Raw genomic sequence first — 42,427 nt, forward strand, 5'->3', positions numbered from 1 at the left:
AATTGTACCCGTAACAAGGGTGAAGATACCAAGGAGCGGAATGAAGCGAAAGTTTCACGTTCCGTTTTGAAGGAGAGATAGGGGTAGAAATTCCCCTATCGACTCTACCATACCCAATGAGGTAGTTTTGAGAGTATAATTTCCTGTTACACCAAAATTAAGACTGGTAGCCCGAATGATGTAATCAATGCCGGGGTATTTAGTGAAGCTAAGTTGTGAGTTTAAATTACTATCTAAATCATCGTTAAAGGCAATTACTTCACCTGTTGAAGCATTTACCAGTTGTAGGTAACTGTCAAAAGCATCCGAGTCGAGGTTAACTTGAACTTGCTGCCAATCGGAAACCCCACTCAATGTATAATCATCCGAGAAGCTACCTGATTTTTTAGGATTATTAGTATCACTGCTGCTCAAACTCTCATCAATCGTTTGTCCTAAATTAATATTCGTCATAATCCCATCTCCTCACAAATATAGTTGCGTCAAAACCAGCAAAGCCCGCCTAGCAAGCTTTCCTAAATATCTATCAGGGCCTTCATCTGCTTTTTATGCAGTTCGCCCTGCTTTTGTAACAAAACTTTACATTGCTTTCAACAGCAGATAAGCTGTATCCCCGATCGCCCGCCAGATGCACCGTCAAACGTAGCTGACAGCCAAACACATCATTTCACAATACTCCACTATCCTGAATCTGTATAGGCTCAATGGCTCACCATTTGGCTCAATATAAAAGGCTCATTTGGCTCATTTGGCTCATTTGGCTCACTTTTTGGCTCACCAAATCATGTAATATTCTTTACTAAGGCATAATTTCAGTAAAGGAGTCGCAATGGCAGGTTTGCTCAGAGCATCCGAAGAAGGGCTAAAAATCATTGATATGGTAAGACGCAATCTCGGATGGAATAAAAGTGAGGATACCTGGTGTAAAGCCGCTCTAACTTCAAAAGCCACTTTAAGGAGGTTTTGGGCGCAAAACCGAATTCGACGCGAAACATTTATCGATATTTGTAAAGCTGTAGGAATCAATAACTGGGAAGATATTATCGAGCGCAATGATATCAAGAAAACAGAATTACTTTTAGCCGCCGCGATCGCAGATATCCCCCTAGACAACCAAAACGATCGCACATTCCCCCTCCCAGAAAACTTACCCCCCGTCAGACATTGGGTACAGCGCACCAAAGAAATCGATATCTTAAAAACTACGATCGTTAACTCAGATATCACCGCCATCTCAATAGTCGGATTACCGGGCATCGGAAAAACCACCCTCGCCAGCCAACTAATTCGCCAATTCCACACAGAAAAAACCCCCTTCGCCTGCGCCGCTTGGCAATCCTTGCAATCGGCAACAGGCAAAGCACCCCCCTTCGATCGCATAATTGACTCGCTGCTATTCACCCTCTCCAACGGCGAGATTACCGCAGCCGTCAACGCTCAAAATGACTACTTCAAAAAAACCGAAAATCTGCTCAAAATCCTCAGAGAAAAACCTTGCTTGCTCGTATTCGATCGCGCCGACACACTTTTGAAAGGTGGAGAGGCAAAAGCGGCTGGTTATTTCGCCGACGATTGTGCAGAATATGCTTGGTTATTCAAACAACTATTAGAAACAGAACATCAAAGCAAAATTATTTTCACCAGTCGCGAAAGCTTAGCCGAATTGCCGTCAACAGTCACCCGCGAAATCCAGCTAAACGGATTGGATCGAGATGCCGCAGTTGCCCTATTGCAATCTTTTAATCTGACTGCAAATGCAGAGGAATTAGCAGAAATGGGCGATCGCTATTCAGGACATCCCAAAGCCTTACAACTCATTGCAGCCTTGATTCGAGACGATACCGAGTTTCAGGGAAATGTCGGGATGTTTCTGCACCAGAGAGACTGGTTGCTGATTCGAGATATTGAAAGAGCGATCGATGAAATGATAGCGCGTCTGGGCGACGGCGAGCAAACTTGTCTCAGCCGAATTTCGGTCTACCAAACCTCAGAATATTCGCTATCTTTTGCCGGAATTAGCGCTCAAATGCCAGAATTTAGCAAGTATGAGCTTAAAGAAAATATTATTCAAGGACTGAAGCGCCGCCAATTGCTCTATTACGATCGCCACCTCAAATCCTATCAGTTGCATCCGCTAGTCCGAGAAAAGGGCGAGTACCTGCTAAGTCAAAACCCTGAAAATCTCCGTACCGCCCACAGCCAAGCCTATAACTATTATATCAGCATTCCCCTCAAACCAAAATCAGAATGGCAAGATATCGAGGATATTAAGCCGCTAATCAGAGCGCACTATCATGCTTCTCAAGCACAAGATTTAGATGCAGCAAATGCGATTATTTCTGAAGTTTATGAGTATCTGCGGCAGTGGAATTGTGCAGAGTTAGTATGTGCAAATCTACCGTTGCCATTGTTAACGGAAGTAAAAAACATTAGCCTTTCAGAGGCAGGAAAGATGCCCACCCCGCAAGAAATTTGATATGTTGTGGAACGGGCATCTTGCCCGTTTTTTTATTATTAGTCAGGGCGGGCAAGATGCCCACCCCACAATAAACTTGATGTGCTGTGGAACGGGCATCTTGCCCGTTTTCTTAGTCCGCGAAGGCGGACTTTATATTTGTAGCCGCGGTTTCAACCGCCCGGTTTCAGCCGCCAATTTTATGGACTTCAACCACTAGAATAAATTCCTCTTTCTTGCAGTTGCTGCATAAAAAACTCTTCCAAACTAGGCTTAGCCAAATTCATCCCAATTAGCTGCCCTCCCGTACCGTTCAGACTAGAAAGAAACTCCTTCGGCTCGCCCTGCAAATGACCGTACCACAAATCATTATCAACTTCCATATCCGGTATCCACTTTTTCAGGATATTCAAGTGACCCCCCCTACCTTCAACCCGGTAAGTTTCAGTATTGCCGAGGAGTTGGTCGATCGCACCCATGCAGATTAACTCACCCTTCGCTAAAATTGCCACTCGATCGCAAATCTTCTCCACATCTGACAATATATGCGAATTAAAAAAAATTGTTTTTCCTTGATTTTTCAGCGATAAAATTATCTCCCGCATCTGATAGCGTCCCATCGGATCTAAACCAGACATCGGCTCATCTAAAAATACCACATCTGGATTGTTAATCAAAGCTTGAGCCATGCCGATCCGTTGCAGCATTCCCTTAGAATACTGGCGCAACTGTTTTTTAATTGCCGCCGATTGAGATAGTCCAACTAAGTCTAGCAAATTCGGAATTCGCTGCCGCTGAATCGAGGGGGGAATTTGAAATAACCCCGCCGCAAATTGCAAGAATTCCCAGCCCGTGAGATAATCGTAAAAATAGGGATTTTCTGGCAAATAGCCGACTCGCTGCTTCACAGTGCGATCGCCCAAAGGCTTCCCCAACAGCAGCGCCCTGCCAGAAGTCGGCCGCACTATACCCAGCAAAGTTTTCAGCAGCGTAGTTTTTCCCGCTCCATTTTGCCCTAACAGTCCGAAAGTTTCCCCCTCAGAGACAGTCAGAGTGCAACTTTTGAGCGATTCAATCTTTTGGTTCATCCAAAAGCCAGTACGGTAGAACTTCCCCAGATTAAATGTTTCCACCACTGGGGTAGCTCCGGGCATCTCGGTGGGAGTTGGCGCATCTATAAGAGGTTCCATTTTCGTAAGCGAAATTAAGTAGCACCTGATTATATTCTATTGCATAAGTTAAGTAATAATTGTTCTTTTTAATGTTAAACTAATATTAGCTGCACTTAAAATTTTCTGAATATGGATCGTTCAAAAATTATTGCTATTATCACTGGGGTGATTTCTATAATTTTAGCAGTTGCCTACCTGCTGCTCGTCACCCTCCTCGACTTCCGAGGCGAAATGCTGCCCGCACCTCAAAGTCAGTTGCCAGTCTCGCTGCCTATTCAGCAATTGGCTAATGTTAATCTGACTTTGCGAGTACATTAGTTATTGGTTATTGGTTATTGGTCATTGCAATAACCAATAACCAATAACAACCAACAACTGCCAACCAACAACTGCCAACTAACAACTAACTAATACACATGAATTGCTTTCATCATGTGATATGCCACTAGCAACTGCGTCAAAGCTAGCGGGTAACTTTGCAACACTTCGCCAGTTGTGCCGATCAGTTTGCCAATTTCCGGATTGCCTTGGGCGGAGCAAAATCCCCGCAGGTGTGGCAACTCGCTGCACAAAATCATTTCTAGTTCGTTTACTTGCTCGCTGGTAGCATGGGAGTCTACTTCCAAAACGTCAACTGGTTTGCCCATATCCCGATCGAGTCCCAAGCGAATTGCAGGTTTAAAACTATCGCTACCTCGACCTAAAATTTCAGTAAAATCAGGGTGAGGAATTGTCGGTCTGAGTACTAAACGGACGCTCAAATTCGATTCATTGTCCGCTTCCGGCGGGTAAAAACTAACTACAACGTCGGCCGATTTACGCTGAGGACGAATGAAGTCTTCCGAGTCCGGTTCCCGTTTTTTTATTTCTGCAAGCACCTGTTCTTCAGTATAACCGCGCTTCATGATATCCCGCTTAACTTTCCACTGAGTTCGCAACTCTTCGGGAGGAGCAAGATACACTTTTACGTCGTAAGAATCGCGGATTGTTCGGGTTGCGTAACCCAGCAAACCTTCAACTATTACAAATTTGCTGGGCTTGATGTATTCCGGCGCGTCGAATGTACCTGTGGTGTGGTTGTAGATGGGTTTGAGAATTGCTTGTCCCGTGCGCAGCAGGCTGAGGTGCTGCTGCATGATGTCGAGGTGATTGCAGTCGGGATGCAATGCTGTGATTCCGATTTCTGCCCGCTGCTTTCTGTCGTAGCGATGATAGTCGTCAGTGCAAATCACAGTGACATTTTCTGGCCCCAATACTTGGGCAATTCCCCGCGTCAGGGTGGTTTTGCCCGCTGCGCTGTCTCCGACAATACCGAGAATAATTGGTCGATCGCTCATTGTTTTTACCCGGACGCACAATAGCAAATTTTGTTGTCAATCTTAAATCTTATCAAAATTGTGTTCGATCCGATCGCTCGATCCGATGGTTTGACTCGATCCCCCGGACTCTCCCTAATGTGTAAAATTATTGTCATATTTCTTAATATAATGTGGCATCTGAGACTCAGGGAGTATCTGATTAAATAATCATGCCGATTTCTCAACCGCCCACGATGTCGATCGTACTTTTGAATCCGGCTATTGTGGGAATTTCGGGAAAATTACCCCTGCAAAGTGTCCCGGTAGTCTCTTTTCTAGTACAAATTGCACCAGCGGTGGGAATCGTGGGATATTTTTGGTTTCAAAACGGCCAGCAAGCAGTGAATCAACTTGCCAGTCCATCAATCAATCGACGCGGAAGCCGATCGAATTTACTCGCAATATGAAGTTTTAGCCACAGCTTTCGCTGTGCGCGACAAATTAGTATAAATTTGAGTTCAGGATGCAATCATGCTCTCAAAAACCTATTTTTTTTACTCTTGCTTGCCTGCTGTAACGAAGTTTTGCCGTGAAAAAAATCGGTTTCGACGCACCCATGCGTAATTTCTAAATTTAAACAAATCTTAAGTTTAACTACGCCCGTAGCAAGCTGCTGTCGCTAGTTTCAATCTCAAAAACAATCACAGATTTAGTCTCCGCATTGGGATAAATATTGGTGGGTGGTGGCAGGAGTCATTGGTTTAACTAAATTTAGTTACGATTTGTGGGGGATACAGTAAATGTTGCTCAGCGGATGGAATCAAATGGTATTCCGGGGGAAATTCAGGTGACTCCTGCGGTTTACGATCGTTTAAAAGATAAATTTTCGTTTAAAATGCGTGGTGCTGTTGAGATTAAAGGTAAAGGAGAAATGATGGTTTATTTATTGCTGGGGCAACATTAGTTCATTACCCCTCGATCTGCCGTTTCAACCGCTCCTTGTCAAACAAAGTCGGCCTGCGCAGACTGAGAAATCCGGGGGATATTTAAGCCGGACTTGATATTACTAATTACCACTCATCGTTTCGCTTGTTTGTGTGGGTTTCCCAATCGTCGTGTTGCGGCGACTGATACAAAGGTTCTGGTTCCAACTCGGCTGACATTTCTAATTCGGGTTCCGATTCTTGCTGATAGATGTTCAGAGGTTCGACAACGCGGGCGATCGCATCTTTGACAAATGCTTTGACAAACTCGTCTTTCCTGTTTAACTGAAACTGCCTTTGCACAACTTCGGTGATGCCACCATCGCCCCAATCTTGGTCGTGACGGAAATATTCAATAAAACTTTTACCGGCAATTCGGGTTAAATAAGCGGCGCTGACTGCTTGAATTGCTTTGCCAAGTACAAACCCGGCTACGCTTAATTGCAGCGCCCTTGACACTACTTGAATTACGCCTTCAACTATTCCCAAACTGGCTAGGGTTTTTGCTAGAGACAATGCCAATTCTTTGGCGCGATCGATATTTAATTCGCAGCCGTAAATCTTGGCAATTTCTACTACCATTTGAGCGTTAACTGCTGCTGTCGCTAACAAATCCACAACTGGCAAAGGCGTTACAGCAATTACTCCGGCTCCGATCCACTGAAATCGCTCTACTGCTTTATCAGCTTGCCGTCTCCTTTGAGCGTCAATTAACTTCCGCGCTTGGTCTCCCAAGTGCTGAGATTGCAGCAAAATATTGTCGGCAATTAAGTCTTCGCCTTCGGCTCGCAAAATCGCAGCGACGCGCCGAATTAATGGCATAATATCCGGGTCGGGTTGAAAAATTGTGCCGTCTTCTAGTACAACTTTTTGCGGATTGGCGCTAATGGCGACTACATCCATTGCTGATACAAAACCTTTGACTCGCTGCTGCAGTCGATCGAGAATTTCATCTCTGTCGCTGTCGGGATAAAGGTCAACTTTATTAAAAACCACGATCGACCTTTTGCCAATTTCCGCCAAAGTCCGCAGCGGTTCGTACTCGGATTTTCGCAAATCGCCGTCCAAAACAAATAAGATCAAATCTGCCCTCGCCGCCAACTGCCTCGCCAATTCCTCTCTGTAAGTTCCCGCAACTCCCGCTTCCAAGATCCCTGGGGTATCAGTAATTGCTAATTCTCGATCGATTCCTTTCAATTTCAGAGTGTAAGTTTCCCCAACTTCGGTAGTTCCCATCGGCGCGCCCACCTGTCCCGCCATCCGCCCCACCAGCGCATTCACAGCGGAAGTTTTGCCCGCAGAACCGGTGCCGAAAACAACTACTCGAACGCTGCCGCGAGCCATGCTAGCTTCAATTTCGCGAGCTCTCAACAGCAAAGCTTGCCGCGCTACTTCATCTTGAATGCGATCGACTTGCTGCCTGATTGCTTTGAGATTTTCCGAAGCAGCTTCACTTTTTACAACAGGAACCTTCGGATTAATCGCCCGTTTTCCCTGAACTTTCTGAGGGCGTTGCAGCAGCCTAAAATAGTAAACCAGCGCAAAAATTAGGGTTCCCAAAAGTACAATTATCAGGAAAATCAGCAAATTAGCCAGCAGCGGAGAAGCAGACCACGCAACTTGACTGTAAAGCCCTGTTAAGGAACTCACCAGCCCAATAATCAGCCCCAGGGCGAGGCAGAAAGCAGCAATTAAGGTTAACAGGCGCGGCAAAGGCATGAGGAAAGCGGCAAATAAAAGGGTTATGCTTTGATTTTTACATTTTCATGAGAATTCGGAAGTGATAAGCTATTTGGCATTTAGATTGAAGCTCGATTGCGGGTTCTCCTGCCCGCGCCACAAGAGTTTAAGTAAACAGTAGCTTACAAATTAAATGCGCGACAGCTTACGAGTTAAAAAAAAGAATGCAACTGTAGGCAAGCCGCAAACCCCGATAGTCATCAGTCATTCCCCATCTAAAACCTAAAATCTCAAATCTAAAATGCTATGGCGAAGCGCCCGATCGTACTGCACCAGCCCGCAAACCCGATTCTGTCCGTCTGCGGGCGCGATTTGCGGAGTTTGAGCGCCAGCGGGACGGACAAGTGCGATCGCCCTCTGACTGCAATTGTAGCTTGCACGACTACTCAGCTACAGCTTATCACCTGCCCGAACCGTAGACCGGTTTATTTGCATCTACCTACTTATTTATTTAATCGCGAGTCGAGCAATACTTTTTTATTAAGAAACAAATATGGCATTAACTACAAAGAAACCCGGTTTTTTAACGAAAGTGCCTCCTGGAAGCTCCGAAAGCGGAAACGAGAAACCGGGTTTCTTAGGCAGGGTAAAAGCGTCCTAATTCACAAAAATTATCAAATTAAGTATCCATGCCGTACTCTCAAATCAGCCGCGAGTTAAGTTAGACTGAATTGTCAGTGCGTGAATTATTCACAGGTTAGCATCTATGCAGCTCAAACATCTGAATCAGCCTTCACAAGAACTCTCTACCTCTTGCGAGCATAACATCAAAGAGAGCCAGCCAGCAAAGCCCCATTATTTCGCTCGCATAGCCCGTTCCTTTGGCAACCTCAGTATTCGCGACAAAATCTGGCGTGGGTACGCACTGGCTCTTTGTGTTGCGATTGGGGGAACGACTGTCGGGATGTTGGCGGGCAATCATTACTATCGCAGAACGAACAATCAAGTACACATCGATCGAGAAAGTCAGCTTTTAAATAAGTTGCAGGTGGCTTTACTGCGGACGCAAAACAGCCAAAAATCGCTGATTTACTGGCTCGAACAGCCCGCCATATTTGACAGCAAATACCAACAGCTACAAAACAATATTTACACTTTGAAGTTATCGCTAGCTGAAGTTAAAAATCAAAAATACATGGAACACATAGAAGGCATACCAAAATTTAGAAAAACTTACGATTCGGTACTGTCTAATTACCTTCATCAGCTAGAAACAGTAAATAAAAAAATTAGTAAATTGCCAAATAACTTCGAGAAAAAAAGTGTTAAACGCAAGTTGCTGTCTAATTTGGATCGAGATAAAATTGGGTTGCAACTAGATAGGGCGGTCAATGACATAGCAGAAATTATCGATCGCGCCCAAGAGCAAGAAGATGCTGGGCGGGAGGATCTGCTGCGAGCGCAGGCGCTGCGGGTGCAAATAATTTTTGGTAGCATGGCACTGTCGATCGTCGTTGCAGCACTGCTGGCGGGCTTCACCAGTCGGGCGATCGCCAAACCCCTCGCCGCTGTAACTAATATCGCTCAGCGAGTGACCCAAGAGTCTAATTTTCAGTTGCAAGTACCTGTTACCAGCACCGATGAAGTGGGAGTATTGGCAGCTTCGCTGAATCAACTGATTCAGAAAGTAAATCACTTGCTAGAAGAATTGAAAGCCGAACAAGAAAGCCACATACTTCAAAATGAGAAAATGGCAAGTTTGGGGCGGATGTTGGCCGGTGTTGCTCACGAAGTTAACAACCCAATCAATTTTATCTATGCCAATATCGACCCTGCGAGACATTATGTTGAAGATATTTTAGATTTGCTCAACACTTACGAAACAGAAATTTCCAAGCCGCCTGCCCCAGTGATCGCGAAAGGCGAAGAAATAGACATCGATTTTCTCAAAGAAGATTTGATGAAAATATTAGACTCGATGCAAGTAGGCGCGGAAAGAGCCAAAGCTATTATCTTAAGTTTGAAAGATTTTTCTCGCCTCGACGATGCGGCTCCTCATCCCGTCGATTTGCACGCCTGCATAGACAGCAGTTTGCTGATTCTCAACAGCCGAATCAAACAGGGCGTTGAAGTGGCGCGAAATTACGGGAACATTCCGAATGTTGAAGGGTATATGGGTTTGCTTTACCAGGTGTTTGTGAACATTCTGAACAATGCACTAGATGCTGTGGAAGAGAAAGCAAAAAGTGAGAAAACAAGTTTTGAGGAGGTGAAAAAACAATCGGCTTCGGAGTCAATCAAACACGAAGCACCGAGTTTTTTGCCCAGGATTGTGATTGCTACAGAATACTTAGACGAAGACTCAGTGGTAGTGCGAATTTCCGATAACGGTACGGGAATAGCGGCAGCAAGTCAAGAAAAAATGTTTCAAACATTCTTTACGACTAAACCGAGAGGTGTAGGTACTGGTTTGGGATTGGCAATCGGTCGCGAAATTATTGTCAAGAAACACGGCGGGACAATTAACTTTTGGTCGGAGGTGGGAACGGGGACGGAATTTACGATCGCCCTGCCGATTAAGCAGGATGATTTAATGCCAAATACGCTCTTAGAACCTCCAATTTCTCGCGAAGATAATTCCCTCGGCAACGAGAAGTTGCCAACCAAGTCCGAGGAGAGAGGAACTGTAAAAAATTAAAAATTATCAGTTTTAGAGCCATTTTAAAAAAGAAGACCATTCTAAGCCCGCAATCTAAACTCTGATGTCATAATTCATTCCAAATCTAAAATCTAAAATCTAAAATTGTATGAGATTGCTTACTGACCGAAAGCATCCAGGATACAAGCCCCCGGATTCATCCGTCCAGAAATAAAAAACCTGTATCCGATGAAACTTGCCCCCCGAATTTATGCGTGGGGTCAATGCTTCAATTCTTTAATCTAAAATCTAAAATCTAAAATCTAAAATCGATTGACTGGCTGTCGCTACGCTAATAGATGAGTGATAATACCCAACTCAAAACAATTTTTCGTAATCTTGAAAAACAGGAGTTGCTATAATTTAAAGTTGAGAAACAACTGTACGGAGCAAAAATTATGGGACTATTTGACCAAATTTTGAGCGCGATCGACAATCCCAACCAACAAGCAAGTCCCAATCAGTTGGGCAACATTATCGGTGCGGTAGAGCAGTTGAGCGGCAACCAGGGCGTCAATGCGGGCACGACTCAGCTAGCAATGTCGGTTTTGGGCGGATACGTGCGATCGGCATTGCAAGACGTGCGAGCGCAGTCGGGAGACGCACAAGCTCAAGAAGTTGTCAACCAATTTAGCGGCACAAATCCCAATCCGCAAGCGGTACAGAGTTTGTTCGGAGCAGGCCAACTGACGCAGATAGTAAACGATATCGCCCACAGAACCGGTTTGAATAACGCCACAGTGCAGGCGATGATACCTGTTTTGGTGCCGCTGGTGCTGAATTTGCTAAAAACCGGCAGCAACGCCCAAAACCCAGCCCCAGGCAGCAATCCCGTTTTGAATACGTTTTTAGATGCAGATGGAGACGGCGACGTAGATATTACTGACGCCATGTCGATGGCAGGCCGCTTTTTGAATCAGCGCAGTTAATTTGGGATTTTTGTAACCGCAGATATCAGCGGATGGACACAGAGGAACGCAGATAGAATTTTATCTGCGTTCCTCTGCGTTTATCTGCCTCGATCTGCGGTTACAAAAACTCCTACTTTAACCCAAACCCAAATCAGTCACAGCACCAACACTGCTAGAAGAAACCAACTTAGCATATTTAGCCAAAACGCCTTTAGTATACCGAGGTTTAGGAGGCTGCCAAAGAGCGCGCCGCTGCTCCAATTCTGCATCAGAAATATTAAGCTGCAACAAGCGATTGTTAGCATCAATTGTAATCGAATCGCCCTCTTTTACCAAAGCAATTGTGCCGCCAACTTGCGCTTCTGGTGCAACGTGACCTACAACCATGCCGTAAGTTCCGCCAGAGAAGCGACCGTCAGTAATTAACCCGACAGAATCGCCCAAACCTGCGCCAATAATTGCCGAAGTTGGTGCTAACATTTCGCGCATTCCCGGTCCGCCTTTGGGCCCTTCGTAGCGGATCACAATCACATCTCCGGCTTGAATTTTGCCCGCTAAAATTGCATCCAAACAATTTTCTTCAGATTCAAATACCCGCGCCGGGCCGGTAATTTGCGGTTTTTTAACGCCAGTAATTTTAGCAACGGCTCCTTCTGTTGCCAGATTTCCCCTCAGAATTGCTAAATGTCCTTGGGCATAAAGCGGGTTGTTCCAAGGGCGGATGACATCTTGGTCGGTGCGGGGTTCGGCTGGAATATCTGCCAACACTTCAGCAACAGTTTGACCGGTAATTGTCAGCGCGTCTCCGTGCAGCAAACCCTTTTCTAGCAGCATTTTCATTACTTGAGGAATGCCGCCGGCTTTGTGCAAATCGGTTGCTACGTATTTGCCGCTGGGTTTGAGGTCGCACAGCACCGGGACTTTCGCTCTAATATTTTCAAAATCGTCGAGAGCAAGTTCAACACCGATCGCATTGGAAATGGCCAATAAATGCAGCACAGCGTTGGTTGAACCGCCGATTGCCATAATTACCGCGATCGCATTTTCAAAGGCCTTGCGAGTCAAAATCTGGCTCGGTAGCAACTGTTTGCGGATCGCTTCCACGACAACTTTTGCAGATTCGGCAGCGCTGTCAGCTTTTTCGGCATCCTCAGCAGCCATTGTCGAAGAATAAGGCAAACTCATGCCCATCGCTTCAAAAGCGCTCGACATCGTATTTGCTGTGAACATTCCGCCGCAAGAACCCGCACCCGGACAAGCTTTATGTTCCACTGCATTGAGTTCTGTTTCGTCAATTTTGGCGGCGCTGAATTGACCGACTGCTTCAAAAACGCTGACGACGGTTAAATCCCGTCCGTTGTGGTGTCCGGGTTTGATCGTGCCGCCGTAAACAAAAATAGCAGGAATGTTCATGCGGGCGATCGCAATCATCGCCCCCGGCATATTTTTATCGCAACCGCCGACAGCCAGCAACCCGTCCATACTTTGGCCGTTGCAAACAGTTTCGATGGAATCAGCAATCACATCTCTCGACACCAGAGAATATTTCATCCCTTCAGTTCCCATCGAGATCCCGTCGCTGATAGTAATCGTGCCGAACATCTGCGGCATGGCGCCGGCTTCCTTTGCACCCGCAATAGCCCGCAAAGCGAGGTCGTTCAATCCCATATTGCAGGGCGTAATCGTGCTGTACCCGTTGGCAATCCCCACAATCGGCTTAGTGAAATCGCCGTCGCCAAAACCGACTGCCCGCAGCATTGCCCGGTTGGGCGCGCGCTGCACGCCCCCAGTCACAGCTTGGCTTCTCAAATTTTCAGGCATTTTAAAATTTCCTTTGTCAGTTGTCTGTTGTTGACTTGTCAGTTGTCTGTTTTTCTTTGCTGCTGGCTGTTTGAATGCCCAGTGCCGAGAGTTTTACCCTATTGTTGATTTTCTCAGAAGCGTTGATATTTGTCAGGCCTTTTAGGAGGCAACAGCACAGCATTGCTAGGAAAGCAGTGCAAAGATTCTACAGATACTACAGCGTGCAGGGTGAATACCGTAGTTATCTGGGATGATGTGGTAACACCCATCACTCTAACGTTTGAAAACAATTGCGAGGCGAATGACATGGAGGCCGATCGAATTCTGAGGCAATATGCGGCCGGAGAAAGAACTTTTCGAGAAATTAACCTCGCCGGGGCCGACTTACAAGGGGTAAACCTCAGCGAGGCTAACTTTACCAGAGCGACTTTCCAAGACGCAAACCTCAAAGGCGCTAACCTGACGGGAGCAAACTTGCGCGAGGTGAAATTGCCAGGGGTGGACTTGACGGAAGCTAATTTGACCGAAGCAAATCTGATCGGTACTGATTTGAGCCGCGCCAATCTCAGCGGGGCTAACCTGATGGGAGCCAACCTTCGCGGCTCAATGGCGAGAGAAGTCAACATGACCAAAGCTAATTTGACGGAAGCTAATTTGACCGAAGCCAACTTTACCGAAGCGAATTTGTTTGCGGCCAACTTAACCGACGCTAGCATGATTCGCATTAATTTGATGAAGGCAAATTTGAGTTGGTCAACTCTCAAAGCGGTAAACCTGACAAATGCCATCCTCAGCGAGTCGCTTTTAGAAAGAGCTAACCTGAATCAGGCAATTCTTAGCGGGGCGATGCTGAGCGGGGCCAACCTGACTGGTGCAGACTTGCGCCAAGTAACGATGATTGGAGCTAATCTGAGCGAAGCTAATCTGAGCAATGCTAATTTGAGAGTTGCTAATGTGAGTTGGTCAACGCTGGCAAAAGCTAATTTGAGCGGTGCTAATTTGTACCGGGCAAAGCTTTGCTGGTCTAATTTTAGCGGGGCTGTTTTGATGGAAGCGGTTTTGATTGATGCTAATCTCAATCGAACTAACTTCCGCGATGCAGATTTGAGGCGGGCAATTATGCCGGACGGCACAACTAATGACTCTTAAAATTTGATTGTTGACTGTTAACTGTTAACTGTTGACTGTTAACTGTTGACTACTGACTAATAACTAATGACTATCAGTGAATTATTGATGTTGGGTGCGGCCGGACTTTTTGCCGGAATTCTAGCAGGTTTTTTGGGTATCGGCGGCGGTACGGTGCTCGTGCCTTTGTTGGTGGCTCTCAATTACGCTCCGGTGCAAGCGGTTGCTACTAGCGGTTTGTCGATCGTCATTACAGCTATTTCTGGCAGCATCCAGAATTGGCGCATGGGCTACCTCAGCTTGAGTCAAGTCGCCGGCATAGGATTTCCCGCCGTCATCACAGCACAAATCGGTGCTTATTTGGCGGGGATATTTCCGCCTTACTTGCTGTTACTTACTTTTGGGTTGTTGCTGTGGCTGAATATTTATTTGATTGAAGTTCGCAAGCACCTGACAGCTAAGAAGAAAGCGGAAGCAGAACAAGGGGAACTGGGAGGACAAGCGGGAGAAGGAGAAAATGCTCAATTACCAATTACCAATCACGAATTACCCAATAATTCAAATATTTTATTCCATCCAACTTTTGCTAAAATTGCTACCGGCAGTGCTGCGGGTTTATTAGCGGGTTTGTTTGGCGTAGGCGGCGGCGTGATTATGGTTCCCCTGCAAATTTTGCTGTTAGGAGAAAGCATTAAAACTGCAATTCAAACGAGCTTGGGCGTCATCGTCATTACGGCAATTTCCGCGACGGCGGGACACGCGGCGCGCGGGAATGTTTTGTGGGTTGTGGGGTTGATTCTGGGCGGCGGCGGTTTGTTGGGGGTGCAGGTGAGCACGCGGTTTTTGCCGAGATTGCCCGATCGTATTGTTAGTTTAGCTTTTCGATCGCTCTTGGCAATCTTATCGATTTATGTTTTCTGGCAAGCTTGGCAAAAATTTAGTAACGGGTAATTGGTAATTGGTAAGGTGCGCTGCCCGGCGCACCCTACGAAAGAATCCGGGAAAGTGCGCGCGCAGCACCCTACGAAAAACTCATAACTAACGACTAATTTGCTGATAGTTTCTTCACGGCGCGAGTCAGACGCTGCAAATAAGGCTTGACAATTTCTTGATTTTGCCGCTGTAATTCGGAAACTTGCTGCTGCAAATGCTGCATCTCGGTTTGCAGCATTTCTGTGTCTATTGTGGGTCGATCGAGCAAATCCTGCAATTGCTTCAGAGAACCTTGGATTGTATCCAAGTCTACTTCGTTCGATCGCTCCTGCAACTGAGCTGTAAGAGTTTTAACTTCAGTTAACTTTTCGTTCACCAATAAAAATCGGACGTTGACATTTTCCCAATCCTGCTCTCTGAGGGCGCTATTTTCCAAAATGCGGAGTTTTTGCTGCAAATCCAACAGGATGGTGTTGAACTCCTGAGAATCTGCCGGAAGCGCCTGCGCTTGGCGTTCGAGGGAGGCTACGGCAGCTTGTACCTCGGCGATGGCGCCGGATTCCAAGCCCAGGATTTTATGCTGCAAGTCGGAGACAGCGGTGTAGAGTTCCGCAGGTTGTCCAGGTAGTATCTGAACTTGCTGCGAGCGACGTTCTACAGCGGCCTGTACGTCCGCGATCGCAGAATTTGCCTTGTGTTGCATTTGTTGCTCGAAACGCTGGCGATTGGCGAGATTCAGCGAGAGTGCTGCGGTTAAGGGGGCAACAGCGTAGAGAATTTGGCCCGACAATCCAGCAGCAATCGCGCCAATCGCTGAACCGGCAACAGAGGCGTATTCTGCCAATTCTAGCCAGTCCGGCTGGTTGGGGGCACTTCTCAAAGCTGGGAATGATGCTTTTTCAATCTTCTGCATAGCCTTTTAGTCGTAGTCTGATAGATGGCGATAGGGACATGATAAAAGCGATCGGCAAATAAATCAGGGCTATGTGTCAAATTTTCGGGATTGTGGTATTTTTATTGACCGAAAGCATCCAGGATACAAGCCCCCAGATTCATCCGTGGAGAAATAAAAAACGTGTATCCGATGAAACTTGCCCCCCGAATTTATCCGTGGGGTCAATGCTTCAATCTAAAATCTAAAATCTAAAATCTAAAATCGATTGACCTCATGCCGAACACCTTGTGCGTTCAAAACGGTCAGTCTCAGGTAAAATTCAGGATTAAGTCGATCGCTCAATCAACAGTTAACTGATAACTGATAACCGTTAACCGCCGTCTGTCAGGAGTATACAGAAAATGGGTCTTAAGATTATTGAAAGCTACGATAGCAGTTTTGTCCTCGAACCTGATGCTAAAACTGCACTGTTCGGTTCATTAACCGGTGAAAGCTTTCTCCAACAAGTAGCGGTACAATTGCAATGCTCGCGCATTGAGTTTGCCGAGTTACTTTTTCAGCCCGTCCCTTACAGCAGCGAGACGCCGAAGGGAATGCCTGCTGAATTTGAAAAGTATCACGAATCGAGCGATTTTGCGATCGTCAACGTCCCGCCTAATTTCATGTTCCAAGCCAAAATATTTAAACCCAGCCGCCTCTGTGCCGTTTATCGCGTTTTCAAGAGTTAGGTCAAGGCTGGTTCATCTGTGGTTTAATCTAAAATCTAAAATCTAAAATCTAAAATCGGATGACAGAAGACATTCACTCTCTCGCCAGCTTAGAATTCATTCCCTACATTGACTCCGAGGGCAAATTGCCCGATTTTCTCCAGGGAAAAATTGGCGTTTACGCAATTTTTGACAGCGAGAAAGTCCTGCAATTTGTCGGTTATTCTCGCGATATTTACCTCAGCCTCAAACAGCATTTGGTACGGCAAACCCAATATTGCTACTGGCTGAAAGTCCAAACTATCGACAAACCCAGCCGCACTATTCTAGAAAGCATCCGCTCAAGTTGGATTGCGGAAAACGGTTCGCAGCCCCAAGGAAATGGTGTCGATGCTGCCAAGTGGAACGATCCCATCGACACCAAAACTGTGATGACTGCCCAAGAAACGGCAAATTATGAAGGTATCTTCGCCGATGAAATTGCCAAAGATAAATTGTTGAAAAATGTCGCGCGGCGCGTAGAAAATGAAATTTTCTCGCTGCTGAAAGCTCGCGGTGTAACTGAAGAAATTCGGTTTAATCCCAAGCTAAAAACTAGCGGATTGCTCGATTTAAAGTAAATACAATACTCCTTACTGCGAACCGTAGGGAAACGGCAATGCCGTTTCCCTAATTCCCGCGCCGGAAACGGCATTCCCGTTTCCCTACAGATTCTCGGCTACAATCTATCTGATATATCATCTCCGTCTGTTAACATTTTAACAGTTAAGATTTAACACAGATCGGAATCTGCACAATTAACTTGGCTCCTCGGCCCGGAGCAGAAATACAACTGATTTGCCCTCGATGTTTTTCCACTACAATATCGTGACTGATTGCCAACCCTAATCCAATACCGCTGCCTACAGGCTTCGTAGTAAAAAATGGGTCAAATATCTGGTGGCGCACTTCCTCACTCATCCCACAACCGTTATCGGCAATGTGAATAACAACCGATTTATAGTTGTGAGTGGCTAATTTTGAATCTTGATTGTGCAGGGCCGATTCTGACTCACAACTTACTGAAGTGCTGATAGTAATTTTTCGGGGAGACGGTTGAGTTTCCAGGGCATCAATAGCATTACTTAGCAGGTTCATGAACACCTGATTTAATTCACTGGCGTAACAGGTTACTTTTGGCAGTTGACTGTAGTGTTTGATGACCTCAATCTCACCGGCCTTGTTTGTTCCCTTCAGCCGGTGTTCCAAAATAACTAAAGTATTGTCAATGCCTTCATGAATATCCACTGGCTTGTACTTTTGTTCGCCAAGCCGGGAAAAGTTGCGCAAAGACATCACAATCTGACTAATCCGAGAAGCACCATCTTTCATCGAATTCAGCAGTTTTGGATAATCCTCTGCGATGAATTCGGGTTGAATCTCGTCCAATTCGCCGATAATTTCTGGAACGGGGTGCGGGTAGTAATGTCGGTACAATTCGACGAGGCGAAGCAAATCTCGCGCATAGTCCGCCGCTAGAGCAAGATTGCCGTAGATAAAGCTGACGGGATTGTTGATTTCGTGAGCAATTCCTGCCGCTAGCTGACCTAAAGAAGCCATTTTTTCCTTCTGTATTAACTGAGCTTGAGTCTTCTTGAGTTCAGTTACGGTTTGTTCGAGTTGCTGGGCGTAGGATTGTGTTTGCTGGAACAATTGGCGCTGCACGAGTTGATTTGAGACGCGGGCCAGAACTTCTTGTTCGTGAAACGGTTTTGTGATATAATCTCTACCACCAACTTCAAAGGCTTTGACTTTATCTAACACTTCATTCAAAGCACTGATAAAAATAACGGGAATGTCCTTGGTTGTGGCAGAAGCTTTCAAGGCTTGGCAGACTTTGTAGCCGTCCATACCGGGCATCATGATGTCCAGCAAAATCAAGTCAGGAGCAGTTAATTCGATCGACCGCAGAGCTAGTTTGCCGTCGGGTGCGGTGCGTGTTTTGTACCCTTGCTGCGAGAGTATTTGAGCTAAAAGTTGCAAATTAGCCGGAATATCATCAACAATTAAAATATTTCCTTTAAAGACGGGAGTTGGTTCGTAATTCATATCTAGTTCGGTAAAATAAAATTTATAGGTTTGTAATATCGCAGGTTTATGAAGTAGGGACACGGCAATGCTGTGTCCCTACGGGGGGATAGATCCATACGATCTATTTGGGGTGTACTTCATAAACCTGCTATCTGCTGTAATATCATTCTTATTTTGTTTCGGGATGGATGAGAGCTAGTATTTCATTGAACAGAAACTCGTTAGCCAATGCGGCTAGAGCGCTAGCTAAAGAGTCATTTCGATCGCCAATTTGTTCAATTTGGATCAGAATTAACTCTAAATCGCACTCAATTGTGGCTTTCTCTAAAGCTGCCAGCCAATCTGCGGGTAAAGCTGCAACAGTCTCTGGAGTGGGAGCTTCGATTTGAGTTGACTCGGGAACACTCTCCGGTTCATCGTAAATGTAACGTACTCCGAGATGTTTGTGCAGGGTGGCAAAGATTTCTGTATCTCGAAAGGGTTTGTGGATAAAGTCATCGCAATCATCTGATACAGTAACGGTTCGCGCTTCCTCGGCGTTACCGGCACTCACCGCAATTATTGCGGTAGCTTGACCTTTAACCGTGGCTTTAATACGTTTCGTCGCTTCCTGTCCATCCATCCCGGGCATCCACATATCCATAAAAATTAAGTGCGGATCAAAACTCGACCACATTTCAATAGCTTCTATGCCGTTGCTGGCTTCTTGGAGTTCAAAGTTAAAGGCAGCGAGGAGTTCGATCAGCAGTTGGCGATTGTCGGATCGATCGTCCACAATCAAAATACGATAGCGCGGCTGATTCCGTTCCAGGGCTATCACCCGACGCGGCGGCTGTACGGGTTGAATGACCGCCACATCAACGGCGCTGACGAGGATATCAAACGCGAAGGTGGTGCCGCGTCCTACTTCACTGCGTACAGTAATGATGCCGCCCATCAGCTTGACAAACTGTTGGCTGATGGCCAGCCCCAAGCCTGTTCCTTGCTGAGATGTTGCTCCTGTTTTAGTTTGCACGAAGGCTTGAAAGAGCTTCTCTAACTCATCAGGAGCCATGCCGGAACCAGTGTCTTCTATTTCAAAATGTAATTGGTAATTACTGATTGGTAATTGCTGATTTTCACCCTCCATAACCGAACTTACTCTTACCGCAATCCCTCCTTCTTTCGTAAACTTAATGGCGTTAGAAAGCAGATTAATTAAAACTTGGCGCAACTTAAGTTGATCGGTTTGCACGTATTCGGGAATATCCCTAGAACACTCAAATATTAACTGTAATTGTTTGTCTCGTGCCTGGAGTTGGAACATCTCTTCCACCTCGTTCAGCAGGCTGCTTAATTTAAAGTCTGTTGGGTTGAGGGTAATGCGTCCCGCCTCTATTTTGGCTAAATCTAATATTTGATTGATCAGAGCTAGCAAGTGTTCTCCGCTGCGGTTGATAATGCGGATATTTTCCTGCTGTTCGCGACTGAGGTTGGTAGAACGCTGCATCAATTGGGAGAATCCCAGAATTGCATTTAGCGGGGTGCGGAGTTCGTGGCTCATATTTGCCAGGAAAGTGCTTTTCGCGACGTTGGCGGCTTCTGCTGCCCAGGCGGCTTGTTGGAGCTGTAGTGATTGCTGCTGAGTGGCTTCGAGCAATTGAGCTTGTTGTAAGGCGACTCCTAGTTGAGTGCTAATTTGCAGCCCAATATTGATTTCTGCTTCGCGCCAAGTGCGGGGTACAGAATTTTGATAGCTGGCGAGCAAACCCCAAAGTTGACTGCCGCAAAATATAGGAAAAATAACGTAGGCTCTAGCTTGAAATTGCTCTAACAGTTGCAGGTAACAAGGACTCAACCCAGCGCTGTATATGTCTTCAATTATGTGGTAAGGAACGCCTATAGCATACATACCGCCTTGATTTCTTTGTAGATAGGTATCTCGCACTGGTTCACCGGAGGCTTGCATAGTTTTCACGGTACAGCGAGAGTCTTCGAGGAGAGTGTTTGGAAAATTAAAATCGTCGGTTTTTTGCATCAGAGACATCCAGCCCGGAGCCATTGACTCGGCAACAAATTCCCCACTCCAATCAGGATTAAAACGATAGATACCGACACGATCGCATTTTAGGGTTTGTTGCAGTTCAGAGGTTGTAGTTTTGAATATTGTGTCAATATCTAAGGACTGACGGATGCGATCGATCGATCGGGCGATGGCTTGTTCCCTCTGCGCGCTTTCTCGCAAAGCTGACTCGGCTTGTTTGCGATCGCTAATATCCAAGACAGTGCCAAACAAACGGATCAACTGCCCTTTTTCATCATAAAGCGGTTTCCCTCTGACTTCAATGTAACTGAGCGAGCCATCTCTTCGGATCAGCCGCAGATCGATTTCAAAGCTTTGTCCTTTCATAGCTCGATCGCGAACTCTTGTGAGATAGCGCGATCGATCTTCTGGATGAAAACGCTCGATTAATTGTTCGGTTGGCAGCGGTTTTTGAGTCGGATCGAGCTCGTAAATGCGATAGACTTCCTCACTCCAAGTGGTTGTTTTTGTGGCGATATCGTGTTCCCAACTGCCAATACGGGCAATTTTTTGGGCTTCCAGCAGTCGGGATTCGGCTAACTGGCGATCGCTAATGTCGCGCGCTACCCAAACCGCGGAGCTATCGGACAGCGGCGAAATTTTAGCAGCAAACCAAACTTCTTGGTTATTAATCTGCTGACTGTAATCAAAACTAATAGTTTGTTTGATTTCCAATGCCTGTCGAACTTGAGCGAAATAAATTTCCTCGCTTTCCTCATGAAAAAATTGTTCGACGATCGAGTCGATCTGACTCGTCTGATAGTTGTAGTGAAAAATGCCCTTGGTGGGTATAATTTTGATAGTTTTTTCCGGCAAGTCAAAAATTAATATAATATCTGCTATTGACTCAAATATTTGTAGAACTTGCTCGGTAGAAGTGTAAAGTTTTTGCTCGATCAATTTGCGATCGGCAATTTCATGTTGTAATAGTTCGTTAGCACGAGCTAAGGCGCAGGTACGTTCCGCAACTTCGGCTTCTAAAGTGCGATTGTAGTCAGTTAAGATTTTTTCAGATTGTTTGCGCTGTGCGATGTTATAAAAAATATTCAGGGCATAAATAATGTTTCCGCCTTCGTCGAAAATTGGTGTGGCGCGCACCTCAAAAGGAATAAATTCCCCATCTCGATGAAGTTCTAAATCGTCAAGGAACACCGTTTCGCCGCGCAGCGCTCGGAATGCGGGCAGTTCTTCAGTTGGATAGGGCTGGTTTTTGCGGTACATTTGATAAACTTCTACTGCTTCTTCTAAAGTCGCATCGGGGATAGTTTCTACGCCGAGCCAATGCTTGGCAGTTTCGTTGAAGTACACGACTTGACCCGAGGCATCGTGGATAGATACTCCCGCAGGTATGGCTTCGATAAATTGCTTCAGTTGGCTCTCGCTCTGCGCTAAAGCTTCATTTAAAGATTTTTGGTCTGCAAAAGCCTGTTGCAGTTGCGCTGCCATAAGATTGAAGGAATTGGCGAGTTCTCCGACTTCATCCAAGCGTCTAATTTCTAAAGGTCGATCCCATTTTCCTTTTGCAACATTTTTGGCAGCGGTATTCAAGCGCATAATTGGCTTTGTCACCCAACGGGAAGTCAACAATGCGATCGCGATCGCCAGCGGTAGCGTACCGGCGCACAACCACAATGTGTTGCGTGTATTTGCTTGAAGGCGAGCGATGAAATCAGACTCTGGCACTACCACCACAATCAACCAATCCAAGCCACGGACATCTCGATAGGGAGTGACGCGGACAAATTGCCGCGAGCGGTTGTTCGCCAGGGTAAATTTCTGGGTTGTTTGCAGCGTGCGGAAGTTGCCAAATCGGTTGACGAGTTGTCGAGCAATATCTCGCGTTCGGGCATCCTTGCTGTTGATGGCTAGCAATGGCGTCGGTTGGTTTTTTGCTAGCGTCACCAAGGGTGTTTCTCGTGTGGATGTGGCAATCAGATTCCCCGATCGATCCATAATAAAAGTCTGTCCCGATGCAGAGAAGTGCAGCCGAGCCAGAAAGCTATTAATTGCCGAAAGCCCATCAGGATCGGTGAGGCGATCGCTAATCCGTTCTCCTACTTGTTCGATTAGCTGATGCGCTACATTCTCGACTGATTCCTGACCGCTTTTGAAAGAAAGAAAGCTCACTAGCCCGACTACACTTACCGTTTGCAAAACAAACGGAACAATCAGAACCGTTCGCAGGGGCAGCTTGCTGAAAAGTTTGGCGGCTGGGCGGTTGAAGGGATAAATGGGCATGGGTGTGAAACAATTGTGCTGGCGATCGAATTTTAACTACTTTGGTCTGCCTTTACCCCGGCCATTGGCGCGGCTGGTAGGCTCTGAAATTTTCCTCCGGGTTCAATATAGCCAACTACCAGCGAAGATTGGGCGCGGCTGTCAAAATTTGCCTCGGTCAGTTCTGTTTCTAGCTGTTTGGCAGTTGATTCATTTCTACTGACAAAAACAGCCAGAGTTTTTATATGTTGTTTCTGTGTATGGGAAATCATATCGTTGATTAACAGCTCTATTAATGGCTTATTATTCGGCAGATAACTGCCCATAATTTGAATTTTGATTTCTGTTTGATTTCCCTCTGCATCTGTCAAAATCAAGCTAGAGGAGCTTTCGGGAATTTTATTAATAGTTTGATTGGGATGCTGGAAGTGCAACCATTTAACAACTGCGGCCTCTGTTGCGGCTACTGATTCATGCAGCCGGTCCGCCAAAGCATAGAAAGCCTCATTATCTTCTCGGTGAGCAAGTACGTAAGCTCGCAATTCCTTTCGGCTCATAGCTTGAAAATTAGGCTTGTTCATCACAGTATCTCCATTGCCCGTTAGGATAAATCTCTATTTCAATAGTTTCACCAGCCAAAATATACAGGTAATTTGTGCGTTCATCGAGTCGCACTATGTAGATAGGCTGATACATATTTGTTAATTCATAGCAAACTACAAAGCATTTGAGTAACTGCGCTGCTGTAGGAATAATTTTTCCTCCTTCACTCTCGCACTTTTGGGTGTTTAGTTGACAAGAGTCAGAGTTTGCAGCAGGGCCCGATCGCCCTACTGCAAATTTGTTAACTTGGCTAAAATGGCGGCAAATACAGCGGGTTCGATCGGCTTTGTTAAGTGTTCGTTGTAACCGGCGGCGATCGCCCGATCGCGGTCTTGTTCGCTAGCATAAGCTGTCAGCGCCACGGCCGGCAAGCGCTTGATTTGGTCGGATGCGGACGATCGCACTTTGCGGATCAGCGAGTCGCCGTCCTCAACGGGCATACCGATATCGCTGACTAAAATATCCGGCGGCGACTGCTGTAAAATGTCGATCGCCTCCGCAGCCGAAGCAGCCGCAGTCGCAGTCGCACCCAACTGTTCGATCGCCACAATCAAAAACTGACGGTTGTCGGGTTTGTCGTCAACTACCAACACCTTTAAACCTGCCAAAATACCCGGACGGATTTGAGGGAATTTGCTTTCCTCTCTCAACTGTGGCTGGTGATTCCGACGCTGTTTGAGCGGCAGTTTCACCGTAAATGTCGCACCCTTGTTTTTACCAGGACTTTCCGCAGTCACAGTGCCACCGTGGAGTTCCACCAAGTGCCGGACGATCGCCAATCCCAGTCCCAAACCGTTTTGATGCCTAGTAATCGAGCCGTCTGCTTGTCGGAAGCGATCGAATACGTAGGGCAGAAACTCAGCAGAAATGCCCTTTCCGGTATCGCTGACAGTAATTTGCACGTAATTAGGTGATGAGGAATCGGTAACAGCTACCGCAGATAAGCGCAGTTCCACATTTCCCCCCGAAGGCGTAAACTTCACGGCGTTAGTCAGCAAATTCCACACTACCTGCTGCAACCTCTGGGCGTCGCCCCACATCAAGCCGACTGCGGGGTCAAATTCTGAGGAAACGGTGACAGACTTGGCTTCGGCCACCAAACGAACTGAATTCTGAGCCGCCTCGATCGTCCTTACCATGTAGAACCAGCCGGGTTTCAGAGCCAGCTTACCTTGAATAATCCGGGAAACATCGAGCAAATCTTCCACTAGCTGCACCTGCATCCTCGACTGACGCTCGATCGCTTCCAAACCGCAAGCTAAAGAAGCTTCCGTGTACGGGCGGGTGCGCAGCCTCTGTGCCCAGCCCATAATCACATTTATAGGGGTGCGAAGTTCGTGGGAAAGAGTGGCTAGAAACTCGTCTTTCAGGCGGTTGATGGCTTCTGCTTGGGCTCGCGCGGCCTGTTCGCGATCGAGCAACTGAGCGCGTTGGGCCTCCAGTTGCTTGCGATCGCTGATGTCGGCGACGATCGACATACAGTTGATGTTCCCGTTGCTGTCGCGGACTGGAGTTGCCCACAAACTGATGTCGATCGAGCTGCCGTCTTTCCTTTGGCGCTGGGTTTCCATGCCGGCGATCGCGTTTCCTTCGCGAATTCCTTTCAAATTAGCCGTGAATTCCTCCCGCTTGTCTGCGGGAACGCTGGGCACAAATTGACCTACCACCTCTGATTCGGACCAGCCAAAAATCCTCTCGGCGGCTGGGTTCCACATTTTCACAGTGCCGTCGTCGGTGTCCAAAACGGTAATTGCCAGGGGACAAGCCTGGATCAAGGCTTCTAAAGTTTGATTTAGGTGCGATCGCGCTGCTTCTGCTTGTTTGCGATCGGTGATATCGACGTTCACCCCGATCGTCCGCCAAGGCAAACCCCGATCGTCGGGAAACACCTTAGCCCTGCAAGCAATCCAGCCCACGCTTTTGTCCGGGCGGCAAATGCGGAACTCAATGTTTAATTCCTCCCCGGAAGCCCCCGCAGCTTTTACCTGCTGTTCGGTAACAGCGCGATCGTCTGGATGCAGCATTTGGGCCCAACTTTGATAGCTGTCTAAAGCGCCGGGCGGCAGCCCGTACAAAGCCTCTAATTCCGGCGTACACGCGAGATCGTCGGTTTGGACGTTCCATTCAAAAGTTCCGATTTTGCCTGCTTGCTGAGCGATTTGCAGGCGTTCTTGATTCTTTTTGAGTTCTGCTTCCACCCGCGATATCTCGGTCAAGTCGATGTAGAATGCGACGATCGTCTCTGGTTCGCCAGCGTCCGGGCACAGGGTCGTCCCGCCCATCAGAATCGGCACGCGGCTGCCATCTTTGCGGATATACTCTTTCTTGAAAGGAGTTGCGACTCTCTTAGCCCGCAGTTCTTGGGCTGCTAAGGCGTCGAGGTGCAGGTATTCGGGGGGGGTCATCCTGTCCCACCGCATTTGACCGGAGAGCAGGTCTGAGCGGGTGTAGCCGACCATGTTGAGCAGGGATTGGTTGGCGTAGGCGATGCGGCCGCTAAAATCGCCGATCGCGACTCCGAAAATATTTGACTCGAACAGCAGCCGGAATATGTCTTCGCTTTGCTGCATTATCCGTTTTGCTTGGTTGCGATCGGTAATTTCGGCAACCACGGTGCTGACTCCCAGCAGTGTTCCCGATTCATCGATCGCGGGGTAAAAGCTGATTTGCCAATCCCGCAAAACTCCCGGCTGTTGCAGGGTTTGGGCTTTAATTTCCAAGTCGAGCACGGGGGTTTGCGTCGCCAGCACTTGGCGGTAAATCGGTTCTAGCATATCGGCGATTTCCGGACTCGCTTCTCTAACGGTGCGCCCGAGGTACTCTGCGATCGAGCGGCCGTTGATCTGAGCGAGGCATTCGTTGATGCGGATGTAGCGCAAATTGGTATCGACAAAGCACAGCCCGACTGGTGTGGTGTTGTAAACTAAGTCGAGTTCTGCTAGTTGGCGGCGAAGGCGTATTTCGTTTTCTCGAAGTTGGTTTTGGGCTTGTTTGCGATCGGTTATATCTAGTACGAATAATGCTCCTTTGTCTGTAGCTCCTTGCAACTTTCCGCCCCCGATTAAAATTGGGAAGCGCGTGCCGTCAGAGCGGATGAATTCTTTTTCATAAGGCGCGCAACTTCCTGATGCTGCGACTTCCGCGATGGCGGCGCGATCGAGTTCTCCGTATTCCGGCGGCGTTATATCGATCCAGCGAATCTGTCCTGAAACTAAGTCTTCCCTTGTAGAGCCAATCATTTCCAGCAAGGCGTCGTTAGCTTCAGTAATTTCGCCGTTGGCATCCCAGAAACCGATCCCGATCATGTTAGATTCTACCACGCTGCGGCAGCGCATTTCGCTTTCCCGCAAAGCTAATTCTGTTTGTTTGGCTGCGGTAATATCTGTGATAATTAGGCCTGCTCCGATTATTTCTCCCCTTTCATTTTTAACGGGGTAGTAGTTGGCGAGCCAGTAGCCGAAAGTTCCGGGTTTTCCAGGAGGTTCGCCGCTCATTTCTAAGTTTAAAACAGGCTTGCCGGTTTCTAAAACTTGCTGAATTATCGGCGCAAATTTGGCTGCATATTCTGGCAACAATTGCCGGAAGTCTTGGCCGAGATGCTGTTCTATCGGCAAACCGTTGAGTTCTGCTAATACTTGATTGATATGGATGAAGCGCATTTCGCGATCGAGAAAGCAAATCGCTAGGGGAGATGCTTCTAACAGCGAGTTAATTAAGGCGAAGGATTGCGCTGTTTGAGATAGTGCTTGCTGCACTTCTGCGTAAAGTCTGGCGTTGTCGAGGGCGATCGCGACGCGATATGCTAAATCTTCTAGCATTGCCATGTCTTCTGCACTGTAGCGGCGGCCCAACTTTGAGGTAAAGCAAGTGATGGAACCCATTACCCGCCCGCGGGCCCTCAGCGGTACGCAAGCGTGAGATCCGATATTGAGCGATCGCAATATTTCTATTTCTGCTGCATTTTCGCATCCTGCTGCTAAAATTTCCTCATCCATTTCGGCAATTAGTTCGGATGTTCCGGTGCGGATTACCAACGGATAGCCGTTAACAGCATTGTCCGCGATCGGACTGCGGATTCTCAAGTTATTCAGACTATCAACTATAGAGGCTTCTGCGTGAGCCGCAGCGACTCGACGCACTTTTGAGTCGATTTCGGTCAAATGAATGCAGCACCCGTCTGCGATCGAATTTACTGCTAATTCTGCTACCTTTTGCAGCACCGTTTCCCCGTCAAACGCAGCAGCCAGCATTTTGCTGACTTCTGCTAAAAATGCCGAGCGCTGCTGTTCTATTTCCGCTTTTTCTCTCGCTGCTTGCTCGATTGTTAACTGCAATCTTTGAGTTTCTGCAAGCTTGAGTTCTGTGATATCGCGGGCGACAATTAAGGCGGATTCTGGTACGCCGTCTTTGCCAAATTCTGGAACTACACGGGATTGATAGGTTCTGATGCCGTTGGTTGAGAATCCCTGAAATTCGATGATTTCTTCTCGACATGTTTCTAACACTTTGTGCAGAGTTTCATCCCACACCTGGCACAGGTCTGGCGGCATTCCTATTTCTTGACTGGTTTTTCCCAGGAAGAATGAAAGCGGTTTTTCTTGGCTTGTTTCAACTGCTTTGTTGACATACATATAACGCAGTTCTTTGTCCGTGCGGATAATGATATCTGGCGTATTTTCTAGCAGCGTTCTCAGTTGCTGTTCGCTGCTTGCCAAAGCTGCTTGCGCTTGTTGTCTTTCGGTGACATCTCTCACTGTCCCCACGTATCCGATGAGTTCGCCAGAGTCGGACAACATCCGCGAGGCACAAACGTTAATCCAGCGCACAATCCCCTCTGGTGTTTGCAGGCGATACTCGATCGCATATTCCCCACCTTCCCGAGTATAATCCAGCCATCGGGCTAATACGCGATCGCAGTCTTCCGGGTGAATGCAATTCTCCCAACCGTCTCCTAAAAGTTCTCCCAAACTCAAGCCGCAAATAGCCTGACAGCGAGGGTTCGCATAGGTGTACCGCCCCTCAAAATCTGCGATAAAAATGCCGACCGGCGAACAGGAACTTAAACAGCGAAATCGTTCTTCTTGAGCTTGCAGCGCTTCTTTAGCTACTGTCAGTTCTGCTGTGCGCTCTTTGACGTGGCTTTCTAGCTTAGTGTAGGATAAAGCCAGGGCTATTTCTGCTTTTTGGCGGTCAGTAATATCGATGCCAGTTGCTATCACATATTCTACCAAGCCCGCACGATCGGTCGTCACAGTATTCGACCAAGAAATTAAGCGTTTATCGCCGCTTTTATTGCGCCAATAGTTTTGATATTCGCTGTAATAATGTTGGGCGTTTAGTTTGGTAAAAACTGTTTTTACTGGCTCAAGTTCTTCGGGAATTAAGAACAAATCCCAAACATATTTATTGACAACTTCTGCTGTCGAGTAGCCTGTGGTTTTTTCGCAAGCTTGGTTGAAGCGGACAATCCGTCCTTGGCTATCGAGAACTACAATCAAGGAAGCCGTCGTGTCAATTACTTTTGAAATAATTTTACGTTCTATTTCTAATTCTTTTTCTGCGGACTTTAAGCCAGCATACCAAGCGCTAACCATTGCAGCGGTCAAAAGTAAGATTGCAGGAGCGACATTGAATGAAAACAGTAACAGAGCGGTCAGCAGTAAAGCCGTGCCGGCACTAAATGTAGCAATGCTGTAAGATTGAATGGGTAAGGGCAAGACCTCAAACTGGCTCATTTTTTTTTGACCTGTAGCGATGGCGCGATCGCACTATTGCTTATGTCGATGAAACAACCTTGTTAAAACTAAGCTAAAACTAAGTTAAAACTAATCATCTATTTTTTCTCTAGAAAACCACATTGGTCGGCGCTGTGTCATCTTCCCCGCGACAGATTTGCACCGTGATTAGTGCTCGATAAACTGCTATTCTAGATGAAGGGAGAAATTCGATCATCTAATTTCTGGGAGTAATAAGCGAGTGAATCACAAGCTGGCAAAAATTATCGGATTATTTTTCACAGCCGCCACCGTCTTCGGATTCATCGGTTACACGCTTCAAAATCCTAACTCGGCCAGCAACTCAGCGATGTCGATCGGCTTCCCCAATCTTACCATCGCGGCTGTCGGCGCGATCGACAACAAACGCGACCAAATCTATCTCAACGGAACTTGGCAATTTGTCCCCGCAGTTGGCAACTCCCAAAAACCCCCCGTCTCCCCAAGTTGGGGTTCCATCCAGGTGCCCGGAAACTGGCAAAAAGAAAACAACGAATCCGTACCCGGAATCATCTCTCGCGGCAGCGGCAAAGATTGGGAAGACTTCAACAGTAAACAACTATCAAAAGCTTGGTATCAGAGAAATATAGACATTCCCGGCGACTGGACAAACCGCCGAATCTTTATCGACTTAGCCAGAGTCAGCACCGATGCAGTCATATTTGTCAACGGCATTAACTGCGGTCAAATCGCATGGCCTTACGGCACTATTGAAATTACCAAAGCAGCAAAACTAGGTCAAAACACCCTCTCTATTTTAGTCGTGGCAGTATCCGACGAAAAAGAAAAAGCCGTTATCATGGGCCCCACAGAAATCTACACAGAAAAATCCAAGTTGCAATCGCGGGGAATCATCGGCGAATTGCGGCTTCTTGCCGTTCCTCCAGGCCCGCTAATTAGCGACGTGTTCGTCCAAACTTCCACCAGAAAAAAGCAAGTTAAATTAGATATAGAACTCAAAGACGTTGCCCAAAGCGGTGAAGTTGAACTAATCGCACAAATGCTAGACGACCAAGGCAAAGTCGAACAAAAATTCACCGGAACCGCCAGGGTTCAAGCTAAAGCAATTCAAACCGTACAAGTCCAGTGGAATTGGCCAAATCCCCGTATTTGGGAGGTCGGTAAACCAAACCTTTACACCCTGCAATTAGAAGTAAAAGGTAGCGGCGTTAACACGCAATACGACCAACCTTTTGGCTTCCGCGAATTTTGGATAGAAGGGCGCAAATTTTTCTTAAATGGAACTGAATTTCGGCTGCGACCAAACTTGCACTCCGATTCTTGGCAGGGCGGGACAGTAGAAGTTTCTGACAGCCTAATTGATGGCTACGTAAAAGCAGGTTTTAACATAACAGAAATGTGGCCTTGGAATCACGACGAACGGGGTAGATGGCACTTCCGAGAGTTATTTGCGGAAAGAGCAGACCTCAAAGGTTTTCCAATTATGGCTCCCGCTTTAGACATTAGTCCTATCGCTTGGAACGGCAAGTGGAAGAACCCCCTGTGGAAAAACCGCTGGAAATCCCGAATGGTGACTGAAATGCGCCGCTACCGCAATCATCCATCAGTATTAATGTGGGCGACAAGTCCTAATTTTTTTGGCAACGCTGACGACCAAAATCCCCGTCGCATCGGCAAAAGAAAAGTAGAAGGAACTCTCAGTCCGTCGGACAACCAGCGTTTGCGGGTCAACACTCCCCTAGGAAATGACGCTTTAGCTGCGATTAAATCAGCAGACCCAACCAGACCTGTGATGGTACACCAAGGCGCCAACTTCGGCGATGTTTATGCGCTGAATTCTTATTTAAATATGATTCCCTTGCAAGAACGGGAAGAGTGGATTTCTGAGTGGAGCAAAACCGGGGAAATGCCCTACATGGCCGTCGAGTTTGGGACTCCTCTGCACGCAACCATGATGCGGAACCGCAAAGGTTTTGGTCAGGCGATTCTCAGCGAACCTTGGATGACTGAGTTTACGGCAATTTATTTGGGCAAGCAGGCTTACGAGTTGGAAACGGTTGCTTATAAAGCTAAAATTCGCGAGCAATTTGTCAACGGTCAGGAATATCAAAGCTGGCATTTTAACAAAGAGTTAGATTTTGCACCAGCTTTTCAAAAGTTGCAGGAGTTATTCAGTACAAATACTTGGCGGAGTTGGCGGACTTTTGGAATGTCTGGCGGGATGATTCCTTGGAATGACGGACACGGTTGGGAAGTTTCCGAGGCTGGCAAAAAAAAGGTGGATATTGGGGCATTTCAACCTGGCCGCCGGGGAGTTTATTTGAAGCAAGTCTCGAATAATCTTTTGAATTATTTGCAGCCAGAAGCTTACACTGTCCATCCTGGGGGCGAGGCAATTATGAAGAATAATAGCTCGACTTTGGCTTGGATTGCTGGTGCTAGCCCGGTTTTTACTGCGAAAGATCGCAATTTGTTTGTGGGCGGAAAACTGGCAAAGCAAGTAGTGTTAATTAACGATACGCGGACGCCACAAGAATTTTCGTTTAATTGGCGGGTTTTGGTGGGGGGGAAAGAAGTAAAAAAAGGCGAGGCTAAAGGCCTGATTGAGCAGGCAGAAACGCTGTTTTTCCCAATAGACGTAAAATTGCCAAATACCATTTCTAGCAAGGCAGACGGCGAAATTCGCTTGACGGCACGGGTGGGCGATCGATCGCATTCTGATACATTTGCTTTCCGGGTTTTCCCCAATCCAGCCAACATCAAGGATAGGCTGACAATCTTCGATCCAGCGGGCAAAACATCGGCTATGTTAAAACAGTTAGGTCATCAGCTTGTACCGTGGAATGGTTCGCAAGTTTCATCGCTATTAATTATCGGTAGGGAAGCGTTTTCAACCGGGGAAAAATTGCCCGGAAGTTTAGAAAGTTTTGTACGAAACGGCGGCAAAGCAATTGTGTTTCCTCAGCGCAGGGAATGGCTGGAAAATACGGGTTTCCGGGTTGCCGGTCACGTCGGCCGCCGCGCTTATCCAGTTGACAGCAACCATCCGGCAATTAGCGGTTTAGACAGTGAAGATTTGCGGGATTGGGTGGGGGAAAGCACGCTGGTTGAAGCTTATCCAGATACGATTCAAACTGCGCCGAGAATGAGTCCGGCAAATATGCCTTGGTACGGCTGGCATTGGGGAAATCGCGGCGGTATCAGCAGCGCTTCTATAGAGAAACCGCACCGCAGCGGTTGGCGGCCAATTTTGGAATCTGAGTTTGATTTAGCTTATTCGCCGCTGATGGAATTGGATTACGGAAAAGGGCGGTTGATTTTAAACGAGTTGGATTTGGAAGACCATTATTCGGTAGATGCTGGGGCGGCGCAGTTACTGCAACAAATTGTGAGTTACGGCATGAATTCTCCGGTGGTTGGAAAGCCGGATAAAGTGGTTTTAATTGGGGGAGATGGGGATGCACAGAAGCTGGACAGTTTGGGGGTAATTTATCAGCGCGCTAATTCGCTTTCTAATGATGTTGGTTTGGCAATTGTGGGGACAGAAGCGAATCTGAAAGAGGCAGATTTGCGCGGTTATTTGAATGCTGGCGGGAAGGCGTTTTTCTTGCCGCGTCAAGTGCCTGTGGCGGGTTTGGGCGTGGGTTTGCAGCAAGCGCAGGATTTTGGGGGTTCGCTGGCGGTTCCGAGTTGGGATCAGGTGAAGGGGGTTAGTGCTTCAGATTTGCGATCGCGCTCTTTTTATGATACTTGGTTGATTCAGTCTGGGGGAGAAATCGGCGCTGACGGTTTGTTAAGTCGGGTACAAGTTGGCAAGGGCGTGGCGATTTTTTCTCAGATTGAACCGGACAGTTTGAATGCTGATACTAAGACTTATTTGCGTTTTACTCGCTGGCGGCAAACACGAGCAAATGCTCAGATTTTGGCTAATTTAGGGGCGAGTTTTAAGGCGGATGGATCTGTGTTTAACGGTTCGTCGAGTCGGGAGTTTTATCACTGGGATTACAAGACGGATTTTGAGAATGGGGACGATCCTTATCGGTATTATCGATGGTAGGAAGAAGGAAGTTTAGCAACAAATTCGCTCCACGGATGTAACGGATGTAACGGACATGTTGCACCATTCTCAATTACTTGCTTAGGAACAGGCAAGATGCCTGTTCCACAAGAGATAAATTTTCTTGTGGAACAGGCATCTTGCCTGTTCTTGACAATGGTGCAAGATGTGAGATGTAACGGATTGAAGGAAGAAGGAATAATGTATGAGTATCCAGCAGTAATTTCATAGATTCCCTGTCCAAAATTCGTCTGGTAACGGTTCATCAAAATCATTACTTGTCCAGATTGCTCCTGCGTGCAATCCTGCTGTACGCTGCTTAGTTGGGGATGCGATGGGTGCTAAACGGACAAGGGGAATGCCACCTTCTGTGAGAACAACCTCTATGCCTTTAAGTGCTAGAGATAATAACTCTTTTAAATTTGTCTGTGCTTCTTGCACGTCAACTGTTTTTGTCAGCATTGCAGTTATCCAAGCTAGGGATTAAAAGTGCGATCGAACAGAGGTTAGCAATTTCAAGCTTAAATTGCTGATTTTATTATACTGTTAAAAATCAAAGGTCAAAGTGACGGCGGAAGCGGGGGTCTAGTTTGTCGGTTTTCTTTTGGTTGCAGGTGCCGCAGAGGGTTTGCAAGTTGCTGATGTCGTTGCTGCCGCCGCGCGCTAGGGGGATGATATGATCGATCGTCAGTTGGGTTTCTAGTTTGGTTTGGCCGCAACTTTGGCATTGGTATTTATTGCGAGTGAATACATATTTTCTGACTTCGGGTGGAATGGGAATTCTGGGGGTTTTAGACATGATGATTTTTAACCGCAGATGAACGCGAATTAACGCGGATGTTTGATGGATTAGCTGGGTGAGTTTTCTTGATTGAGAAGTTGGCGGCGCAAATCATCGAGGGGGGATTCTGGTTTGCTAGTTTCTGATTCGTTGTTTTCTGGTGTTTCTTCAACATCTGGTTCGTCTGGGCAAAACTCTATAGTGACATTGAGTTTGAGCTTCATCTTTCCTTTCTTCCAGCCCTGAGCACCCACTCTGAGAATTTCACAATCTATACCTTTACCAAACCAGTTCTCATGTAAAAAACGTCTTTGGTTGTCACTATACTCTATAACAATATCTAGTTTCTGTTCCATTAACGAATTAGTGAGTGTCTGTCCTAACGCAGGCAAAACTCCATTTAGTGTTTCCTTTAGTCTTTGCACTTTCAGCATTGCGTTACCGAAAGATAAAACATCATCATTACCGCAGTGAAAATCCACTTTATTTTTCATGTTAATCTCTAAGTGCTTTCAACTTTTATCCTAACTATTTTAGAGTAGCATCTCTGTTTTTGCAAGAATCCCGGCGAATAGAATTGGCGGCTATACAAACGATGTCCGCTTCCGCGCACTAAGAATGTCTTCAACCCGCGTCGGCGGGTTTTGTCTGTGTAGCCGCGATTTCCAATGGCCTGGTTTCCGATCGCCAAAATTGCAATCATTCACCATCCAGCGAAACGCTATCATTTTGTCCAATTACAGGCAACAAATGCTCGTGCAGCTTCATCGCCTGCAAACAACTATTAATCCCCGAAACTGCCCGATCGTACTCTTGAATCTTTTGCTCATTCTCAGCTTGCCGCCGCAGATTCCCAGCAATCTTTTCCTCCGCCTCCTGTGCCAAAGTTTGCTCCAAATAATCGCGGGCTTGACTGTATTTCTGCAAAATATCATCAGCTTGCTTTTGGGCCAGCGGCAACAAATGCTCTTTCAGCGTTTGGTTGACAGTTTGGCGGAAAGTTTGCCGAATAGTTCTAGATACTTTTGGCTCAAAATCTAGCCTCAATAATTGCCGAATTGCAGGTTGGGCGTCCACCATGTTTTCGCAGTCGAAACCTTGAGAAGTTTGCTGCAAAGTTTCCCGGAATTGATAAATTGAAAATGTGCCTTCGTCGTAAAAACGGGGACTTTCTCGCACGTAGCGATCGCACTCAACGCCCGCCGCATTTACCAAAGCATCAGAAACCCGCTTTGATAACTCCTCTAACTGCTGTTCAATTCCCCCGTCGTTGCCTAACAACCGATAGAGTAATCGATAGTATTCCGACTTGCGAACGCTGTCTTTCAAATACTGGAAATAATTATCAACCAGTGACTTAGTAGCCTCTACTAAAATATCTTCCAACTGATTCGCTAAATAATAAAGCGCTTCCACTAAAACAGCAATTAAAGGTGCTGTAGCATTGCGGGGATGATTCCGCAAAGTGCGTCCGTAAGCCGCCTCAACAGAAAATCCATCTAACAATTCATCCAAGCGCCGGATCATCCGAGATTGCAGTTGCCGAAAGTCTATATCGAAAATATCGCATCTGTTCATAATCATTTCATTGACTTCTTCGGCGATATGTTCCCGAAAATCCTGTCCGACTTGCTGCAATTCTTGATTTAGTCGCAAAAGTTCTTGTGCTTTCATCGCTTCAATTTCGCGGGGCTGGCTGTCCAAGTTCCGCTGAATTGTTTGGTAATGTTTCCGCAGTTGAATGCACAAGTCTTCTAAGTCGTCAGCTAAATTTTTGAACAGTTGCGGGCGTTTTTCTTCTGTGAGGTAACGGGTGATAGCTGTGCGAAAATCTTCGATACCGCTATCTTGAATTAATTGAGCAATTAATGGTTGTCCTTGCTCTGCCAGAATCCGCACGTAGTTTTCATTTGGTGTTTCGTAGCTGTTAACTGAAATCCGAAATCTGCTCGGAGATAGCTTGCCGGAATTCGCACAGTAGCGATTAAATTCACTAACAAATTGCGGAGTTTCTTCACTATTACCGAGCAATTCTGAATCTAATTTATCATCTCCAGAAACTCGCCCTTGGCTGGTGGCAAAGATTGTATTTAAACCAAAGCGATCGCGCCCTGTTGTCCCTCGAATCAAACTCCCATAAAATCCCAACAATCCGCTAGTTTTGTAAACTCTCGCAGTATCGCGAAAGTCGGAATTAATCAGATTTTCTAAGCGCTGTCGCAGTTGCGTGTTGTACCAAGTTTCGTCAATGCGGTTGAAAATGTAAAACAGCCGATCGCGAATTCCCGGATTTCCCCGTGTCTTTTCCATCAACTCGGTTTCTTCCGTCGTCATTTCCCCAGACGAAGCTGCTTTCAAAACGCAGACAACCGCCGAAGTATCCGGGCTTTCAATCTTATCATAAGTCAATTCTGCATCCCGCTGCACCGGCGCATCAATTCCCGGCGTATCGATAATAATATTCCCATCTTCCAGCAGCGGATGATAACAGTAATATTCTACCCGCTTGAGTACAGCACTGTTACTACCGCGACGGGCATAACTAGCAGCTTCCTTGAGATTGGAAAAGTTAAACTGTTCCATCGAGTAGGTAGCATTTTCGAGAGTTTGGATGCGATCGCGATTTGCCTCAAAACCTTCTAATAGCAGCATCAAAGCCTTAGCTTGTTTGGCTAGTTCCGATTTATTTTCGCCGCCTTCCCTTTCAATAATTATGTTACATCCCTGAGACAACAGCGACAATACATCTGTTTGATTAATATTAATTTCAGTAGCTAAACCTAGCTGATGGCAAAGCACAGCAGCTTGCTGGCCAATCTCAAATTCACTCAAAAAAGTGAGGACAACGCGCTCTTTTTCCGGCTCAGCAAAGGCGATATAACATTCCGTACCTGTCGCGTGTCCTTCAGCACTGTAGAGCAATTCTCGCTCCAACAAAGCATTAATTAGCATGGATTTTCCCGCACTGAAAGCGCCAGCAAACACAATTTCAAACTCAGGAGAAATTGCCTTTTTCAGAGAAGCTTGTACCGCCGTGATATCTTGTTGTCGCAAAGACGATTCCTGACGCAGCAGTTGCAGTAAAGATTCAACTTGCTCTTGCAGATTTGTGCATTGAGGGGGCATTTGAGTCATGGCGGCAGACTGCTCCTGATTGTGGGAAAATTACCTTAGTATTAATTCTCTGCTAGTTCAGGAATAATCACAACAGTAATTTTACTTATGCGATTCAGGATTGCTGAAAGTGCGATCGGCTATTCTGCGGGTAAATCTTGTGTTTGAAGCCAAGCTGTTAAATCTGATATGTCGTTAAAATTTAACAAGGCTTCTCCTAAGTTTTCCAATTGGTCGATCGACAATTCCCCGATTTGAGTTTGAACTTCGGGAGTAACAGCACCTACACGACGTTCCAATAGACGAATAATCAGTGCTATTTGTCCTGTTTTGATTCCTTCTTCTCTGCCTTCTTCTCTGCCTTCTTTTCTGCCTTTTTCTGTTCCGATTCGCACTGCTTTAGAGATTGCACCTCGCCGATCTTGGATATAAACTTCCTGTCTTTCCAAATCCTCTAACTCATCACGATTTAAATTAGCTTTACTTGCTATTGCAAAGGCTTTGTTAATTTCTGGCACAGCTTCCATTGTCTCAGGTACTGCATTTAAATCTCTAGCTGTTTTGAGGAAATAAAGCCACTTGTCGGTCAAGGTTTCTAACTCGTTTAGACTTTTTTTGAACTTAGGCAACTCGACAAATACCAATTCAATATCGTAACTCAGATAGTCACTCAAGAACTCTCTTTCCTTAAGCACAAACCGCGAAATTACTTTACTGAAATCCTCGAACATTTCAAAATCAGTAATTGTCAAGGCAATCACTGGATTCAACAGTACATATTGTTCGGCTGTTTCTAATTGCGTGGAATAAGCTTTAGCTGCATTGTACAAAATCCGCTTTTCAAAAGCCTCTACGTTCAAAACCTGCATCTCGATAATTACTGATGTGCCGTCATTTAACTTAGCTTTCACATCTAAGTAAGTCTCCTTGAGACCTCGAATTCGCGGAGCTGAATAAGGATCGAAAATTTGTAAACTTTCTATGGTGGGCTGACTGTCATACAGCAAGGCATTCAAAAAACTAATGAGAATGTCTTTGCTATTTTCAGAACCGAAGATTTTTTTGAAGGCAAAATCAGTCTTAGGATTGATGAATGTGAACATATAGGTAATGGGTTATTTTTGATAGCTCCGGCGTAATGTTTAACTGGTTCCCTGGATCTGCCTGGGAATCAATGTCTAGAGGCTCTGCCTCGCTCTTCTATGAGGCAAGTTGGAGGCAGAGCCTCCGGATATGCGTTACCAGGCAGAGCCTAGTAACGGGTAGAATAGGTAATTAACTATTGACATCAACTCTATTATACAGACAAATCCTGGCGTGGTTTAAAAGACTCAACCTCTCGCAACTTCTGGTACAATTCTCTTTCTTCGTCACTAATTTCTTTGGGAATTAACACCTGAATTTCTACTAGCTGATCGCCCCGATCGCCATTTCCTGTCGGATAGCCCTTGTTAGCCAACCGCAACCTCTTTCCAGACGTTACTCCCGGTGGTAATTTCATTTTCACCCTACCATCCAGCGTCGGTACTTCCACATCTCCACCCAACACCGCTTCGCTGGGAGTCAGTGGCAATTCGCAGCAAATATCCGACATTTCCAATCGAAAAAATGGATGGGGAGAAACCGTGATTTTCAAATATAAATCCCCGCCGCCCATACCTTGATTTCGCAAGCGAATCCGCTGACCTGATACCATAGCAGGAGGCAGATTCACCTCGATCGCTCGCCCATCTTCTAGACGAATTCGCTCGGTACCGCCCGAATAAGCCCTTTCCAAAGGCAGAGTTAGCCTGGCCTCAATGTCTCTTCTCGTTTCGCGATCGTCCATTTCTCTAACTTCCCTTCTAATTTCGCGATCGACTGTTTCTCGTCGCATTTCGCGATCGTCCACATCCCTTCTGGTGTCGCGATCGACCATATCCCTTCTGGTGTCGCGATCGACTGTATCCCGTCGCATTTCGCGATCGACTATATCCCGTCGCATTTCGCGATCGACTGTTTCCCGCCGAATTTCGCGATCGTCCACATCCCTTCTATCTTCCCTAGAATTAGCTACATAACTTGTTTTCTTAGAAGCCGTACTCCACGGTTCATAGGAGGCTACTCGCGGTGCATCATTCGCGGTCGCCATCCTCACTTCCCGGCGCCTTCCGAGCACTTGATCCAGAAATTTATTAAAGTCAGAGTAATCGCTAAAATCGACATCTTCGGTCGGTTTTTTGCGGGTAGCTTTACCGTTTCCCCAAGTTTTAAAATTGGGAAGCCGCACCCCTTGCTTGCCTTGAAATCCCTTTTGTTTCCAGAATTTACTAAACTGATCGTATTGAGCCCGCTTGTCAAGATCGGAAAGAATGTCGTAAGCTTCATTAATATCCTTAAACCTATCTTCAGCAGATTGATCCCCTGGATTTACGTCAGGGTGCAACTGTCTGGCTAGCCGTCGATAGGCTTTTTTTATCTCATCAGCCGTGGCATCTTTGGGCACTCCCAAAATTAGATAGTAATTGCGAAAATTCTGCATAGTTAGTCATTAATCATTAGTTATTAGTCATTAGTTATTAATTATTAGTCATTAGTCATTAGTCATCCTGCTTCCCTGCTTCAAACTAGGGACTAATGACTAGGGACTAATGACTAACCATTAATTAGAGCCAATCGTCGTCATCATCCCAATCGTCGCTTTGATTTTGATAAGGGCGAGTGGGGCGATTAGCACTGCTTCTACGATCGCCCATACGATCGCCCATACGATCGCCCATACGATCGCCCATGCGATCGCCCATACGATCGCCCATACGATCGCCCATGCGATCGCCCATACGATCGGGAATTGGATCGACAGTCGATCGCCTGTACGGCTTAGCATTGGTATAATAGCTGCTGTCATCGCTGCGCCGCTTGGTACTGTCGCCTGTAAAAGTCCGCTTCACAGACTCAAAGAAATCGTCATCATCGTCATCCATCGCAAACGCGGAAACTTCCCGGCTCAAATCGTAAAGAGCATCCTGCAAATCCGAACCAACTTGGTCAACTCCCCGCTCATCGTTGCGTTCCAAACTGTCTCGCAATTCCCGAATTAAAGTTTCAATTCGCTGGCGGCTTCTTTGAGCAAACTGCATTCCGCGATCGAGCGCAACTTCTCGCAACTGCCGCTCAGCTTGATAAGCTAAAGCTTCAGCGCGATTGCGTTTTTCCACCTTTTCCCGCTGCAACTTATCAGCTTGAGCAAACTGTTCCGCATCGCGAATCATTTGATTCACTTCCTGCTGAGTCAGCGTCGAAGCACCTTGCACAGTAATGCTTTGTTCCCTGCCGGTAGTTTTGTCCAAAGCAGTCACCAACAGCATCCCGTTAGCATCAATATCAAAAGCTACTTGTACCTGCGGAATCCCTCGCGGTGCCGGCGGAATTCCAGTTAGTTTAAACCGTCCCAAAGACTTATTATCTCTGCCTAATTCCCGTTCCCCTTGGATCACGTGAATTTCTACCACAGTTTGGTTGTTTTCTGCAGTCGAAAAAATGTCCGATCGCCTGACGGGAATAGTAGTATTCCGAGGAATCAGTTTTTTCATCACCCCGCCGATCGTTTCCAAACCCAGCGACAGCGGCGTCACGTCCAACAGCAGCACATCGCGGACATCGCCACCCAAAATCCCCGCTTGAATTGCCGCACCCACCGCCACAACTTCATCGGGATTGACATTTTGATTCGGTTCTCGATCGATCAAACTGCGAACCACTTCCTGCACCAAAGGAATGCGAGTCGAACCGCCGACCAACACAACTTCATCAATGCGAGAAGGACTCAAATTTGCATCAGCCAAAGCTTGTTTCACCGGTCGCCGCAGCCGCTGCACCAAATCTGTGCACAGCCCCTCAAATTGACCGCGAGTTAGTCGCGTTTCCAAATGCAAAGGCCCGTCTTCATTCGCATCAATAAACGGCAAATTAATCTCCGTGACACCGACTCCCGACAGTTCAATCTTGGCTTTTTCAGCCGCTTCGATCAAGCGCTGCAAAGCTTGGCGGTTGCGACGCAAATCAATTCCTTCTTTTTCTAAGAATTGTTCTGCCAACCAATCCACAATTTTGGAGTCAAAATCATTGCCGCCCAATTGAGTATCGCCGCTAGTTGCTTTAACTTCAAATACTCCGTCTCCAACGTCTAAAATCGACACATCAAAAGTACCGCCGCCCAAATCAAACACTAAAATAGTTTGACTTTCTCGCCTCTCCAAACCGTAAGCCAAAGAAGCCGCTGTCGGCTCATTTAAAATCCGCTTGACTTCAAGTCCGGCAATTCGTCCCGCATCCCGCGTCGCCTGTCGCTGCGAGTCGTTGAAATAAGCCGGAACAGTAATTACAGCCCCCGTCACCTCTTGTCCCAGATAGCGGCTGGCTTCATCGGCCAGTTTCCGCAACACCATCGCCGAAATTTCCTCTGGGGCAAAATCTTTTTTCAGGCGGGGACATTTGACTTTGATGTTCCCGTTGTCGTCGCGGCGAGTTGTGTAAGGGACGCGCTTCGATTCAGGAGTCAGTTCGGTATATTTGCGTCCGATGTACCGCTTGACGGCGTAAAACGTGTTTTGCGGGTTAAGAACAGTTTGGCGTCTGGCCATCTGTCCGACAAGGCGTTCTCCTTCCTTGGTGAAAGCAACCACCGAGGGAGTTGTCCGCATCCCTTCTGCGTTGGCAATCACAACCGGTTTGCCGCCTTCCATGACGGCTACTACTGAGTTTGTTGTTCCGAGGTCAATGCCAACTACTTTACCCATGCGTCTGTTGTCTCCTGTGGCGTTGTGTGTAGCCTTTTCAATATCAGCGTTAAGTATGATTGCATTTATTGTACCGCGTCGAGAAGCGGGGGCTGCGGGGGGATTGCCTCACCTGCGGCTGAGGCTGGGGTGCGATCGCTCCGCTGGTGGATTGGCGATCGGCTTTAGGAGTAGGATTGTCAACTTAGGAAAGCCGTGTATGTCCTTCTTTTGAAAGCAAAAAAAATTTGAGAATTGATTAACTACTGCGTTTTGCTAAACTAAAAGCAGCTAAGCTGTTAAACATCTAAACTGCATTAACTAAGTTGCCTTTATTTTTTATCTTTCGGTTCCATTTCATAATTAGT

The 42,427-nt window shown here is 46.6% G+C and carries 30 protein-coding genes and 1 pseudogene; 12 read left to right on the forward strand and 19 right to left on the reverse strand.

The genetic code is table 11. The features are described from left to right. Positions 1-54: 54 nt before the first annotated feature. Positions 55-453, reverse strand: coding sequence for a hypothetical protein (locus QUA78_RS22175; RefSeq protein ID WP_333399018.1), 399 nt, complete (start codon positions 451-453; stop codon positions 55-57). Between the two features lie 376 nt (positions 454-829). Between QUA78_RS22175 and QUA78_RS22180 the strand changes: the two genes are divergently transcribed. After that, positions 830-2,476, forward strand: a complete 1,647-nt coding sequence (locus QUA78_RS22180; protein ID WP_333302063.1) for an NB-ARC domain-containing protein — start codon at positions 830-832, stop codon at positions 2,474-2,476. A gap of 188 nt (positions 2,477-2,664) precedes the next feature. On the opposite strand, the gene QUA78_RS22185 is transcribed toward QUA78_RS22180, so the two are convergent. Continuing rightward, positions 2,665-3,645, reverse strand: coding sequence for an ABC transporter ATP-binding protein (locus QUA78_RS22185; RefSeq protein ID WP_333302064.1), 981 nt, complete (start codon positions 3,643-3,645; stop codon positions 2,665-2,667). A 111-nt stretch (positions 3,646-3,756) separates the two neighbouring features. On the opposite strand from QUA78_RS22185, the gene QUA78_RS22190 reads away from it, so the two are divergent. Beyond that, positions 3,757-3,945, forward strand: a complete 189-nt coding sequence (locus tag QUA78_RS22190) for a hypothetical protein (RefSeq protein WP_333302065.1) — start codon at positions 3,757-3,759, stop codon at positions 3,943-3,945. A gap of 89 nt (positions 3,946-4,034) precedes the next feature. Here QUA78_RS22190 and QUA78_RS22195 read toward each other — a convergent pair whose 3' ends face one another. After that, the gene (locus QUA78_RS22195) at positions 4,035-4,964 is read right to left on the reverse strand and encodes a phosphoribulokinase (protein ID WP_333302066.1); all 930 of its coding nucleotides are present in this window, start codon (positions 4,962-4,964) and stop codon (positions 4,035-4,037) included. Between the two features lie 191 nt (positions 4,965-5,155). Here QUA78_RS22195 and QUA78_RS22200 point away from each other — a divergent pair, with 191 nt between their 5' ends. Together QUA78_RS22200 and QUA78_RS22205 are read left to right on the forward strand one after the other, a co-directional pair. Further along, complete coding sequence (locus tag QUA78_RS22200) at positions 5,156-5,392, forward strand: hypothetical protein (RefSeq protein ID WP_333302067.1); 237 nt, start codon at positions 5,156-5,158, stop codon at positions 5,390-5,392. A gap of 241 nt (positions 5,393-5,633) precedes the next feature. Continuing rightward, a pseudogene (locus tag QUA78_RS22205) lies at positions 5,634-5,889 on the forward strand (adenylate/guanylate cyclase domain-containing protein); the annotation flags it as partial. A gap of 106 nt (positions 5,890-5,995) precedes the next feature. Here the strand turns inward: QUA78_RS22205 and QUA78_RS22210 are convergent. After that, positions 5,996-7,627, reverse strand: a complete 1,632-nt coding sequence (locus tag QUA78_RS22210) for a GTP-binding protein (protein WP_333302068.1) — start codon at positions 7,625-7,627, stop codon at positions 5,996-5,998. 257 nt (positions 7,628-7,884) lie between these two features. Beyond that, positions 7,885-8,028, reverse strand: a complete 144-nt coding sequence (locus tag QUA78_RS22215; protein WP_333399019.1) for a hypothetical protein — start codon at positions 8,026-8,028, stop codon at positions 7,885-7,887. 326 nt (positions 8,029-8,354) lie between these two features. Here QUA78_RS22215 and QUA78_RS22220 point away from each other — a divergent pair, with 326 nt between their 5' ends. Both QUA78_RS22220 and QUA78_RS22225 read left to right on the forward strand, forming a co-directional pair. After that, positions 8,355-10,286, forward strand: a complete 1,932-nt coding sequence (locus QUA78_RS22220; protein ID WP_333302070.1) for a HAMP domain-containing sensor histidine kinase — start codon at positions 8,355-8,357, stop codon at positions 10,284-10,286. A 398-nt stretch (positions 10,287-10,684) separates the two neighbouring features. Then, positions 10,685-11,215, forward strand: coding sequence for a hypothetical protein (locus tag QUA78_RS22225; protein ID WP_333302071.1), 531 nt, complete (start codon positions 10,685-10,687; stop codon positions 11,213-11,215). Positions 11,216-11,332: 117 nt separating this feature from the next. Here QUA78_RS22225 and ilvD read toward each other — a convergent pair whose 3' ends face one another. Beyond that, on the reverse strand, positions 11,333-13,018 hold the full coding sequence (gene ilvD, locus QUA78_RS22230; protein WP_333302072.1) for a dihydroxy-acid dehydratase: 1,686 nt from the start codon (positions 13,016-13,018) through the stop codon (positions 11,333-11,335). Positions 13,019-13,306: 288 nt separating this feature from the next. Between ilvD and QUA78_RS22235 the strand changes: the two genes are divergently transcribed. Both QUA78_RS22235 and QUA78_RS22240 read left to right on the forward strand, forming a co-directional pair. Continuing rightward, complete coding sequence (locus tag QUA78_RS22235) at positions 13,307-14,149, forward strand: pentapeptide repeat-containing protein (protein ID WP_333302086.1); 843 nt, start codon at positions 13,307-13,309, stop codon at positions 14,147-14,149. A gap of 66 nt (positions 14,150-14,215) precedes the next feature. Beyond that, on the forward strand, positions 14,216-15,079 hold the full coding sequence (locus QUA78_RS22240) for a sulfite exporter TauE/SafE family protein (RefSeq protein WP_333302073.1): 864 nt from the start codon (positions 14,216-14,218) through the stop codon (positions 15,077-15,079). Between the two features lie 94 nt (positions 15,080-15,173). On the opposite strand, the gene QUA78_RS22245 is transcribed toward QUA78_RS22240, so the two are convergent. Further along, the gene (locus QUA78_RS22245; RefSeq protein ID WP_333302074.1) at positions 15,174-15,974 is read right to left on the reverse strand and encodes a hypothetical protein; all 801 of its coding nucleotides are present in this window, start codon (positions 15,972-15,974) and stop codon (positions 15,174-15,176) included. A gap of 383 nt (positions 15,975-16,357) precedes the next feature. Between QUA78_RS22245 and QUA78_RS22250 the strand changes: the two genes are divergently transcribed. Continuing rightward, positions 16,358-16,684, forward strand: a complete 327-nt coding sequence (locus QUA78_RS22250) for a hypothetical protein (RefSeq protein WP_333302075.1) — start codon at positions 16,358-16,360, stop codon at positions 16,682-16,684. Positions 16,685-16,743: 59 nt separating this feature from the next. Then, positions 16,744-17,283 carry a GIY-YIG nuclease family protein gene (locus tag QUA78_RS22255; protein WP_333302076.1) on the forward strand — a complete coding sequence of 180 codons (540 nt, stop codon included), beginning with the start codon at positions 16,744-16,746 and terminating at the stop codon, positions 17,281-17,283. Between the two features lie 145 nt (positions 17,284-17,428). Here QUA78_RS22255 and QUA78_RS22260 read toward each other — a convergent pair whose 3' ends face one another. The 5 genes from QUA78_RS22260 to QUA78_RS22275 all read right to left on the reverse strand — a co-directional run bounded on the left by QUA78_RS22260 (position 17,429) and on the right by QUA78_RS22275 (position 29,350). Beyond that, on the reverse strand, positions 17,429-18,751 hold the full coding sequence (locus QUA78_RS22260; RefSeq protein ID WP_333302077.1) for a response regulator: 1,323 nt from the start codon (positions 18,749-18,751) through the stop codon (positions 17,429-17,431). A gap of 151 nt (positions 18,752-18,902) precedes the next feature. Next, a complete protein-coding gene (locus QUA78_RS22265) occupies positions 18,903-23,033 on the reverse strand; it encodes an ATP-binding protein (protein ID WP_333302078.1) in 4,131 nt (1,376 codons plus the stop codon). 32 nt (positions 23,034-23,065) lie between these two features. After that, positions 23,066-23,593, reverse strand: coding sequence for a DUF6887 family protein (locus QUA78_RS22270; protein WP_333302079.1), 528 nt, complete (start codon positions 23,591-23,593; stop codon positions 23,066-23,068). Then, positions 23,580-23,882: a DUF6888 family protein gene (locus QUA78_RS32950; protein ID WP_445302355.1), complete on the reverse strand. Its 303-nt coding sequence runs from the start codon at positions 23,880-23,882 to the stop codon at positions 23,580-23,582. Before QUA78_RS32950 ends, QUA78_RS22270 begins: the two co-directional genes overlap by 14 nt. Beyond that, the gene (locus tag QUA78_RS22275; RefSeq protein ID WP_333302080.1) at positions 23,843-29,350 is read right to left on the reverse strand and encodes a PAS domain S-box protein; all 5,508 of its coding nucleotides are present in this window, start codon (positions 29,348-29,350) and stop codon (positions 23,843-23,845) included. Before QUA78_RS22275 ends, QUA78_RS32950 begins: the two co-directional genes overlap by 40 nt. Before the next feature lie 241 nt (positions 29,351-29,591). On the opposite strand from QUA78_RS22275, the gene QUA78_RS22280 reads away from it, so the two are divergent. Next, positions 29,592-33,407 (forward strand): glycoside hydrolase family 2 TIM barrel-domain containing protein, encoded by a 3,816-nt coding sequence (locus QUA78_RS22280; protein WP_333302081.1) that lies wholly within the window; start codon positions 29,592-29,594, stop codon positions 33,405-33,407. Between the two features lie 225 nt (positions 33,408-33,632). On the opposite strand, the gene QUA78_RS22285 is transcribed toward QUA78_RS22280, so the two are convergent. The 7 genes from QUA78_RS22285 to dnaK all read right to left on the reverse strand — a co-directional run bounded on the left by QUA78_RS22285 (position 33,633) and on the right by dnaK (position 42,080). Further along, positions 33,633-33,869 carry a type II toxin-antitoxin system Phd/YefM family antitoxin gene (locus QUA78_RS22285; protein WP_172186585.1) on the reverse strand — a complete coding sequence of 79 codons (237 nt, stop codon included), beginning with the start codon at positions 33,867-33,869 and terminating at the stop codon, positions 33,633-33,635. 91 nt (positions 33,870-33,960) lie between these two features. After that, positions 33,961-34,206, reverse strand: coding sequence for an HNH endonuclease (locus QUA78_RS22290; protein ID WP_015179287.1), 246 nt, complete (start codon positions 34,204-34,206; stop codon positions 33,961-33,963). Between the two features lie 50 nt (positions 34,207-34,256). Next, complete coding sequence (locus tag QUA78_RS22295) at positions 34,257-34,682, reverse strand: KGK domain-containing protein (RefSeq protein ID WP_333302082.1); 426 nt, start codon at positions 34,680-34,682, stop codon at positions 34,257-34,259. Positions 34,683-34,887: 205 nt separating this feature from the next. After that, positions 34,888-37,323, reverse strand: coding sequence for a dynamin-like GTPase family protein (locus tag QUA78_RS22300; protein WP_333302083.1), 2,436 nt, complete (start codon positions 37,321-37,323; stop codon positions 34,888-34,890). A gap of 119 nt (positions 37,324-37,442) precedes the next feature. Continuing rightward, positions 37,443-38,405 carry an Rpn family recombination-promoting nuclease/putative transposase gene (locus QUA78_RS22305; protein ID WP_333302084.1) on the reverse strand — a complete coding sequence of 321 codons (963 nt, stop codon included), beginning with the start codon at positions 38,403-38,405 and terminating at the stop codon, positions 37,443-37,445. A gap of 194 nt (positions 38,406-38,599) precedes the next feature. Next, on the reverse strand, positions 38,600-39,823 hold the full coding sequence (locus QUA78_RS22310; protein ID WP_333302085.1) for a J domain-containing protein: 1,224 nt from the start codon (positions 39,821-39,823) through the stop codon (positions 38,600-38,602). 124 nt (positions 39,824-39,947) lie between these two features. Next, positions 39,948-42,080 carry a molecular chaperone DnaK gene (dnaK, locus tag QUA78_RS22315; RefSeq protein ID WP_333399020.1) on the reverse strand — a complete coding sequence of 711 codons (2,133 nt, stop codon included), beginning with the start codon at positions 42,078-42,080 and terminating at the stop codon, positions 39,948-39,950. A gap of 55 nt (positions 42,081-42,135) precedes the next feature. Here dnaK and QUA78_RS22320 point away from each other — a divergent pair, with 55 nt between their 5' ends. Next, positions 42,136-42,294, forward strand: coding sequence for a hypothetical protein (locus QUA78_RS22320; RefSeq protein ID WP_333399021.1), 159 nt, complete (start codon positions 42,136-42,138; stop codon positions 42,292-42,294). Positions 42,295-42,427 lie beyond the last annotated feature (133 nt).

Source organism: Microcoleus sp. K4-B3, assembly GCF_036704615.1.
Lineage (GTDB): Bacteria > Cyanobacteriota > Cyanobacteriia > Cyanobacteriales > Microcoleaceae > Microcoleus.

Excerpts from the sequence above, each read along its gene's own strand:
- QUA78_RS22175 (WP_333399018.1), bottom strand. The coding sequence starts at position 453 with ATGACGAATATTAATTTAGGACAAACGATTGATGAGAGTTTGAGCAGC.
- QUA78_RS22180 (WP_333302063.1), top strand. The coding sequence starts at position 830 with ATGGCAGGTTTGCTCAGAGCATCCGAAGAAGGGCTAAAAATCATTGAT.
- QUA78_RS22185 (WP_333302064.1), bottom strand. The coding sequence starts at position 3,645 with ATGGAACCTCTTATAGATGCGCCAACTCCCACCGAGATGCCCGGAGCT.
- QUA78_RS22190 (WP_333302065.1), top strand. The coding sequence starts at position 3,757 with ATGGATCGTTCAAAAATTATTGCTATTATCACTGGGGTGATTTCTATA.
- QUA78_RS22195 (WP_333302066.1), bottom strand. The coding sequence starts at position 4,964 with ATGAGCGATCGACCAATTATTCTCGGTATTGTCGGAGACAGCGCAGCG.
- QUA78_RS22200 (WP_333302067.1), top strand. The coding sequence starts at position 5,156 with ATGCCGATTTCTCAACCGCCCACGATGTCGATCGTACTTTTGAATCCG.
- QUA78_RS22210 (WP_333302068.1), bottom strand. The coding sequence starts at position 7,627 with ATGCCTTTGCCGCGCCTGTTAACCTTAATTGCTGCTTTCTGCCTCGCC.
- QUA78_RS22220 (WP_333302070.1), top strand. The coding sequence starts at position 8,355 with ATGCAGCTCAAACATCTGAATCAGCCTTCACAAGAACTCTCTACCTCT.
- QUA78_RS22225 (WP_333302071.1), top strand. The coding sequence starts at position 10,685 with ATGGGACTATTTGACCAAATTTTGAGCGCGATCGACAATCCCAACCAA.
- ilvD (WP_333302072.1), bottom strand. The coding sequence starts at position 13,018 with ATGCCTGAAAATTTGAGAAGCCAAGCTGTGACTGGGGGCGTGCAGCGC.
- QUA78_RS22235 (WP_333302086.1), top strand. The coding sequence starts at position 13,307 with ATGGAGGCCGATCGAATTCTGAGGCAATATGCGGCCGGAGAAAGAACT.
- QUA78_RS22240 (WP_333302073.1), top strand. The coding sequence starts at position 14,216 with ATGACTATCAGTGAATTATTGATGTTGGGTGCGGCCGGACTTTTTGCC.
- QUA78_RS22245 (WP_333302074.1), bottom strand. The coding sequence starts at position 15,974 with ATGCAGAAGATTGAAAAAGCATCATTCCCAGCTTTGAGAAGTGCCCCC.
- QUA78_RS22250 (WP_333302075.1), top strand. The coding sequence starts at position 16,358 with ATGGGTCTTAAGATTATTGAAAGCTACGATAGCAGTTTTGTCCTCGAA.
- QUA78_RS22255 (WP_333302076.1), top strand. The coding sequence starts at position 16,744 with ATGACAGAAGACATTCACTCTCTCGCCAGCTTAGAATTCATTCCCTAC.
- QUA78_RS22260 (WP_333302077.1), bottom strand. The coding sequence starts at position 18,751 with ATGAATTACGAACCAACTCCCGTCTTTAAAGGAAATATTTTAATTGTT.
- QUA78_RS22265 (WP_333302078.1), bottom strand. The coding sequence starts at position 23,033 with ATGCCCATTTATCCCTTCAACCGCCCAGCCGCCAAACTTTTCAGCAAG.
- QUA78_RS22270 (WP_333302079.1), bottom strand. The coding sequence starts at position 23,593 with ATGAACAAGCCTAATTTTCAAGCTATGAGCCGAAAGGAATTGCGAGCT.
- QUA78_RS22275 (WP_333302080.1), bottom strand. The coding sequence starts at position 29,350 with ATGAGCCAGTTTGAGGTCTTGCCCTTACCCATTCAATCTTACAGCATT.
- QUA78_RS22285 (WP_172186585.1), bottom strand. The coding sequence starts at position 33,869 with ATGCTGACAAAAACAGTTGACGTGCAAGAAGCACAGACAAATTTAAAA.
- QUA78_RS22290 (WP_015179287.1), bottom strand. The coding sequence starts at position 34,206 with ATGTCTAAAACCCCCAGAATTCCCATTCCACCCGAAGTCAGAAAATAT.
- QUA78_RS22295 (WP_333302082.1), bottom strand. The coding sequence starts at position 34,682 with ATGAAAAATAAAGTGGATTTTCACTGCGGTAATGATGATGTTTTATCT.
- QUA78_RS22300 (WP_333302083.1), bottom strand. The coding sequence starts at position 37,323 with ATGACTCAAATGCCCCCTCAATGCACAAATCTGCAAGAGCAAGTTGAA.
- QUA78_RS22305 (WP_333302084.1), bottom strand. The coding sequence starts at position 38,405 with ATGTTCACATTCATCAATCCTAAGACTGATTTTGCCTTCAAAAAAATC.
- QUA78_RS22310 (WP_333302085.1), bottom strand. The coding sequence starts at position 39,823 with ATGCAGAATTTTCGCAATTACTATCTAATTTTGGGAGTGCCCAAAGAT.
- dnaK (WP_333399020.1), bottom strand. The coding sequence starts at position 42,080 with ATGGGTAAAGTAGTTGGCATTGACCTCGGAACAACAAACTCAGTAGTA.
- QUA78_RS22320 (WP_333399021.1), top strand. The coding sequence starts at position 42,136 with ATGATTGCATTTATTGTACCGCGTCGAGAAGCGGGGGCTGCGGGGGGA.